The 57,671-nt window shown below is 39.8% G+C and carries 45 protein-coding genes and 2 tRNA genes (1 of these 47 only partly in view); 33 read left to right on the forward strand and 14 right to left on the reverse strand.

Features of this window, described 5'->3' with window-relative positions; all coding sequences use genetic code 11:
- On the reverse strand, nt 1-1,017 hold the 5' portion of the coding sequence (locus R2S10_RS16505; RefSeq protein WP_316841525.1) for a 7TM diverse intracellular signaling domain-containing protein. 891 nt of this gene lie to the left of the window's left edge; the window shows 1,017 of its 1,908 coding nt (coding positions 1-1,017); the start codon lies at nt 1,015-1,017; its stop codon lies beyond the left edge, outside the window.
- A 144-nt stretch (nt 1,018-1,161) separates the two neighbouring features.
- Here R2S10_RS16505 and R2S10_RS16510 point away from each other — a divergent pair, with 144 nt between their 5' ends.
- Nucleotides 1,162-2,082: a DNA-3-methyladenine glycosylase family protein gene (locus tag R2S10_RS16510; protein ID WP_316841526.1), complete on the forward strand. Its 921-nt coding sequence runs from the start codon at nt 1,162-1,164 to the stop codon at nt 2,080-2,082.
- A gap of 31 nt (nt 2,083-2,113) precedes the next feature.
- On the opposite strand, the gene R2S10_RS16515 is transcribed toward R2S10_RS16510, so the two are convergent.
- From R2S10_RS16515 to R2S10_RS16530, 4 genes are all read right to left on the reverse strand, one after another.
- On the reverse strand, nt 2,114-2,962 hold the full coding sequence (locus tag R2S10_RS16515; RefSeq protein ID WP_316841527.1) for a methylated-DNA--[protein]-cysteine S-methyltransferase: 849 nt from the start codon (nt 2,960-2,962) through the stop codon (nt 2,114-2,116).
- 62 nt (nt 2,963-3,024) lie between these two features.
- Entirely contained in the window at nt 3,025-3,654 is a 630-nt protein-coding gene (locus tag R2S10_RS16520; RefSeq protein ID WP_316841528.1) for a MarR family winged helix-turn-helix transcriptional regulator, read from the reverse strand.
- Nucleotides 3,655-3,667: 13 nt separating this feature from the next.
- Nucleotides 3,668-5,983, reverse strand: a complete 2,316-nt coding sequence (locus tag R2S10_RS16525) for a hypothetical protein (RefSeq protein WP_316841529.1) — start codon at nt 5,981-5,983, stop codon at nt 3,668-3,670.
- A gap of 126 nt (nt 5,984-6,109) precedes the next feature.
- Nucleotides 6,110-7,156, reverse strand: a complete 1,047-nt coding sequence (locus R2S10_RS16530) for a hypothetical protein (protein ID WP_316841530.1) — start codon at nt 7,154-7,156, stop codon at nt 6,110-6,112.
- A 110-nt stretch (nt 7,157-7,266) separates the two neighbouring features.
- Between R2S10_RS16530 and R2S10_RS16535 the strand changes: the two genes are divergently transcribed.
- The 3 genes from R2S10_RS16535 (at nt 7,267) to R2S10_RS16545 (ending at nt 9,229) form a co-directional block, all read left to right on the forward strand.
- Nucleotides 7,267-7,677, forward strand: a complete 411-nt coding sequence (locus R2S10_RS16535) for an Rrf2 family transcriptional regulator (protein WP_316841531.1) — start codon at nt 7,267-7,269, stop codon at nt 7,675-7,677.
- Between the two features lie 77 nt (nt 7,678-7,754).
- Nucleotides 7,755-8,405: an NAD(P)-dependent oxidoreductase gene (locus R2S10_RS16540; protein WP_410478989.1), complete on the forward strand. Its 651-nt coding sequence runs from the start codon at nt 7,755-7,757 to the stop codon at nt 8,403-8,405.
- Nucleotides 8,406-8,629: 224 nt separating this feature from the next.
- Nucleotides 8,630-9,229: an HPP family protein gene (locus R2S10_RS16545; protein WP_316841532.1), complete on the forward strand. Its 600-nt coding sequence runs from the start codon at nt 8,630-8,632 to the stop codon at nt 9,227-9,229.
- A 6-nt stretch (nt 9,230-9,235) separates the two neighbouring features.
- Here the strand turns inward: R2S10_RS16545 and R2S10_RS16550 are convergent, their stop codons facing one another.
- Nucleotides 9,236-9,964, reverse strand: a complete 729-nt coding sequence (locus R2S10_RS16550) for a ThuA domain-containing protein (RefSeq protein WP_316841533.1) — start codon at nt 9,962-9,964, stop codon at nt 9,236-9,238.
- A gap of 232 nt (nt 9,965-10,196) precedes the next feature.
- Here R2S10_RS16550 and R2S10_RS16555 point away from each other — a divergent pair, with 232 nt between their 5' ends.
- Complete coding sequence (locus tag R2S10_RS16555; RefSeq protein ID WP_316841534.1) at nt 10,197-10,538, forward strand: single-stranded DNA-binding protein; 342 nt, start codon at nt 10,197-10,199, stop codon at nt 10,536-10,538.
- Between the two features lie 63 nt (nt 10,539-10,601).
- On the opposite strand, the gene R2S10_RS16560 is transcribed toward R2S10_RS16555, so the two are convergent.
- Complete coding sequence (locus R2S10_RS16560; protein WP_316841535.1) at nt 10,602-12,665, reverse strand: TonB-dependent receptor; 2,064 nt, start codon at nt 12,663-12,665, stop codon at nt 10,602-10,604.
- 242 nt (nt 12,666-12,907) lie between these two features.
- Between R2S10_RS16560 and R2S10_RS16565 the strand changes: the two genes are divergently transcribed.
- Nucleotides 12,908-13,330, forward strand: coding sequence for a hypothetical protein (locus R2S10_RS16565; RefSeq protein WP_316841536.1), 423 nt, complete (start codon nt 12,908-12,910; stop codon nt 13,328-13,330).
- Here the strand turns inward: R2S10_RS16565 and R2S10_RS16570 are convergent.
- Complete coding sequence (locus R2S10_RS16570; protein ID WP_316841537.1) at nt 13,308-15,173, reverse strand: DNA polymerase III subunit gamma/tau; 1,866 nt, start codon at nt 15,171-15,173, stop codon at nt 13,308-13,310. The two genes, R2S10_RS16565 and R2S10_RS16570, sit on opposite strands and share 23 nt — an antisense overlap.
- Nucleotides 15,174-15,315: 142 nt before the next feature.
- Between R2S10_RS16570 and R2S10_RS16575 the strand changes: the two genes are divergently transcribed.
- From R2S10_RS16575 to R2S10_RS16600, 6 genes are all read left to right on the forward strand, one after another.
- Nucleotides 15,316-16,551 (forward strand): hypothetical protein, encoded by a 1,236-nt coding sequence (locus R2S10_RS16575; RefSeq protein ID WP_316841538.1) that lies wholly within the window; start codon nt 15,316-15,318, stop codon nt 16,549-16,551.
- Between the two features lie 82 nt (nt 16,552-16,633).
- A complete protein-coding gene (rpsF, locus tag R2S10_RS16580; protein ID WP_062550348.1) occupies nt 16,634-16,996 on the forward strand; it encodes a 30S ribosomal protein S6 in 363 nt (120 codons plus the stop codon).
- A complete protein-coding gene (rpsR, locus tag R2S10_RS16585; RefSeq protein ID WP_008244392.1) occupies nt 16,996-17,259 on the forward strand; it encodes a 30S ribosomal protein S18 in 264 nt (87 codons plus the stop codon). The genes rpsF and rpsR overlap by 1 nt, the downstream gene beginning before the upstream one ends.
- A 10-nt stretch (nt 17,260-17,269) precedes the next feature.
- Entirely contained in the window at nt 17,270-17,713 is a 444-nt protein-coding gene (gene rplI, locus R2S10_RS16590; RefSeq protein ID WP_265840761.1) for a 50S ribosomal protein L9, read from the forward strand.
- A 110-nt stretch (nt 17,714-17,823) separates the two neighbouring features.
- The gene (gene mtgA / locus R2S10_RS16595) at nt 17,824-18,546 is read left to right on the forward strand and encodes a monofunctional biosynthetic peptidoglycan transglycosylase (RefSeq protein ID WP_316841539.1); all 723 of its coding nucleotides are present in this window, start codon (nt 17,824-17,826) and stop codon (nt 18,544-18,546) included.
- Nucleotides 18,547-18,585: 39 nt separating this feature from the next.
- Nucleotides 18,586-19,614 carry an isoaspartyl peptidase/L-asparaginase gene (locus tag R2S10_RS16600; protein ID WP_316841540.1) on the forward strand — a complete coding sequence of 343 codons (1,029 nt, stop codon included), beginning with the start codon at nt 18,586-18,588 and terminating at the stop codon, nt 19,612-19,614.
- A gap of 44 nt (nt 19,615-19,658) precedes the next feature.
- Here the strand turns inward: R2S10_RS16600 and R2S10_RS16605 are convergent, their stop codons facing one another.
- Nucleotides 19,659-20,138, reverse strand: a complete 480-nt coding sequence (locus tag R2S10_RS16605; RefSeq protein ID WP_316841541.1) for an ABC transporter ATPase — start codon at nt 20,136-20,138, stop codon at nt 19,659-19,661.
- A gap of 48 nt (nt 20,139-20,186) precedes the next feature.
- On the opposite strand from R2S10_RS16605, the gene R2S10_RS16610 reads away from it, so the two are divergent.
- The gene (locus tag R2S10_RS16610; RefSeq protein ID WP_316841542.1) at nt 20,187-20,672 is read left to right on the forward strand and encodes a hypothetical protein; all 486 of its coding nucleotides are present in this window, start codon (nt 20,187-20,189) and stop codon (nt 20,670-20,672) included.
- Here the strand turns inward: R2S10_RS16610 and R2S10_RS16615 are convergent.
- The 3 genes from R2S10_RS16615 to R2S10_RS16625 are packed head-to-tail and all read right to left on the reverse strand — an operon-like array spanning nt 20,638 to nt 23,551.
- The gene (locus tag R2S10_RS16615) at nt 20,638-21,435 is read right to left on the reverse strand and encodes an MBL fold metallo-hydrolase (protein WP_316841544.1); all 798 of its coding nucleotides are present in this window, start codon (nt 21,433-21,435) and stop codon (nt 20,638-20,640) included. The genes R2S10_RS16610 and R2S10_RS16615 overlap by 35 nt on opposite strands.
- Nucleotides 21,425-22,225 (reverse strand): (Fe-S)-binding protein, encoded by an 801-nt coding sequence (locus R2S10_RS16620; RefSeq protein ID WP_316841545.1) that lies wholly within the window; start codon nt 22,223-22,225, stop codon nt 21,425-21,427. The genes R2S10_RS16615 and R2S10_RS16620 overlap by 11 nt, the downstream gene beginning before the upstream one ends.
- Nucleotides 22,226-22,255: 30 nt before the next feature.
- Nucleotides 22,256-23,551: a 4Fe-4S dicluster domain-containing protein gene (locus R2S10_RS16625; protein WP_316841546.1), complete on the reverse strand. Its 1,296-nt coding sequence runs from the start codon at nt 23,549-23,551 to the stop codon at nt 22,256-22,258.
- A gap of 176 nt (nt 23,552-23,727) precedes the next feature.
- Here R2S10_RS16625 and R2S10_RS16630 point away from each other — a divergent pair.
- From R2S10_RS16630 to R2S10_RS16645, 4 genes are all read left to right on the forward strand, one after another.
- Nucleotides 23,728-23,800: transfer RNA gene (locus tag R2S10_RS16630), tRNA-Phe, on the forward strand.
- 492 nt (nt 23,801-24,292) lie between these two features.
- Nucleotides 24,293-24,365: transfer RNA gene (locus R2S10_RS16635), tRNA-Phe, on the forward strand.
- A 144-nt stretch (nt 24,366-24,509) separates the two neighbouring features.
- Complete coding sequence (locus R2S10_RS16640) at nt 24,510-25,541, forward strand: LacI family DNA-binding transcriptional regulator (RefSeq protein WP_316841547.1); 1,032 nt, start codon at nt 24,510-24,512, stop codon at nt 25,539-25,541.
- A gap of 87 nt (nt 25,542-25,628) precedes the next feature.
- Nucleotides 25,629-26,636 carry an LLM class flavin-dependent oxidoreductase gene (locus R2S10_RS16645; RefSeq protein WP_316841548.1) on the forward strand — a complete coding sequence of 336 codons (1,008 nt, stop codon included), beginning with the start codon at nt 25,629-25,631 and terminating at the stop codon, nt 26,634-26,636.
- 124 nt (nt 26,637-26,760) lie between these two features.
- Here the strand turns inward: R2S10_RS16645 and R2S10_RS16650 are convergent, their stop codons facing one another.
- On the reverse strand, nt 26,761-27,669 hold the full coding sequence (locus R2S10_RS16650; RefSeq protein ID WP_316841549.1) for a hypothetical protein: 909 nt from the start codon (nt 27,667-27,669) through the stop codon (nt 26,761-26,763).
- A gap of 224 nt (nt 27,670-27,893) precedes the next feature.
- On the opposite strand from R2S10_RS16650, the gene R2S10_RS16655 reads away from it, so the two are divergent.
- From R2S10_RS16655 to R2S10_RS16710, 12 genes are all read left to right on the forward strand, one after another.
- A complete protein-coding gene (locus tag R2S10_RS16655; protein WP_316841550.1) occupies nt 27,894-28,346 on the forward strand; it encodes a DsrE family protein in 453 nt (150 codons plus the stop codon).
- A gap of 60 nt (nt 28,347-28,406) precedes the next feature.
- Nucleotides 28,407-28,823, forward strand: coding sequence for a hypothetical protein (locus R2S10_RS16660; RefSeq protein WP_316841551.1), 417 nt, complete (start codon nt 28,407-28,409; stop codon nt 28,821-28,823).
- A gap of 77 nt (nt 28,824-28,900) precedes the next feature.
- Nucleotides 28,901-30,289 carry a TolC family protein gene (locus tag R2S10_RS16665; protein WP_316841552.1) on the forward strand — a complete coding sequence of 463 codons (1,389 nt, stop codon included), beginning with the start codon at nt 28,901-28,903 and terminating at the stop codon, nt 30,287-30,289.
- Nucleotides 30,290-30,295: 6 nt separating this feature from the next.
- A complete protein-coding gene (locus R2S10_RS16670) occupies nt 30,296-33,472 on the forward strand; it encodes an efflux RND transporter permease subunit (RefSeq protein WP_316841553.1) in 3,177 nt (1,058 codons plus the stop codon).
- A gap of 87 nt (nt 33,473-33,559) precedes the next feature.
- A complete protein-coding gene (locus R2S10_RS16675; protein ID WP_316841554.1) occupies nt 33,560-34,711 on the forward strand; it encodes an efflux RND transporter periplasmic adaptor subunit in 1,152 nt (383 codons plus the stop codon).
- Nucleotides 34,712-34,897: 186 nt separating this feature from the next.
- The gene (locus R2S10_RS16680) at nt 34,898-35,482 is read left to right on the forward strand and encodes an RNA polymerase sigma factor (RefSeq protein ID WP_316841555.1); all 585 of its coding nucleotides are present in this window, start codon (nt 34,898-34,900) and stop codon (nt 35,480-35,482) included.
- A 221-nt stretch (nt 35,483-35,703) separates the two neighbouring features.
- Complete coding sequence (locus R2S10_RS16685; RefSeq protein ID WP_316841556.1) at nt 35,704-36,687, forward strand: FecR family protein; 984 nt, start codon at nt 35,704-35,706, stop codon at nt 36,685-36,687.
- 134 nt (nt 36,688-36,821) lie between these two features.
- Complete coding sequence (locus R2S10_RS16690; RefSeq protein ID WP_316841557.1) at nt 36,822-40,169, forward strand: SusC/RagA family TonB-linked outer membrane protein; 3,348 nt, start codon at nt 36,822-36,824, stop codon at nt 40,167-40,169.
- An 82-nt stretch (nt 40,170-40,251) separates the two neighbouring features.
- Nucleotides 40,252-41,862 carry a SusD/RagB family nutrient-binding outer membrane lipoprotein gene (locus R2S10_RS16695; protein ID WP_316841558.1) on the forward strand — a complete coding sequence of 537 codons (1,611 nt, stop codon included), beginning with the start codon at nt 40,252-40,254 and terminating at the stop codon, nt 41,860-41,862.
- A gap of 462 nt (nt 41,863-42,324) precedes the next feature.
- Entirely contained in the window at nt 42,325-42,690 is a 366-nt protein-coding gene (locus R2S10_RS16700; protein ID WP_316841560.1) for a hypothetical protein, read from the forward strand.
- 102 nt (nt 42,691-42,792) lie between these two features.
- The gene (locus R2S10_RS16705; protein WP_316745965.1) at nt 42,793-43,320 is read left to right on the forward strand and encodes a ferritin; all 528 of its coding nucleotides are present in this window, start codon (nt 42,793-42,795) and stop codon (nt 43,318-43,320) included.
- A gap of 95 nt (nt 43,321-43,415) precedes the next feature.
- Entirely contained in the window at nt 43,416-43,538 is a 123-nt protein-coding gene (locus R2S10_RS16710; RefSeq protein WP_316841561.1) for a hypothetical protein, read from the forward strand.
- Here the strand turns inward: R2S10_RS16710 and R2S10_RS16715 are convergent.
- Nucleotides 43,528-47,682 carry a two-component regulator propeller domain-containing protein gene (locus tag R2S10_RS16715; protein WP_316841562.1) on the reverse strand — a complete coding sequence of 1,385 codons (4,155 nt, stop codon included), beginning with the start codon at nt 47,680-47,682 and terminating at the stop codon, nt 43,528-43,530. The two genes, R2S10_RS16710 and R2S10_RS16715, sit on opposite strands and share 11 nt — an antisense overlap.
- Before the next feature lie 243 nt (nt 47,683-47,925).
- On the opposite strand from R2S10_RS16715, the gene R2S10_RS16720 reads away from it, so the two are divergent.
- The 4 genes from R2S10_RS16720 to R2S10_RS16735 are packed head-to-tail and all read left to right on the forward strand — an operon-like array spanning nt 47,926 to nt 57,546.
- Nucleotides 47,926-50,997, forward strand: a complete 3,072-nt coding sequence (locus R2S10_RS16720; RefSeq protein ID WP_316841563.1) for a TonB-dependent receptor — start codon at nt 47,926-47,928, stop codon at nt 50,995-50,997.
- Nucleotides 50,998-51,001: 4 nt separating this feature from the next.
- The gene (locus R2S10_RS16725) at nt 51,002-52,663 is read left to right on the forward strand and encodes a RagB/SusD family nutrient uptake outer membrane protein (protein ID WP_316841564.1); all 1,662 of its coding nucleotides are present in this window, start codon (nt 51,002-51,004) and stop codon (nt 52,661-52,663) included.
- Between the two features lie 37 nt (nt 52,664-52,700).
- Nucleotides 52,701-55,784: a TonB-dependent receptor gene (locus R2S10_RS16730; RefSeq protein ID WP_316841565.1), complete on the forward strand. Its 3,084-nt coding sequence runs from the start codon at nt 52,701-52,703 to the stop codon at nt 55,782-55,784.
- A gap of 19 nt (nt 55,785-55,803) precedes the next feature.
- Nucleotides 55,804-57,546, forward strand: coding sequence for a RagB/SusD family nutrient uptake outer membrane protein (locus R2S10_RS16735; RefSeq protein ID WP_316841566.1), 1,743 nt, complete (start codon nt 55,804-55,806; stop codon nt 57,544-57,546).
- The last annotated feature ends 125 nt before the right edge of the window (nt 57,547-57,671 follow it).

The raw sequence follows: 57,671 nt of genomic DNA on the forward strand, positions 1-57,671 counted from the left end.
AAGATAGCCTTGTTTGTAAATGTATATCCCGGTAAAAAAGGCAACTGACAATGGGATGGCATCGATAAATTTATAGCTGAAAAGATTCTGATTGAACAGTAGGCAGTATAAAAACCACAAGGTTCTCAGAATAATCACCCCTAAAATGAGACGGTTTAGTTTTGGTGCTTTTGACTTTACGAATAACAATTCCCGGGTAAAGAGCAGCGCGAAAATACTGACCGCATATAAGGCCAGGGCATAGGCGATTTGGTTCCATTCCGGTTGGTTTGGCCATAAATACTGGTAAGCAATACCATCTGTACTCATTTCAAAAAAGCCAACGCTGAGGTTGTAAAGCACATAGTATAAGTACTGCTTTTGGCGCATAGCAATGAACATGATCAGGTTGTAAAAGCTAAACACGAGGATCATTCCATAAAATATACCAAAGTAAAAGTATTCGTCTAGTGCATAAGAGATGAACCAGTCAACGGATCGCAGCACAATAATGGCATCACCAATCTGAGAGGACTGGATTTTAAAGTAATAGGTTTGTACTTCGTCGTTATCATTGCTTAGGTAGAACTCGAAGTTTTTATGTTGGAGTTTCCTTTCATGGAAAGGGAATTGATCGCCAAATTCTTTGACTTTGTAACTGCCGCCTTTTTCTGGGATATATGCGGTAACATGGTCAAGGGTCTGGTCGAAAAACTCAAGTAAGAAGTATTTTTCTGCTTTGCTGTTGTTTTTGATATTGATACGGAACCAATAAACAGCATTTAGTTTAGTGGTTTGAGGGGTACTGGTTTTACTTGGTTTAAACTGCTGCGAAATGGCTTTACTACGAATCTGATCAAAATTGAGTTTTCCGGAAGTATCCGAAAGCATCTCAATCTGTTTAAATGAAAAGATATGCTGATTAATGTTGTCATTTATTTCTACAATTTCCTGTGCCCTAGAATCTTTGTTGATAGAAAAGGTGAGGAGAATAATCAGGAAAATCGCTTTATATAGAAATAAGAATTTTGAAGACATGGTTAGTTACAGCAATTAAATTATGGCGCAAAGGTCGGATTAATAATGTTAGCGCACAACCTGGTCATTGTTGTAATCAGGTTCAGGGGCTTGATTTAGCAAGAATCGGATTTAATTTTATAGTCAAATGACTATTTTTGTGAGATGGCTATAACGTGTTTTCTCTTGCCTATCCCGGCTGATTTTGATTTCGGTGAATGTCTTTGGTTTTTAGATCGGGGATTTGACGATTGTTTATATCAGGTGGATAAGCATGGGGTGACAAGGGCGCTGATCTTTGAGGAGGGATTGGCACTGGTTCAAATTGAAAGAGGACCAAATGTTCGGGAAGAATCACAACATTTAAAGGTTTCTGTTTTAAACAGATCATTATCTCTTATTGAAGAAGCCAAGTTGAGGAATTATCTGGATGAGTGGTTTGATCTGCAACTAGACCTCAAGCCTTTTTATGCAGTGATTGCTAAAGATCCACGCTTGTCTTTTATGAAAGAAGCGTATTATGGTCTGCGGTTGATCGGTATTCCTGATTTGTTTGAAGCAGTTTGTTGGGCGATCATCGGTCAGCAGATTAATTTAACTTTTGCGTACAAGCTGAAAAGAAAACTTGTAGAACGGTATGGAGAAACAATGGATTTTAATGGAAGTCGTTATTTCCTATTCCCCACACCGGAAGTCTTGGTAAATGTAGGCCAGGAAGACCTGCAAGCAATGCAATTCTCTAGAAGTAAGGCAAGCTATCTCCTGAAAATTGCACAGGCTTTCGCTGATCAAACCCTCAGTAAAGATTCATTGAAAATGGAGCCAGATCTTGTTGACCGTCAAAAAGCATTGACCAATATAAAGGGGGTGGGGATTTGGACCGCTAACTATGCTTTAATGAAAAGTTTAAAAGAGCGGTCTTGTATTCCTCATGGTGATGCGGGACTATTAAATGCGTTGATCAATTTGGGGATCATTAAGGATAAAAAAGATGCTTCCGAAATTGCAGCTTTCTTTTCTGCCTATAAAGGATGGGAAAGTTACCTGGTGTTTTATTTATGGAGAACCCTCTCTAAAAGAGTATAGTAGCCTGTTTCAAATGTATTAATCTCATTTTTCACTTGGATATTGTATTTCTTGCCGCTTCCCAACCTATCATAGCTGTTTTCTTGGTAGCCCCCCAATGATATTGCCCCAATTCCCCGGTTGATTTGATCACCCTGTGACAAGGAATTAAAAAAGCTACCAGATTGCTCCCAACAGCAGTACCTACTGCACGATTGGCCGTTGGTTTCTTGATGATATTGGCAATATCAGCATAAGTAGCTAAGCCACCTGAAGGCACAGTCAATAGTGTTTCCCATACTTTAATCTGAAAATCTGTTCCTTTTAAATGAAGTTTTACTTCGGATAATCTACTCCAGTCTGTGCTGAATATATGAAGTGCATTTTGCTGTAATTGATCCAGCAACTGTTGATAATTCGCATTTGGAAAGAGTTGTTGCAGTTCTGCAAATGCCTGATCTGAATCATCCGAAAAAGCCATATAACAGATGCCTTTACTGGTAGAGGCAACCAATAGTGATCCAAAAGGGCTTTCTGCATAACTATAATTAATCAGCAGTTGTTGTCCACCATTCTTATATTCTCCTGGAGTCATTCCTTCAATTTTGATAAAAAGATCATGTAATCTACTAGTGCCTGATAATCCGGTTTCATACGCTACATCGGCTAAATTTCCATTTTGTTCTTTTAAGATTCCTTTCGCATATTCTATGCTGAGGTATTGGACAAATTGCTTTGGACTTACACCTGCCCATTCCTTAAACATGCGCTGAAAATGAAAAGGGCTTAAATGAACATGACTGGCGATGGCTTCTAAAGACGGTTGCTCCTTAAAGTTCATCTTTAAGTATTCAATAGCCTTTTCAATTCTCTGGTAATCGATTTGATTTGATGTTTCCATGGTTTGAAATTTATACCTCAAAATTAATAGATGTACAAGAGGGATGAAACCCGAAACTTGCGCTATTCATCTTTGGTAATCGACTGTTGTTGCTTGTGTCTGTTTTCAGAAATCAAGACCTGATGTTTTTTCTGTGTATCACCTAATAAATTGATCAGGAGCTTTTTATTCGAAGCTGAAAGTTCCTGAAATAATAACTCATCTGCTTTGAATAAACTTTGATGTAGTATCTGTAAGAGCTTTTCTCCTTTTATGCTCAACTTGACAAGTTTCGCTCTTTTATCTGTAGGATCACTTCTCTCTGTCAGTAATCCTGCCTTTTTGATTCTATTGAGGATGTCAATTCCCGTAGATTGTTCAAAAAATACGGCAGCAATGATATCGGATTTTCTGGCTTCCTGGTACCTGTCAATGGCCTTCATGAAGTAAAACCATTCCAACTCAATCCCTGGAAATTCTTTTAATACGGCCTTTGCATAGATGCCATGAATGGCATTTAATTGACTGATGAGACTGGCTAGCTCTTGGTCCGCGTCTTTATCTTCTAACGTAACCGGAGTTTTATCGGGTAGATTCTGCCCTTTATGTTCCATTAAAAAGTGACTGCAGAATTCCGCTGCATTTGCAGCGGGATTCTTGCTTTCATAATCGGCCCATGCCGTAATCAGTTCAACAATTGGTTTTGTAGCCATCAATTCTGCTTTATTAGTTTAGCGAATTTAAGTACTGACGGAAGTAACCACATTCTGCAATCACTTCCTGATAAAATCTGGTATCCGCATATTGTTTAGCCAGCAGAGAGAAATTTTGCCCGTAATAGATTGGGTTCGTTTCTACACTCCAATAGTTTGCTTTTTTATTTTCAGGAAGATCATAAGAACGGTTATAACTTTCATTGCGCTCGCATTTACTGGCCATGAAAGTACAACGTGCTTGCTGTTCCTTGTTCTTTGTTGCTAACCTGGCGGTCAGGTAATACTTTTCAGCAAGTTTTCCAGAAAGATACATTGGTCTGAAGGGGGCCGGAACACTGAAAGCACTACTGCCATAAGTATCGGTGAGGTCAGAAACGTAAAAACCGCGGTTATTACCATAATAGCTAATGTTGTAGTAAGCATTGGCCAATAGGTAAGCATTATTGTATACATTTCGACCGGCTTTAATTTCTGCTTTCATATTTTTCATCATCCGAAGTAACTCCATAGACGTAAACTTTTTAGATTGTGCCATTTGATGATCACAATCATGGCAGTCATTTAAACGCATATTGAATGGATTCGCTTGTAAGGTGTCTGACTGACGGGTACTTTTTGCCAGGAAAGAAATTGCTGCTTCTGGCTGGTCCTGAAAGACCAGGGCTGTGGACTGGTAAAAATAAAGATCATCCAGTTTATAAGGATAATAACGCAACATGGCTTTTTCAAATGAGCTCTGTTTTTCACTTGACATCAAGGTTTTTAATTGCTCAATCTGTTGGTTGTTGGTATAGAACTCATTGTAACTTCTGAAAATATTAGCTTTAATCGGATTTCCTTGTTTTTTATACAAATCGGAAATTATCCCCAGACTTTCATTTAGAGATTGGTAGAATCTAAGGTCAGGGATGGTATCTTTTCCTTCTTTAAGATTAGCAAACCAGTTTAGAGGTTCTACCATTTTAGCTTCTGCTGCTGCATCAATCTTTTTTAATTGTCGTACGTATAATCCCCAATCCAGGATCTTATATTGTGCCATTAATAGCTTATTGTCTGTTGGCAATTGTGTTTTCGCAGTTTGGTAAAATTTGGCTGCGGCTCCATAGTTTTTACCCATGAAGTTTAGATACCCTGCAGCAAGATTCCAGATGTAGGGTTTGCTGGTGTTATTTTTTAAGGCAATACCACTGATTAAAGCAGTGTTTTTCTTTAACATTGATGTGGAGTCCTCTTTTCCACCATAGTAATTTCGGAAACCAGATTCTGTAATGTTTATTGCTCTGCTGAGCAATAGATCCAGCTTTTCTGATTTAGGATCTAAGGCAACAATTTCAGGAATGGCTCTTTCAGTATCATAATATATACCCATTAAATGCCAAAGGGTAATTTTTTCCTCTGCTGTCTTAGCCATTTCCAAACTTTGTTTCCAATCTGCATCAGCATTTGGGCGGAAGGACCATTTTGCAGGAATCTTCATTTCATTGGAATAGTTGTAACAAAGACTAAACAGATAGTTGGAAGTTGCATAATCGCCTGCATAATAATGTCTGCCGGCTACATACCCTAAAGTTCTGTAATACATCATGTTTTTTGGGAAAATATCTTTGTACAGATTAAATGAATTGATAGTAGAGGCGTCTTTTAAGGCTTTTACTCCTGCACTTCTTTCCTGGAAATAGTAATAACGAACGAGTTGAAACCATAACCTTTGCTTTATGAAAGGATCTTTCGCTTTCTTTAAAGCAAGAAGTAAGTCCTTTTCTAAAGTTTCAGGAACATTGAACTCCTGTTTTTCATCCCAATAGTAATAACTTCTATACCCTGCAGCATAGGTCTCGCTTTTCTTTGCGAGTAGAAGGTAGTCGAAGAAGGCATTCAATTGCTTTTTATTTATTTTCAGTCGCCTTAATTGTGGTAGACTGTCAGGAAGGCTTTCAATTTTGCCCTTGTAGTTCTGATAGACGGAATCAACGCCTTTTTCGGAAGCACGTAATAATAGATATTGAAGATCAGCCTTGCTTAATTTTTCTCCGAAATAATCAGACCATTCCTTTACAATTTGATCATTGAACCGGGTATTCGAATTATCATCGTTGTAATTGTAGTCTTTCGTATAATAGGCTGAGAAATCAGAATAGAAGAAAGGAGTATATTCTTTGGCAACGAATGCTTCCGGACTAAAGCTGGAATAATCATCGTCATAGCCATAATCCGAACATGCCCAAACTACTCCGGCAAGGGATAGACTGGATGCTGTTAGAATGATCAAAAACTTTTTGGGAAGGTAACGTTTTAACAATTTGGCTGTTGAATTTAGCAATTTCATAGGAGGTAGTGGTATGCTATTATGTATAAATATTAGTGTTTTTCGATGTTAAATGTTAGTATTGGTCTAGCTTATTATTGCTTAATAAGCTAGACGGCTAAGATACGAATGGAAGAGAATTGTAACTTAAAACCTGGCAGAAATTTCCTGAAGATCTTTGGCTTTAAACACAGTTGTGTCGAGATTCCCGATTTCATAATAAATAATAGTTCGTTTTTCATCTTTGCTCAAATGTTTGGCCAATTGTGTTGCGGCTTCAGATAAAAGATTCTTGTTTGTTTCTTCCAGTTTGAAAAGATCATCAGTTTTTACATAAACTCCTTCCGTAAAGAAACTTCTACGAGCCTTAAAGACATTTTCATTTGAAGTAGGTTGAAAATTATTCTGATCAGCTAGAATGGCTTTCCCAATTTTACCATATACCTGAATGACTGAACCATTCCTAATGTGAATAGACCAGGAAAACAGAGGTAAGGCGATATCTAAGGGTAAAAGATACTTAGGAAGGTGACTGATGTAAGCTTCTGCATCTTTTGCATTGTAAATCGAGTTCGGGTCTTCTGGTCTTGCTGAGATTTTACCCATATTATAAAACATAAGGACACCGCGATCCACTGGAGGAACACCAGTTCTGATTTGATATTTGATCTGATGTAACCTGATGGTCGCTTCCATTTGCTTCTGACTAATGGTTTTGAAAGTTTTTAGGAATTGAAAATACTTATCTTTTGTACCCAAACTCCAGTCGCAGTCAAATTGTACTATTTTATAATGGACTTGGTTTGAGCTGGCGAGTCGACGGATTAGTTGATGCGCATGATTCGCCAGGCTATCCACTCCCGACAGATTTAACTTTTCAAAAGTTTGATTGGTAATGAAAATCACAGGAATAACCTGAGTTGAATCCATTTTCTGTTTAAAATTAATCACGGCTTCCGGATATGCCCGGTTTTCTTTACTATCCCATTTTATATCAAAAAACCGGAGGTATAATTTATGAGCTGCTGCTTCTTTCAGTATTTCTTGTTGTGGATTGTCAAGGGAGAAGGTCTGCTTCCAGTAATAGAAAGCAGTATCAGCCTTGCTTTTCCTTTGACAAGAAAGGAGCGTGGTTAAACCGAGTAGTAGCAAAAAGAAAGATGAAAGGTATAATGAGGAAAAGCGGTATTTCATAATTTATTCGAGTAGATGCCGCAAAGTTAAACTTATGTATGGTTTCAAAATATTTTTTGGAAATAACAATTATTCCTCTACCTTTGTACTGTAATAAAAATAATTACAGAATGAACAACGCAAGATTTGCTATTTCTTTACACATCCTGACTTTGCTGGAAAAAGCAAATGGGGAGTTACTGTCTTCGGATTATATTGCGGGAAGCATTAATATTAACCCTGTTTTGGTAAGGAAGGAATTAATTAACCTTAGAAATCAAGGCTTTGTAGAAAGTAAAGAAGGTAAGAATGGAGGAAGTTTCTTGGCGAAATCAGCAAATAGTATTACTTTAGATCAGGTTTATGCTGCTGTAAGACAAAATAATTTGTTAGGTACTTCCAAAAATGATCCTAATCCACAATGCCCGGTAGGTAAACAAATCAATCAACATCTAAATACCTTATATGATAGCACAGAACAGGTTTTAATTCAGGAATTGTCTAAGAAAACTTTGGCTGATTTCAGTAAACAGTTCATTTGATTTTTTTTGACCTTAACTGTAACAAATAATATTACAATATAGGGCTATAAATAACATCTTTAAATAATATAGAAAACATGAAAGTATCATTAATTGGAGCAAGTGGTTTTGTAGGATCACATTTATTAACCGAACTGTTAAACCGCGGTCACCAGGTAACAGGAATTGTAAGGACTGCAGCAAATGTAAAAGAAAGTAATGCTCAACTAAGTGTGAAAGCCCTGGATGTATTAAATACCGAAGAGTTGTCGGCAGTCATCAAAGGTTCTGATGCGGTCATCAGTGCTTTTAATGCGGGCTGGACAAATCCAAATCTTTACGATGATTTTGTTGCAGGTTCTGAAGCCATTCAAAAAGCAGTAAAGGATACCGGTCTGAAACGTTTAATCGTGATTGGTGGCGCTGGTAGTTTATTCATTAACGGGAATCAATTGGTAGACGGTCCTGATTTCCCTGCAGATTATAAGGCTGGTGCAACAGCTGCCAGAGATTACCTGAATACCCTTAAAAAGGAAGAAGAATTAGACTGGACATTCTTTAGCCCGGCTATAGAAATGCATCCAGCTATCACTACAGGACGTACTGGTAAATATCGCTTAGGTACAGAGAGCCCGGTATTTGATGAAGCTGGAAGATCATCACTTTCCGTACAGGATTTAGCAGTAGCCATTGTTGATGAGTTAGAACAATCTAAACATCTAAAACAGAGATTTACAGCTGGCTACTAACTATTAGTGTTGCTTGACTTTGGTAGTAATACCATGTTTTAGGGATAATATAATGCGTTTTCTGCCAAATACCAATACCTTTCAATTGATTTTATCTCAAGCTAGCCCATTGAAAGGTATTGGTATTTTCACTCTCCTCAGTAAAGCTTTATGAAAATAATGACTATTCAGTTACTATATTTTCATATCAGATTGTGGTATTTTTGTCGCGAATATAGATTCGGATGCCTAGACAAATTATAAGAAAACATTATCGAAGAGCGAGATACGTATTGTATCGTGAAACCTTAATTGATGCAAAAGAGCATATACTAACTTTCATTGGCTCTTTTGTGGGAATTGGATTAATTGGCTTATTGAATAGTCAATACATGGTTGCAAATGACAATTTATTTATGATTGGTTCATTTGGTGCTTCTTCTGTATTGATTTATGGAATAATTAATAGTCCACTGGCACAGCCTAGAAACCTGATCGGTGGACATGTAATTTGTGCTATTATAGGCGTTACGGTATTGAAAGTTATTCCCAATGAGGTCTGGATTGCAGGGGCTTTAGCGGTTTCCCTTTCTATTGTGGCTATGCAGATTACTAAGACACTTCATCCTCCGGGTGGAGCAACAGCATTAATTGCCGTTACTGGTGGTGCAAAGATCAAGGAGATGGGGTATTTATATGTTTTATCTCCGGTTTTTACTGGCGTTATGATTCTGTTTTTGGTAGCCTTGATATTCAATAATATGCGACACCGTCATTATCCGGCAAAACCGCTCTTTAGAAAAAGAAAGCATCCAAAAAATGCGAGCCCAGGCGCTTTAAAATAAGGATCATTATTTCATTTTCTTGATACCCATGGCATATTGTAGCCCACCCCATAAGTGCTGCAGAAATAAAGGATCAGTATAAGAGGCTGCCGTATGCCCCAATCCGGTATAGAAAGCCCTTCCACCATCAAAATCCTGGTACCAGGCCATTGGATGATTTGCTCCATTACTACCACCTTTGTAACTACTTTCGTCGACATTGATTAGGATATGGAGGTCAGGGGAAATGTCTCTAAAATTATACCATTCGTCTTTTCTATTCCAGATCTCTGGCAAATGGCTGGTTGCTATGGTTTTTGTGTCAATAACTTTTAAGTTTGCAAATTGTGGTGCAGGATGTTTTACAAAGTAAGCACCCACTAATTTGCCATACCATGGCCAATCGAATTCAGTATTTGTAGCGGCATGTACCCCAACAAAACCACCACCTGATTTGATATAAGTTTCAAAAGCTTTTTCTTGTTGAGTGTCAAATACATCACCTGTGGTATTTAAAAATACAATTGCTGCATACTGTTTTAAATGCTGTGTATTGAACTTTTTGGCATCAGTGGTGGTATCTGCTATAAAATTATGTGCTTTAGCCAATTCTTGTAAGGCAATAACTCCTTCCTTAATGGAAGAATGATGAAAGCCAGAAGTTTTCGAAAATACCAGAATCTTTTTTTTCTTCGCAAATGTATTATAGTTCCAGCAGCATAAGAAAAGAAGTAGAAAGCTGAGATGTCTATGCATAATTTAAGGAGTTTAATGACTAAGATATCATTTATCTCCAGCATTTAAATGTTAGATTTCATGCCATTTTGTTTGGGTTTTTATTCGCTGTTTGCTTTTCAGGATACGTCATTATTGTTTTTGCTAAAATTATTAGTAATTAAGCTTGGTTATCTTCAAAATAATATGGTAGTTAGACTTGGTTGGTAATCAGGGTGGTTACCGATGATTAACATTTATAAATTGGAAGAAGATGAAGAGTTTTAAAAACAGTGTTTGTTTAACAGGCCTTGCAGGAGCAGATCCTATTGTTATTAATTTTGCAGGAGAAAAAAAAGTTGCAAGAGTGAGTTTGGCCATCAATGAGTTTTATAAGAACCAAAGCGGAGAGGCTGTTTGTCAGACGCAATGGTTCAATTTGGTGTTCTGGAATAAAAAAGCAGAGCTGGCTGAACTGCTTATTAAAAAAGGGATCGCACTAAGTATTGAAGGGAGCTTAAAAGTACAAAGCTATACTGATAAGTTGGGAGAGCAGCGATCTAGTACCGAAATCTTTGTTAACCATTTGGAACTGGTTCTCCAAACAGATTCTTAAATACAGGAAGTTTGAAATATATGAAAAACATTTCGGGCAATGGCTGGCAATAGCTCGAAATGTTTAGTTCCTTTTCAACTGTAAGGAAAGCCCCGCATAGTAATTTCTACCTGCAGCAGCATTGTAATAGCGGCCCGCCACTGCGTTTAAGTCGTTCCCAAGGCTGTATCTTTCGTTTAATAGGTTATCGATGCCGGCAAATATTTCTAAAGGAAGATTGCCCATTTTTAGGGTTTTCCAGCTAACTCTAGTTTGAATCAAATGATATTGTTTTGCATACACGGTATTGGCATCATTTAAAGGTAAACTTGATGTGTAATTATACAGTGCAAATAAAGACCATTTTCCTGGTAACTGTAAGTCGATACTGTTAATTACTACCTGTTTTGGGACGCCTGTCAATTGATTTCCGGAGTAATCACCAACATTATCTGCATAATGTTCAAACTTAAAATTGCTTAAAGTAATTGCATTGGAAAATTGTAAACCACGAATGAATTTGGAAGAGTTGCCTGGGACAATCCATAAAGAAAATGAACTTTCTAATCCCCACTGTTTGGTGCCACCAGCATTGATGAAATATTCGTTTTCGTTCTGGTTTAAGCGCCTAACGATGGCATTTTGAAGACGGTAATAAAATCCAGTCAGGTCAATATTGAACCTGCGTTTGGGATCTTGATAACGAATACCTATTTCATGATTCCAGCCCGATTCTGGTTGTAAATTTACATTGATGACCTGGTCCGAAGCCCTTATTTCTGCTATTGTGGGTGGAGAATAACCTTTGCTTATAGCCGAACGTAAAGAAAGATCAGGACTAAGTAAATAGGATAAAGCAATTCTTGGCATCAGTTGAAAATCAAACTTGTTGGTTTTTTTAGCTGTTGCTATAGGGGCGATGCTTTGATAGGTGTATTGGTACAGATTACCGCTGGTAGATAATTCAAATAGCCATTTGTTTAGGAAATCGATGTTCAGATGAACAAATGCAAAGTTTGACGCAGCTTTTAACTCGTCGCTGGCCTTAAGTGCTGCAGGTTTTCCCAGATTATTGTTGTAATTGACAATATCAGATGAAGTTTGTGAACTTTCTAGTCCTATGTTAAACCTGTAATTTAACCTGGTAGTTTGCCTTTGGTATTCCAGATAGGAGCGTAGTCCTAAAGTTAACTCTTTCCTTTTTTCGTAATTAGTGATGAAAGGGTTCTTAAAATCGGTGTAAGAAGAAAAAACTGAAACAACATGCTTAAAATGATCATTAATGATCCAATCGTTGGAAAGTCCACCGAATAAGGTATTACTGTAAATTCCAGCCTTTTGCGCTATGGCGCTTTTGATTGGGCCTGCAGCGGGTCTTGAAGCTGTTGGGCGATCAAGATATTGCTCTATATTTAATCCTCCGGGGGTATTGTAATGTAGATCTGAATAGTAAATTGATGCTTTCAGGCTATTTCGCTTACTATAGTCAAGTTGTTGTGTTACCTGGAAATATTTGCGATCCATACCACTATGGTCGCGATAGCCATCACTACGCTGATAAGCCTGGCTTAGGTTAATGCTATATTTCTTAAATTGCTTTCCTACAGAAAGGCTTTGGCGAAAGGTGCCATAGGAACCTGCTTCCAGTCTTAAAGTTGCAGGGATACTGTCTGCACTGGATTGCTGCGATTGAATCAGGACGACTCCTCCTGAGTTCGCACCAAAAAGACTTCCTTGTGGTCCTTTCAGGATCTGAATGCGATTTATTGCAGCAACGTCTAAGGCATTGAGGTAACTATTTCCTCCAGCATCTGTTAAAGGGAATTCGTCGAAATAAATCTTTACATTTCTGATCCCGAAGGGAGAGCGGAGTAAACTTCCGCGAATAGATAAACGGTAACTACCTGGAGAACGTTCTTCCATACGTATTCCGGGGACAGTGTTCATCGCGGCTATGAAAGAACCACCAGCTTGCTTTTGAAGCAAAGAACGGTCAATAAAACCGATAGATCCGGTAGCCCTTAATAAAGGTTGTGTAGAAAAATAGGGTCTGATTTCTACTTCTTCTAATCTTTTTGTAGTATCCTGCTTCTGTGCGATAGCTGAAAAAGAAAGGAATACCAGCGATGCTGCTAAAAATGTTCTCATCGAAAACAAAGCTATAATTTATACCCAAAGAAAACGATCTGGTAATTCCTATTTATAAGCAATGTTGAGCTTTATTATAGCTGATATTGGTTTTTACTTTCAAAGGTTTGCCGCTAGGCTTGTTTTAATTTTTTGTACAGACATATCTTGAATATCAATTTTGAGTTTATAGCTTCATTTTATAAGAATATCCAAAAACAATTAAAGATTTTATAACGTTATGATGGTATAATTAGATCGTTATGAGTACTGAAAAAAAGGATAAACTTCATCCGACAGACCTGGGAGAGACTAAGGATTTCGACAATTTAGCTTATGATAAGGATAAAAATAGTTTTGTGTTTGATGTGAAAAGCCCTGAAAAGGAATACGACCATCCCTTGCCATACGACACTTCTGCCCCTAACGGCGAAGATAGTATTTCTTCTTATGATGAAGCCAATCCCTATATCGGTACTGAGTATAAGGATGACGAGCAAATTGGTGAAAACCTGGAGGAAGCCGGTATGCACATTGATAACGGGGAAATTGTAGTACTTGCTCCTGAAGACCAATTGCTAGGAAGAACGCTCGAAGATGAACGTGAAGATCTTGATGAAGAAGGATATCCCATAAATGATACTCCAGAAACGAAAAAGAAAATTAAGGGTTTACATCAAGGTTAAACTTGCGGCGGAACTCATCTAATTTCGGGTTCTTATCCACCAAAAACTGATACTTCTCAGTACTGGTGTAAAGTCTATTAATGACCTCACGAGCCACCTGAATAGTTTTCACGGAAACGCTGAAATTTTTCAATCTGGGTCTGAGGAAGTTCATCAGATCCACCATTTCTTCCTGTAGAAGTCCCTCCTGTAGTTTATGTTCCACTTTGGCAACGATCACTTCTGTCCCTTCCATTTGAGGCTCTGCCCCAATCATCAAGGTGTAGATGTTGATCTTTCCTGCAGTTTTGGCGGTTTCTGCATATTGATTCCATAAGCTCAATAACTGCTCCTGCGAAAATGACTCCCTTGCATCTCCACTAATATATTTTGGCTCATCATTATCTGGACCCCCAGATTTAGCATTCATATCCGTTAATGAAGGAATGAAAGTTCCTGTGGTATTGCTCCCGTTCAGGTTGATCTTTTGTGTTAGCGCAATTTTTGCCGTAGGTGCAGTCAGCGATTTTACGGGTGCATTTGCCGTTGCAGCCGGAATAGGTTTTGGTGCAGGTTCGGCAAGAACAGGTATACTATCTTCTTGTTGATAAGGTATTGGTGTCGGTGTTACTGCTGGTACTTCAGATGATCCTGATCCTGGTGATGAAATAGGAGGAGTTGGCGCTATGGCCGGACTTACATTAGTTTTTTTTTTAATCTGATTTTGGTCAGTTGCAGCGTTTTGGGAAGGTTGTTGAGCAAGTTGCAGGGCCGACGGAATATGACACATTTTGATGAGTGCCAATTCAACCTGAAGTCGCTGGTTCTTGCTATTCTTATAAATAAGATCACATTGATTGGCAAGATTTAACGCAGTAAGTACAAAAGAAACGGGTGTCTGCTGACTTTGACTAATGTATTTTTGTTTAATGTTCTCGCTTACTTCTAATAATTTTGTAGTCTGTGGATCCTTTGCTACCAGTAAATTCCTAAGGTGACTGGCCAATCCGTTGATGAAATTATTCCCATCAAAGCCATTGTTTAGGATTTCATCAAAAAGGATCAGTGCATTGCTCACATCAGCACTTAGCAAATATTGAGTCAGTTTAAAATAGTAATCATAATCCAGGATGTTCAGATTGTCAATTACCGACTTATAGGTTAAGTTTTTATTGGTATAGCTAACGATCTGGTCAAACATGGATAGGGCATCCCGTAATCCACCATCTGCCTTTTGGGCAATAATATGTAAGCCGTCCGCTTCAACATTAATGTTTTCACGTACTGCAATTTTATTTAGTAAGCTAGAAATATCATCAACCTGAATCCTGTTAAAGTCAAAGATCTGACAACGTGAAAGAATTGTTGGTAGGATCTTATGTTTTTCGGTAGTTGCTAATATAAATATAGCATAAGATGGGGGTTCTTCTAATGTCTTCAGGAAAGCATTAAAAGCATTTGCTGAAAGCATGTGGACCTCATCAATAATATAGATCTTATATTTCCCTGCTTGAGGAGGGATACGAACCTGTTCAATTAAACTACGGATATCATCAACAGAGTTATTTGATGCCGCATCTAATTCATGGAAATTAAAAGAATGGCCGGTTTGAAAAGAAACGCAGGAATCACAGGTACCACAAGCTTCCTGTTCAGGAGTCAGATTGGTACAATTGATTGTTTTGGCAAGAATCCTTGCACAAGTTGTTTTACCCACTCCCCTTGGCCCACAGAATAAAAAAGCCTGAGCCAATTGATTATTCTTGATGGCATTTTTAAGTGTACCTGTAATGTGATGTTGACCAACAACGGTTTCAAACGTTGCCGGGCGGTATTTACGGGCTGAAACTATAAAATTCTCCATTCGCCAACGAAATTATAAATTTTTTATGGAGCAGAGAGGATTTGTTGGAAAATAAAATGATAGAATTCGGAACTTTAGCTTTTTTGAGTTTTCACATTTATAAAATTAGTGTAGTTTTGTGTAAAAAACATATACATTATTTATGAAACGCTTTCTTTTCTGGCTTTTTTTTGCCTTCCCCTTTATGACCGATGCTCAGACTAATTTCCAAAAAGGATATGTAGTCACCAATGCGAAAGATACACTACGTGGATATATTGACTATAGAGAAGGAGCGAAAAATCCAGTTTCATTCGTCTTTAAAACTGACTTGAATTCAACAGCAACAACTTATACCCTAAAAGACTGTGCGGCATGCCATATTGATGACAGGGCTTCTTATCAACGGTTTTTAGCCGATATCAGTTTGGGCTCTGTTGATATTTCGAATATTACCTCTGTGGTGGATACCACCTCAACGAGGGATACCGTTTTTTTACAGGTATTGCAGACTGGACAAAATGTTACCTTATATTCCTATGCTGACCGTATCAAAAATAGGTTTTACATTTCAGATAGGGAGAATACTACTCCTACCGAGTTAGTGATGCAGCTTTATTACAAAGAAGGCGCATCTGGAACGTTAATAACTAATCTGAAATATGCTCGTCAGTTATTGGTTCTGATCAAAAAATATGACAAATGGACCTTATCAAACGAAAGAAGATTAGCAACGTTAAAATATAAAGAAGATGAACTCATCAAAACCGCAACTTTGATTAATGGCCAGCAACAGCTGAAATCTAAGTTTGAGCAATCCAGGTGGTTTGCAGGTTTAAGTTTGGATATTGCAAATACCGTTTTTCGTGGGCAACATTTGCTTGCGGCAGCGGATGCGAAATCAAAAATGTCTGCAGCGCCAATGTTTAGTGCTGGTGTCGACTTTTTCGCTAATCCTGCAGTTCGCAGACTGGCATTTCGTATCGAGCTAGCGCTAGGTATGAGTAAAAGTGAGGTGACCAGTACCGCTGGAGGACATTCTTTTGATCAATTGAGTGTGATATTTACACCCTCAGTGCTGTATCACATCTATAATGCGGATAAATTTAAGCTTTATTTGAGCCTTGGACCGGGGCTAAATTATTCCAAGATCAACAACATGGTGAATTTCAAATATGAGAAGGAGATCTTAACAGATGATTTGAAAAAAGTTGATGTACCACTTGATCTGAATAAATTTTATCTATCATTTCCTCTTAATGTAGGGGTTGTATGGAATAAAAGAATAGAATTGTTAGCCGGTTATAGTGTTCCTACTTCGATGACTAGCTACACACATTTTAGTGTAGAGCGACAAAGACTCCGATTTGGCTTGAACTATCTATTTGGTAAACACTAAGATGATTTGATTTTTAATAATTTATTGCTACATTTGCATCCCCGTATTTAATGCGGGAAATAAACATAAATTAATCATAACAATGAATCAGTACGAAACTGTTATCGTTCTAACCCCGTTGTTATCAGAAGAGGTTGCTAAAGAGGCATTAGCCAAATTCAGCAAAATCATCACTGATAGCGGAGCCGAGATTGTTCAAGAGGACAATTGGGGTTTGAGAAAATTAGCGTATCCGATTGAGAAAAAAGCAAGCGGATTCTTCCACCTTACAGAGTATAAATCTTCAGGTGAATTAGTAAGTAAATTGGAATTAGAACTAAAACGTGATGAGCGTGTTCTACGTTTCCTTACCATTAGATTAGATCGTCATGCGGTTGCGTATAATGAGAAGAAACGCAGTGGTGCTTTTAACAAAAAACCTAAGAAAGAGGAGGTTGCAGGATAATGGCTAAAGATCAAATACAATATGTTACTGCTCCAAAAGTGGACGATAACAGAAAAAAATATTGCCGTTTCAAAAAGAACGGAATTAAATATATTGATTACAAAGACGCAAACTTTTTGTTAAAGTTCATCAATGATCAAGGTAAAATTTTACCTCGCCGTTTAACCGGTACTTCGTTGAAATTCCAACGCAAAGTGGCACAAGCGGTAAAACGCTCACGTCATATTGGTTTGTTACCTTTTGTTGCTGACCAATTAAAATAGGAGCTGAGAAATGGAAATTATTTTAAAACAAGATATCAAATCCCTAGGGGAGAAAGACGATATCGTTAATGTAAAGCCAGGATACGGTCGTAACTACTTAATCCCACAAGGATTTGGTCAGTTGGCTACTCCTTCAGCGAAAAAAGTATTAGCAGAAAACTTAAAACAAGCTGCTTTTAAACAAGATAAAATTAAGAAAGATGCTGATGGTATCGCTGCACGTTTAGTAGATGTGAAGTTAACTATCGGTGCTAAAGCTGGTGAAACAGGAAAGATTTTTGGTGCAGTAAACACTATCATGATTTCTGACGCATTAAAACAACAAGGTTTTGATGTTGACCGTCGCCGTATTACTTTCGAAACTGAACCTAAATTTGTTGGTGAATATATCGCTAACTTAAACTTACACAAAGAAGTGAAAGTTAAAGTTCCTTTCGCAGTAGTAGCTGAGTAATCTTATCTATACGATATAAAAAAGGGTTCTGATTCATCAGAGCCCTTTTTTTATTGCCATTTTTTCCAACCAACAGATATGGAATTGCCCAATCTTATTACCTTTGGGTAATGGCAACAAAGAAACGTACTCCCGGTAAAACTAAATCCCCTTTATTTAAAAAGATTACCAACATCATCACCAAAGTATTCCTATGGTTTTTGATGGTTTCTGTACTCTGGGTGCTATTTTATCGTTTTGTGAATCCCCCTATTACTTTGTTAATGGTCCAAAGGAATATCGAGCGTAAAGCGGATGGTAAACTCTATAAAATGGAAAAGAAATGGGTGGACTTTGATGAGATTTCCGACAATATGAAAAGGGCTGCGGTATCTGCAGAAGATCAGCTTTTCCTGGAACATATCGGATTTGATGTGAAAGCCATAGAAAAAGCCTTTGCGGGAAATCAGAAAGGTAAAAAGATCAAAGGAGGAAGTACCATATCCCAGCAAACTGCCAAAAATGTATTCCTATGGCCTGGTCGTTCCTGGATTCGTAAAGGTTTTGAAGCATACTTCACCCTACTTATTGAAATTTTCTGGAGTAAAGAACGTATTCTAGAGGTCTATCTAAATGTAATAGAGATGGGAGATGGGATTTATGGTGCTGAAGCTGCCTCACAGGCATACTACGGAAAGTCCTGCCGGAAGTTGAGCAGAGCACAGGCCGCATTAATCGCAGCTTGCTTCCCTAATCCAATCCGCTGGTCTCCTAAACACGCAACGCCTTATATTCGCCATAGACAATACCTGATCATGAAAAACATGCGCAGGTTAGGTCCGCTTGATTTTTAATAATTACCTGGCTAGTCGGCCATTAAAAACGTTAATAAGATGATGAGATTTAAAATAAACTATCTTCTGTCTGGCTTACTGATCTTCTTTTTCAGTACTGTATACGGACAACAGAAATATGTAATGGTGATTCATGGCGGTGCCGGGACCATCCTGAAAAAGAACATGACTCCTGAAAAGGAAGCTGCCTATGTAGCTGGTTTGACCAAATCACTTCAGGCCGGTTATGAAGCCATTAAATCTGGTAAATCAAGTCTGGATGCAGTAGAGGTAGCCATCCATGTGATGGAAGATTCACCCTTATTCAATGCAGGAAAAGGCGCAGTGTTTACCCACGACGGCAGGAATGAAATGGATGCCGCCATAATGGACGGTAAAACATTGATGGCCGGTGCTGTTGCCGGAGTAACCGTGATTAAAAACCCAATCAGTGCGGCAAGAGCTGTGATGGAGAAATCTGAGCATGTGATGATGGTTGGGCCAGGTGCCGAAGCTTTCGCGAAACAGGCAAAACTTGAAATTGTAGATCCTAAATATTTCTTCACTCAGGAACGTTGGGACGGTTTGCAAAAAGCAATTCAACAGGATTCTGTGAAAACAGTACTCGACCATGGCAATAAGAAAACAGAAAAATTAGGCAGCATCAATAAAGACTATAAATTCGGTACCGTTGGTGCTGTAGCCCTAGATAAAGCAGGAAATTTGGCGGCAGGAACCTCTACTGGTGGTATGACCAATAAAAAATACGGCAGAGTAGGAGATTCTCCAATTATAGGTGCTGGTACTTATGCGAATAATGCAACCGCAGGAATTTCATGTACAGGCTGGGGAGAGTTTTACATCAGAAACGTAGTCGCTTATGATATTTCTGCCATGATGGAATATAAAAAGATGACCGTAGTCGAAGCTTCAAAAGCCGCCATAGAAAAGGTCGGTAGAATGGGTGGTGATGGTGGTTTAATTGCGATGGATCAGCAAGGACATGTTGCCATGCCTTTCAATACCGCTGGTATGTATCGTGGTACCGTTACTGCGGATGGAAAAATAGAAGTACTTATTTATAAATAAAAAAACCACCCATTTTTAATAGGTGGTTGTAGAGTATTGGTTGGTTATAGCAAGTGTGCAAACACTTTGCTATGCCAGCTTTGTTCAAAAGGAACTTCCCATTTCGTTTGGAATTCTTCCAATGTCTGTACCATATTGTTGAAAACAATCGTTTCTTGGTTTACTTTCTTAATACTCACCAGTGTTTCAAAATCTTCTTTATTGGTCACAATGATTTGTCCGTCGATCTTATAGGCCATATTGAACCTGTTGAAAAGATCAACCCCATATTCCTGTTCAATTTCTTTGATTATCCTTACGGAAGCGTCAATAGAACACCCCGTTGCGCCTGCACTGGCTTCATCTACTGTAATGACAATAAAGAAGTTGTAAAGTATGGAGGCTTTGGCAGCTAACTGATGGCCATGCGCTTTCCATTGTGCCGTAAAATCATTCAGTTTTTGCTGAATAGCATTGGCTTCAGTTTCCGTAAATGGACGGTTGCTTTGGTATACCCAAACTTTTGATTGTGGAGAAAAAGACATACCTCAAATTTAGTAATTTATTTAAATTGATTTCTCTAAAACGTGATCATGATGAAAAAGTTTACATTAAACTTGAAAATATGCCTCTGGGTATTGTCATGCCTGATTTTTATGGCTTTCAAGGTGCAATCCTTTCTGGATGAGGAACTTGTTTATCTTCAGAAAAGGCTGACTGAACTCTACGATCATACTGCCGAAAAACAGGAAGTCGAACGCTACGAACTTAATGTTACCAACAGTGGATTCTGTCGTTATAAGCGTTTTTTTTCCAATGGAAAAGTAGAATATTTCTCCTTTAACCTGATGAAATTTAAAGGCTTAGATTATGCGGGGACAGATACTGCGGGAAGATTGTTTTTCCTCACCAAAGGTGAGGATGTCATCGTGCAAACGTATAATGATAAAAAGGATGGAGATGTAGATAGCATGGCTTCCTTTATGGTGATCCCTACCAAAAAAATCGAAGCAAAAGATTTGTCTGAGCTTTCGGGAAGGCTGATTAAAATGAACCAGCAGCTACAGGTTCAGAAATAGTATATACCTCGGTTTCTACATATCTTGAAGCCACAATGATGGCTGTCTCCCCGGCGTGTTCTTTAAACAGGTCGGCCACCAGATCCGGACAGTTGTTGTCTTTGGAAAGATGGGAAAGGAGCAGGTGACTCATAAAAGCGGGTTTATGCGCTGTAAAGAGCTCTAATGCCAGCTTGTTAGACAAGTGACCTCTTCCTCCGCTGATTCTTTGCTTTAAAAAATATGGATAAGCGCTTTTACTCAGCAAGTCATCATCGTAATTAGCTTCGAGGAAAGCAGCATGACACTGCTTAAAATAATGCGTCAACTGTTCACAAACAGCTCCCAAATCCGTAAATACACCAATATTAGTTTCTCCGTAGGAAACCATAAAGCTGTAAGGTTCTGAAGCATCATGTATTTTAGGGAAACCAGTTATAGAAAGGTTTCCCACCAGAATTGCCTGATGCGCTGGTAAAGCCCGGATTAAATCAGGTCTAAGGTCAAACTTGCAGCCGTTTAAAGTACCATTGGTAATGTACACTGGTAAATTGAACTTTTTAGAAAGTACAGACAGCCCTTTGATATGATCCGTATGCTCATGAGAAATAAAAATCGCCCTCACCTTATCCATACTCAAACCTAGTCTTGACATTCTCTTTTCAGTCTCGCGACAAGATAGTCCGGCATCCACAAGGATTGCATCCTCATCATTGCCCACATAATAGCAATTGCCATTACTACCCGAATTTAAAGAGGCAATAGAAAGTTGATTATAAGCCATTCGCTCTGGCTGTAATTTCTGCAATGTCTAACACCTGTACATTTTTCTCCTGATCTTTCATCTTCACACCATCACGAAGCATGGTCATACAGAAAGGGCAAGAAGCTGCGATCACTTGTGGTTGAGTTTCAAGTGCTTCTTCAATTCTTTCAATATTGATGTCTTTATTCCCCTTCTCAGGTTCTTTGAACATCTGTGCACCACCAGCACCGCAACATAATCCGTTAGACTTACAACGTTTCATTTCCACCAACTGTGCATCAAGTACCTCTAATGCTTTACGTGGAGCTTCATAAACGTCATTTCCGCGACCTAAATAACAAGGGTCATGGTAAGTGATCTTCTTACCTTTGAAACTTTCTCCGCCTTCTGCTTTAAGTTTACCATCGTTGATCAAATCCTGTATCAATTGAGTATGGTGAATCACTTCGTAGCTGCCACCTAAGCCTGGATATTCGTTTTTAATGGTATTGAAGCAATGAGGGCATCCGGTTACAATCTTTTTAATATTATAGCCATTAAGCACTTCAATATTGGTCATAGCCTGCATCTGGAACAGGAATTCATTCCCTGCCCGTTTTGCCGGATCTCCGGTGCAACTTTCTTCTGTTCCAAGAACAGCATATTTGATGCCTACATGGTGTAGGATCTTACATATATCACGAGTGGTTTTTTGCGCTCTTTCATCATAGCTCCCAGCACAACCTACCCAAAAAAGGATCTCTGGTTCTTCGCCTTTCGCTATCATTTCTGCCATTGTAGGCACTTCAAAATTTAGTTGCTCGCTCATCTTTGCTAAATATCAGATTTAATATTTTGATTAACTTTCCTTGGCCCAGTTCAATCTGTCGGCAGGGGAGTATTTCCATGGGGCGCCATTGTTTTCAATATTGCCTAGCATGGCATTGATACTGGCAGGAGCCTGAGACTCCTCCATCACTGCATATCTCCTCAGTTCGGTAATGATAGACAATGGGTCAATGTTGATTGGACAGGCTTGAGTACATGCATTACAGCTGGTACAGGCCCATATTTCTTCTCTGCTGATGTAAGAGTCTATCAATGACTTTCCATCATCAAATCCGTTTCCGGTTTTATCTATATTTTTTCCTACTTCCTCTAAACGGTCGCGGGTATCCATCATGATTTTTCTTGGAGACAATAACTTTCCGGTGATGTTTGCCGGACATACCGAAGTGCATCTACCACATTCAGTACAGGTATAGGCATTCATCAGGTTCACCCAGCTCAGATCGTTCACATCTTTAGCGCCAAATTTACCTGGTTCAGCTGCTGGTGGTGTAAATGAAGGATCCAGCATTGCTTTTACCTCATTGGTTACACTCAGCATATTCGTAAATTCTCCTTTAGGCTCCAGGTTGGAGAAATAAGTATTTGGAAAAGCAAACAGGATATGGAAATGTTTCGAGTAGGGTAGGTAATTCAGAAAGGCTAAAATTCCAATGATGTGGAACCACCAGCAGCCTCTTTCTATTGCAATAAGCGCGCCTTCTGAATTTGGTAATAAATTAGAAAGGTATTGGCTCACCGGAAAAGATCCTGCTAGGGTGTAATGTGTGGCACCCATGGCCTGTAATTTCGTGTCTGCTGCATTCATTAATAAGAAGGCAGTCATCAGTAATATTTCGGTGATCAGGATGTAATTGGCATCAGATTTAGGCCAGCTGGTCATTTCGACCCCACTAAACCTTTTTAATTTGATAATGTTTCTTCTAATGAGGAACACTGCACAGCCCAACCATACGCCTAAAGCCAGAACTTCAAAAGAACCAATTAAAAAGTTATAAATGGAACCAAGGCCACCAAAAATTCGGTGTGTACCGAAAATACCATCAATCATGATCTCTAATACCTCGATATTTATGATGATAAAGCCTGCGTAAACGATAAGGTGTAGAAATGCAGGAATCGGACGAAAGAACATTTTCGTTTGTCCGAGGGCTACCTTGACCATGGTCATGAACCTTTTTTGAGGTTGATCAGTTCGGTCTGCCGCTTTTCCTATACGAATGTTGCGGATCACTTTCTTTAAATTATAACTGAACAAGGCTACTGCTGCCAGCGTAATTGCTATAAATAGGATTTGTAACACCATTTTTCTGATTCTGATTATCGTGTTGCTAAGTTAAAAGAAATCCCGCAAAACAAATTACTATGCAAGCATAAAAAGCGTGTTTATTATTTTTTTAAATAAAAAAAGAAGATTTATGTTTGAATTACAAAAAAAGATACTACATTTGCAATCCCAAATAAGGGACAAGATTATTAAACGGTGCGGTAGCTCAGTCGGTAGAGCAAAGGACTGAAAATCCTTGTGTCGCCGGTTCGATCCCGGCCCACACCACTTCAAAAGCTTCAGAGAAATCTGGAGCTTTCTTGTTTTATAAGCTTTTCATTTTTCAATTTCAACTATGTCTGGGTCATTATAAAATCTAAAGGCAGTTTAAGCTGCTTTCGGAATGAGTTCGATATGCCCTTTATATTTATCCATATTAAGCACGACTTTAGTAGGTCTTCAAACCATCGTTGAAAGGTCATTTAGATCTATCAAGGACCTATCAACTACCTATGAAGGACCTATTAAAGATTAAGAGTATTAAAGCGCAACTTGAATGGATGTCGAACTCAGGTACCTGGGATATTAGGCGTCGGGGAAAATATATTCCTTTTTTTTTTTAAAAAAAATATCCAACGGATTCTGCTAGTTTATAAATGGTTAGGCTCGGTTTTTTAATTCAAGTCCTATACTTATTTAAGTATTTTCAAAAAATATTTTGTTTTTCAAAAAAAGACCCTACATTTGCAATCCCAAACAACGGGACAAGATTTTAAAAAAGGTGCGGTAGCTCAGTCGGTAGAGCAAAGGACTGAAAATCCTTGTGTCGCCGGTTCGATCCCGGCCCACACCACTTCAAAAGCTTCAGAGAAATCTGGAGCTTTCTTGTTTTATACATATTTTTTTGTGTTATTTATCGTAACCTTGGACTTTACCATTCTTTTCATCCCTGAAATTTATCTGGATAATAACCGCAAGGTTTTTTTATAAAAATACGATGAGCAAAAAGGTTTCTATTAAAGACATCGCAAAACTGACCAATACTTCCATTACTACGGTCTCCTTTGTTTTAAATGGCAAAGGGCATATCAGTAAAGAGATCAGCAAAAAAATTCTGGATACGGCTAAGGAGATAGGTTATGAACCTAATCGAATGGCTATTGGCTTGCGCACTGGTGTTTCTAAAGTTATCGGCCTGGTGGTGGAAAATATTGGGGGACCTTTTTTCGGTGAAATGAGTAAAGTGATTGAGGCGGAGGCAGAAAAATCGGGTTATAGGATTATTTATTGCAGCACGGATAATAATGTTCAAAAAGGAAAAGACGTAATTCGCATGCTGACCCAGCAATTGGTAGATGGGTATATCATTACTCCTTTAAAGGGCCTGGAAGAAGAGGTACAGAAGCTCATGAATCAGGGAAAACCTGTGGTGCTGGTAGATGGGTATTTCCCCGAGTTGAACATCCCTCATGTGTTGGTCGACAATTATAATAGTGTAGATAAAGCGGTGAGTTGTTTTATTGCAGGTGGCTATAGAAATATAGGTTTTGTAACCTCAGATTTGGATTTGATTCAATTACAGGAACGTTTAAGAGGTTATCAAGGTGCATTGAGAAGGAACGAAATAGCTGAAGACGAGAAGTTGATTTTTAAGGTACCTTATCTTGCGGATAAACAGGAGGGGATTCAACAAATAAAAACGTTTATAGAGGCACATCCTGAAATGGACGCAATTCTATTCACCACCAATTATTTGGGGGTTATGGGGATTATCAGCGTTAAAGAGTTGGGACTGCAAATTCCCCATGATCTTGCTTTTATTAGTTTCGATGATACCGAAATTTTCAGCCTATACCCTCCGGGAATCACCACCATTCAGCAGCCGGTATATCAGATTGCTAAATATGGAATTGACATTTTGCTTGCTCAAATTAAAGGAAATTCTATGGAGAAAGGGCCCACAACAAAACTACAGATTTCATCAAATCTCATAGAAAGAGGCTCTACGGTAGCAAAAGTCAAGTCTTAATTACGACTTGTGAATTGAAAGTCATAACACATAATGTGACCGATATAGGAAGTAATTTGGTCGTACTTTTGTGATTATTTAATTCACATGAAGAAAGAACTGACTTCCATTCCATATTCAGTATTGGATCTGGCTACTGTTATAGAGGGGAAAACTCCTGCTGATACTTTTAAAAATAGTGCTGACCTTGCGAAACATGCAGAGAACTGGGGGTATCATCGATACTGGTTGGCCGAACATCACAATATGATTAGTGTGGCAAGTTCTGCTACTTCTGTAGTGATCGGACATATTGCCGGTGCAACAAAAACCATTAGAGTGGGTTCTGGAGGGATTATGTTGCCTAATCATTCACCATTAGTAATTGCTGAGCAGTTTGGTACTTTGGAATCCTTATACCCGGGAAGAATCGACCTCGGCTTAGGAAGAGCCCCAGGCACAGATCAAGTAACTGCAATGGCCATTCGTGGCGAAAGAATGAATGCGGCAAATAGTTTCCCGCAGGATGTATTGAAACTTCAGGCTTATTTTTCTGCGGAAAACTGCAATAGCAGTGTTAGGGCTATTCCTGGCGAAGGTTTAGATATTCCAATCTGGATTCTTGGTTCCAGTACGGATAGTGCCCGTTTGGCCGCTGCATTGGGTTTACCTTATGCCTTCGCGAGTCATTTTGCACCCGCACAATTCATGACGGCAATTCAAATTTATAGACAGAATTTTAAACCTTCGGAGCATTTAAAAACGCCATATGTGTTGGCTTGTGTGAATGTGGTGGCTGCTGATACCGATGCAGAAGCTAATAAAATAGCGACTTCTTTATACCAGTTGTTCCGAGGAATTGTAACTGGAAAACGCATGCTTTTGCAACCGCCAGTTGATAATATGGATGAGGTTTGGACGGAATATGAAGAGGAGCAAGCCGGACAAATGTTGGCTTGTACTTTTACAGGTACTAAAGAGACAATTTCAAAGGATCTTCAACAATTCCTGGATCAGACGCAGGTAGACGAAATTATGGCCACTTCTCATATTTACGATCATAAGGCAAGGTTAACTTCTTATCAATTGCTTTCAGAGGTGTTTAAAGGCATTTAGTTTAAACAATTGTTTACACCCGCATAAAAGAGATAGTGAAATCCTAAGATCTATTCCTATTTTATGCGGGTTTTTGCATCTTCTGGAGGTGCTAGTTGTATGGAGATGATGGGAAAGGGATGCTTTAATTAGCAATCTTGAAAAAATAAAGGGTGCTAAACGCTTTGCCAGGTAATTGGTATAACAGCAGAGGCTTTCCAGCAAAGTCGATTTTCTTAATCTGGGCAGATAAGTTTTCATTTAGATAACTGATTTTGAAGGCGGCTGATTCGTTTCCGATTTTTACGTGGTAATAGAATAAGGGCTCTTTTTGAATCCATCCACGTAAAGCTCTTTCTGAGGGCTTTAATACCTGATCAGCACCATTATCAGCTGCACGATATTCTGAGACGGACTCAGCAGCATTGTACTTTCCTTCGCAATAGGAGCAGTCTTTAAAAAACAGCTGGTAAACTGTTCCTGAATTTTTAAGGAAATAAAAACTGCCTTTATAGTCTTTTCGTTGAAAGCTAAGTAACGTGTCACCCATTTTTAGCATTTCCTCAAAGCTCTTCATGTCCTTTTCTATAAAATTTTTGTTTTTTCGTGGTTGATCTGTAATTCGTAATTGTTGAATTGGGCGATATTGAAAAGTATGGTGTTCAAAATAACCTTTACCAGCATAAATATTTTCCAGGTCGTCTTGACCAAATAAGCCATCTAAATCAGCTGCAGTGATTTCTTTAACCAGGTTTAACTTTTCATCATAGACCCTAAAATGGTAATTGTTAACAGGAGATTTTTCCAATGTTTTTAGCAATACAATCAATTTTTTTTTATCCCTGGAAACATAAACTCTTCGTACATCTTCTTTGTCTTTACTGAGTTTCTGGAGTTGAATGTGGTTATTTGAAGCAGTAAAGGCCGGAAAATATTTTATTTCAGGATGCTGATCCTGCTTTTCTTCATTCCTACAGGAACCCAGGAAGAGAAGCAGGCCGATGCCAAAGAAAATAACCGAGATAAAAAGACGATAGAGTGGTTGAGCAGGCATATCAGATTTTGTTGCTTAAAGTAGTGGTGCTGGCAATAGCTGTTCCACAGCAGTGGTCCGTACGACTATTTCTGTTAATGAAGCAAGGATGCTTATTTTGTGAGGCATACACTATTGTTTTTGAGTAGAACAGGCCAAAGATATGAAATCTCCTTAGCTCTGGATTTTGATCCAGCCCATTAAAAAACATATATTGCAATTCTAAATCCTTAACCAAATTTAACATGAGAAATCTCCTGCTGATCCTATCCTTATTTGTATGTAGCGCATTTTTAACCCCTGTAATGGCTCAAAATACACCGGTATTTACTGGTGCAAAAGCGACAAAAAAGCATTATAAAGCCCTATATGTTTTAAATAATGGAGAAGAGAAAAGAATCAATGGTTGTTTACGTAACATAAAAAATGCATTAGAAGATCCCCGTTTGAAAGGCAAATTGGAAGTAGAGCTAATTGTGTTCGGCGATGGTGTAGCTGTTTACAATAAAAACAACAACTATGAAGCTACATTAAAGGCTTTACAAGCTAAAGGGGTAGTTTTAGCACAATGTGAAAACACGTTAAGAGAACGAAAAATTGATAAATCAGAACTGTTTGATTTCATCAGCTTTGTGCCTTCTGGCAATGGTGAAATTATCATTCGTCAGGCAGAAGGCTGGGCAATTGTTCACCCATAACATTTTTTGTAAGCCTAAAAAAGGCTATGTTTGCAGCACATGCATAAATTATTAAAACCCATGATCCATCAAAATGCCGGCAGAGGTAAGTCCTTGCTGTTATTTGTACTGATGGGCTGTTTTTTACTTTCTGCCTGTGCTGTGAGAAAAGGTCTTCAATCTTTTTTTACGGAAGTTAGCCCTGTTAGTCAGACGGCGATGAAGCTTAATAAGATTTTATCGTCAAGAGATTTACTGATTACTGATGCTGCACTTTCTTGTGCGGTTGCGCTACCTTCCGAAGATGGAAATTTCTTTTTTAAACAGAGCATGACGCAGAAGTCATCATCGGCTCTGATGTTATTTTTTCTGTTACCAACCTTCCTGTTGTCGGTATTGTTTCTAAAGAAAGACAAACTGTCAATAGTAAGTTCAGGTTTGGTTCCTGCCGGTTCCCCGGTTCCCCTGTTTATCAAAAACAGGCTTTTACTGATATAGCATCCCGCTGTTCATCTAGCAGGTGTAGCTCATTCTGAGGTACGCCCCATTACTTATTTCTAAAATTTTAATTATTGATGATGAAGAAAAACCCTCTTTATTTGACGGGTATGTTGCTGATGCTATCGGGTATCAGCGGATATTCGCAACAGCATAAGGAACTTTCTCTTTCCCATTTATGGGAGTTAACAGTGGATCAATATCCATCGCTTACTGAAAAGCAGGCGAAGATTGGAGAATCCGAATATCGTAAAAAGGAATTGCATAATGCTGCAATTCCACAGGTCCAATTACAATTACAAAACTCATTTGGCACCTTTGAAGGAACGAATGGCGCTTTTTTTCCAGTTCCCGGCGTTTTTAATGTGAGCGGAAAGGGTGCTGCAGATCAACCAGGGTCGGGTACAACGATGAACAGTTTCGGTTCTGTGTTGATGGACTGGAAAGTGTCTCAGTTCGGTAAGCAACAAAAGATGATTGAGGCTGCGGGATATGAAGTGCAGGAAGCAAAAAGCAATTATGAAGCGTCCAAATTGTCACTGTTGGCCAAAACTACAGGTCGGTATCTGGATCTGATGTATACCAGTTCCGGTAGAAGTTGGGCAGATCAAAATGCGCTGCGTGTAAAAGAGATTTTTGACCTATCGGTGAGTTTGGCTGAGGCCGGATTAAAGCCAGGTGCTGATACCGCACTCGCGGCGGCGGCTTACTTACAGGCCCAGGCACAACAGGAAGATTGGATCGGAAGATATCAAGCAGGACAAATCAAGCTTAAAGAATTGGCACCAGCATTGGTTGGAGAGCAGGTTTTGCCAGTCCAGCAGTACATGGCTAAGCTATTTACCATAGAAAATGCAGATTCTGTTGCTGCTAAACATCCTTTTCTGGAAACACTAGACAAACAACTAAGGGTGCAAGTTTTGCAGAAGGAAGTAATAGGGAAGAAGCAACTGCCTTCTATTTCCTTGTTGGCAGGGCTTTCTGCACGTGGCACTGGAATCAATCCTGATGGAAGCCTGCAAAATAGTTATTCCTCGGGATTTAATAATGGGGCACAAAACTATCTTGTTGGCCTTGGACTAAGTTGGAACTTAACGGGCCTATATACGGGCTCGGTAGAAAAGAAACGTGCGCAAAAGCAGGTTGACGCAGCACAATCCAGGTACCAGCTGCAAAAACTCCAAATGAATACTAGCCTGCAGGCGATCTCTTCCAGAATTCAGGCGCAGCTAAAACAGGTGACAAAAACTGGATCGGCAGTTCTAAAAACGACCGATGCTTATGTGCTTTATTTGTCGAGGTATGAGGCGGGCCTAATTAACCTAACGGATCTTCTGCAGATTCAATCTTTATTACAGCAGGTAGAAAAAAGCAATATTGAAGTTCATCAGGAGCTGTGGACTCAGCTAAATACGAAGGCAGAGTTGAGCGGTGATTACAGTTTTCTGTTCAACCAACTTAAATAAGACATTATGAATATGATCAGGTTTGCGTTAAAAAAACCTTTAACAATAATGGTGGCCGTGTTGGCGATCGCCTATTTTTCTTTTACGGCCATCAAAAATATCAATGTGGATATTTTTCCTAAGGTGGAGTTACCGGTGATTTATATTGCCATGCCTTATGGCGGCTTGACTCCTGCTTATATGGACGGCTTTATGGCCAATGAGTTTCAAAAGGTTCTCATTTTTGTATCAGGAGTAAAGGGAATTGACTTTAAAAGTGTACAGGGATTTACGCTGATGAAGCTCACTTTTTATCCGGGAACGGATATGGCCCAGGCATCTGGAGAATTGGCTGCGCAGGTAGCCAGAGCGATGGGATTCCTACCTCCAGGAGCAGTTCCCCCGCAGGTAGTCCGTTTTGATGGCAGTTCATTACCCATCGGTCAATTGGTGTTTGAAAGTTCTCAGCGTTCTATTACGGAACTGCAGACACTCGCACTGACCAAAATAAGACCTATGTTTGTGACCATTCCCGGTGTTACGGCACCAGCCCCTTTCGGTGGAAATGCCCGTACAATGGTAGTGAAGGTGAACCCAGAACTCATGCTTTCTTATGGTTTATCCGCAGAGGAAGTGACAATGGCGATTGCGAAAAATAACTTTCCTGCGCCCGCCGGAAATATCAGAATCGGCGATCAGAACCTGATGAGCCCGGCTAATACTATGGCCACAGGACCTGAGGAATTCTTGAATATCCCCATTAGAACAGGTTCCGGAACTAATGTACTTGTAAAAGATATTGGTACTGTAGAAGATGCAGCGGATGTGACCACAGGATATGCGGTCATTAATGGCAAGCGTTCTGTGTACCTTCCGGTTATTAAAAAGGCTGATGCTTCTACCCTTAAAGTGGTAGAAAACCTAAAATCTTCTATTCCAAAATTGAAAGCGGCACTACCTGAAGATGTCGATGTGAAATATGTATTTGACCAGAGTGGTTACATTGAACGCTCTCTGGAAAACCTGATTCATGAAGGTGTTTTAGGCGCGATACTAACGGGATTAATGGTCTTTCTTTTTCTTGGGGACTCCAGAGGTGCCTTAATTGTGGTGCTTACAATTCCCATCGCGATACTTTCAGCAGTTATTATGCTGTATATGTTTGGGCAAACCATCAATGTGATGACACTAAGTGGACTGGCACTCGCAATTGGAATTTTAGTGGATGAAGCCACAGTAACCATAGAAAACATACACCAGCATTTTGAAATGGAGAAACCCAAACAGTGGGCTATTCTGGATGCTTTATTGGAAATTTCCATTCCTAAAATCTTGATCCTTTTCTGTATTCTGGCGGTATTGATCCCTTCTTTCATGATGACAGGGATTCCAAAGGATATGTTTATGCCTTTGTCGCTAGCCGTTGCTTTTGCGATGATCGCTTCTTTTATCGCTTCCCAGACTTTCGTGCCTATTCTGGCAAACTGGTTAATGAAGCCAGAGCTTTTTCAACACCATAAGATTAGTCTTCATAAGAAGAAGCTGACGAGGTTTGAAAAGTTTAAGCGCCGTTACCTGATATTGATTCGTGCGGGACAGCAGCGAATGGTTGTGGTGATTGGTGTTTATGCGTTGTTGGTATTGGTGATGATTGGAATATCCGGTAAAAAGATTGGTACGGATATTATGCCGGCGAGTAATAGTGGAGATCTACAGATCAGAATGCTCGCTCCGGAAGGAAGTCGACTCGAAATTACCGAAGATTACCTGATGAAGCTCAGTAAAATCATTAAGGCTCAAATGCCTGAAGGAGCAGTTAAAATCAGCTCTGCATATGTTGGATTACAACCTTCTGCTACAGCGATAAACCCGATTTTTCTTTTCACTAGCGCTTCGCATGAAGCAGTATTTCAGTTGTCGATTGATCAAAAGATCTATGATCAGGCGATTGCCGGTTTGAAAGAACAAATTCGCAAAGAGGTGGGGAAACAATTGCCGGAGCTTCAGATTAGTTTCGAACCAATGGAGTTGGTGGAGAAAATTATGAGTCAGGGGGCGATGAATCCTGTGCAGATTAAGGTTGCCGCCGGACAAGTTAAAGGAGCGGAGAAGTACGCCTTAAAGATTGAGGAAGAATTGAAAAAAATTCCTTTCTTAAGAGATGTACGAATTGCTGAACCACTCAATTACCCGAGTGTACAGATTAATGTAAACCGGGAGCTGGCAGCGCAGTTTGGTCTGAGCATGGATGATGTGAGTAAAGCTTTAACCATGGCGACATCCTCTACCAGGTTTACTAATAAAAACCTTTGGATAGATCCCAAGTCTGGTTTGGTATTTCAGGTGCAGGTTCAAGTGCCGGAACCGGATATGGAATCTCTGGATAAGCTACGTTCCTTACCCCTAAAGTCAGGTCAGCCACGTCCTGTATTGGAAGATGTAGCGACATTGGAAATGGTGAAATTACCAGCTCAAGTGAATCGTCAGGGGCCAAACAGGTATGTGACCGTATTGGCAAATATGCATGATGCTGATTTAGGTGCGGCCTCAAAAGCAGTAGAAGATGTTTTAAAGAAGGTTGGGGAGGCACCTAGAGGTGTGATCGTAAGCTCAGAGGGCTTGATGCCACTATTGGAGGAAACGTTATCAGGATTACAAACGGGATTGGCTGTTGCAATTGTGGTGATTTTCCTGATGTTAACGGCTTATTATCAATCTTTCGCACTGTCTGGATTGATCCTAGCTGTTGTTCCTGCGGTGATTGGGGGAAGTTTACTGATGTTATTAGCTTCAGGAAGTACGCTCAATTTACAATCTTATATGGGAATTATTATGTCGGTCGGAGTGTCTGTGTCTAATGCGGTGCTGATGATCAATCAGGCGGAAGTAAACCGACTTAAACATGGTATGACTGCGAAACAGGCTGCATTACTCGCTGCTTCTTCGCGATTACGCCCGATTATAATGACCACAATGGCAATGATTGCCGGAATGGTCCCTATGGCCGTTGGTATGGGAGAAGGTGGGGAACAAATTGCGCCATTGGGACAAGCAGTAATCGGCGGTTTAATCTTATCCACTTTCACTGCATTACTTGTTTTACCGCAGCTTTTTGTGTTGGTGATGAAAAATAAAACCACAGATAGCCTTAGTCTTGATCCAGATGATCCTATGAATAAAAATGTATTAACCTCTTCTTTATAAATCGCTCATGAAGCCTTCATTATTAGGATACTTACAAAAAGCAATGAATATGATCGCTTCGTCACCATTGAAAAAAAATATAATCCAATGAAAACTAATTCTTTAAAAAACTATAAATATACCCTGTTGCTGTTGGTCCCTATGGTATTAACAGCGTGTTCCTCTGGACAATCAAAAGAGAGCAACGAAGGGAAGCCTGGTATTGAAAAAAGGGCAACTGACTCCCTCAATAATGATAATGGTAAAGGCGGAGCTACTGCTAAGGGATCTGGAACAGGTTTTGTGAAACCTGTTCTGGAACAACCAGTATATCAGCTGTCCTTGCCCGGTGAACTGAAGCCTTATGAAGAGGTACTGGTGTATCCAAAAGTAAAGGGATTTGTGAAGAAAATCTTCGTAGATCGTGGTACTAAAGTAAAAAAAGGGCAATTGCTAGCAGTTTTGGAGGCTCCAGAAATCGCCCAGCGTTATCAGTCGGCTAAATCTGATGAGCAAAAGTCTTATGAAGATTATCTGTACAGTCGCCAGAGTTATGACCGTTTAAAGAAAGCAGCAAGCAAATCCGGGGCGGTGGCAGCTATAGAGTTGGATAAGGCCTGGAGTAAGCTAAGAAGCGACAGTGCGGCCTATGCAGCTATCAAATCTAATACCCGTATCTCTGATCAGTTACAACAATATTTAAACCTTAGAGCGCCTTTTGATGGTACGGTAATGGAGAAAAATGTTTCTGTTGGCGCATTGGTTGGAGAGAACAGTGCAACTCCCTTGTTTTCGATTGTTCAGAATGATCGACTTAGGTTAACAATTGCGGTTCCTGAGAAACATAGTCGTGCGATTTCAAAAGATACCAAAGCTTCTTTTACGGTGAGCGCTTTACCGGGCAAGGTATTTCATGCTTCCCTGTCTAGAAATGCTTCTTTTTTACAGCAAAAATTGAGGTCGGTGACGGCCGAATTTGATGTACCCAATAAAGACGGACAGTTAGGGGGAGGAGAGTATGCACAAGTCAAACTGGATATGCGCAGGCCAGAACCTACCTTTTGGTTACCCGCTTCAGCGGTAGTACAGGCACAATCAGGAGTGTTTATTCTGAAATTAGAAAATCAGGTTATTAAAAGGGTTCCGGTGATGATCGGAACTCGCAAAGGCGCATTAATGGAAGTATTTGGCGACTTAAACGTGAATGATCAGGTCTTTAAAAAAGGAAGCGAAGAGCTGAAGGAAGGAGAGCGGCCATAAACAGCTATTTAAATATTTCTTTAAATCGCGGGGAGGCCCGCGATTTAATTGATTACAGCTAAAATTAGTTGTGCATACTGTGCAATTTATTATACACAACACAAAATATTTATTTGTTAACTACACTTTTTGTTATTTTTATGTTAGATTCGTTTTTCAACAACTAACCAAATTTCTAACCAGACTGTGAACGCTAACCATTCAACTTCGGACGATGGACTCATGCTACGCCTTAGGCAAGGTGATGAGCTGGCTTTTACAGAAATTTACAACCGGTACTGGGACAAACTCTATTACATTGCGCACAAGCTTTTAAAAGATCAGGAAGCAGCAGAAGGAATTGTTCAGGATGTTTTTCTGATGATCTGGAAAAAAAGGGAAGGGTTAAATATGGAATGTATCCCATCCTACCTTGCAGCGATGACCCGTTACGCAGTCTTCCGTTACCTCTCCAAAGAAAAACGCTCTAAACAACAGGAAAATATTGTGGGGCTCTTAACTGCCAATGCCACTTCAGAAATTGATATCGACCATAAAATTCTATTAGAAATTATTACCCAGTTGTCGAATAAGTTACCCGAAAAATGCCGCCTGGTATTTCAATACAATAAATTGCAGGACCAGTCTCTTGCCGAGGTTGCTGCTCAGCTTAACATGTCTCAAAAAACTGCAGAGGCTCACCTCACCAAAGCGCTTCGTATCATCAGGTCTAATGTGGGGGATGTACTTCATTTCCTTGTTGTGCTGTACATGATGATCGTGTTCCGTTAATTTCCTTCAACGGTTTAATTAATTTTTCTTTTCCTTGCCATTCAATAATTCAAAGTTCCCTACACAGCGATGTCTTTTCTGTAGGATCTTTTTAGGACAAGTCATATTCCTTTTTCTATAAATACAGGCTAAGAATCTTTTGTTAAAAAATATTTTTTTTAGACTAAGGGTGTTTTGTTTCCAGTAGACTCTATAAGAGAAATGAGGGTTATTAAATTCAGATGAATAGAAACGAACTGAAAATATTGGCACAAAAATATCTCGCCGGAGAAGCTAGTGCTGAAGAAAAAGCACTGCTTAATCAATGGTATGATGCCGCTGATCAGGGATGGTTGGAAAAAGTCGATACTAAAACACCAGAAACTGAAGAAGAGGTGAAGCAAAGACTTTTTGAGAACCTAAAAAGTAAGGGGTTCTTAAATGTGAAGCCCATGGAGGTTCCTGTTAAAAAGCAATTTTCTATTCGCAGTTTGATGTTTAAAATAACTTCAGCGGCGGCTGTACTGGCTCTGGTATTTTTTGGCTGGCAGCTGGGTGTTGACCAGTTCGACCAGGTAAATAAAAAAATGGTGAATGTTCCAGGAAATAAAATCATGGAACTCCTATTGCCAGATGGTTCTAAGGTATGGCTGAGTTCCGGCTCTGTCTTCAAATATCCAAAAAAGTTTAGTAAAGCAAATCGTACCGTGGAGTTGATTGACGGGCGTGCTTTTTTTGAGGTAAAGCATCAAAAGAGTCAACCTTTTATTGTAAAAACCAATAGCCTGAATGTGGTGGTTTTAGGGACTTCATTTGATGTTCGTGCTTATAAAAAAGAAGGCAGTACAAAAGTGAGTGTCGTAACCGGAAAGGTAGGCATTACTTTAAAAGGTCCGGAAGAAAAGCCGGCGGTGATGCTGCTTCCTAAGCAGCAAGTCGTACTGAGTGACATTCAAAACCACCTGATTAAAGCAAAAGCACCTGAAATCGCTGTAAATGCCTGGTGTAACAGCAAGCTTGTCTTTGAGCAGGAAACGCTGGCCAATGTATTTAGCGTATTAGAGAAAAAATATAAAGTCAAAATAATTGCAGAAGACCCATCGCTGTATGAGGAAAGGATTTCTATTACCCTTGGAGATCAGCATTTATCAGAGATCATGTTTATGCTAGGATTCACAAAACATTTCAAATATCATATCGCCAATGATCGGATAACCATTAAGTAAGATCTTCCTGCTTAGTAGCTAAGAAAGGAAAAACCGGGAACATGAATATGCTCCCGGAATAAGGTAGCCACTGTGTACATGCTTGAGACCCATAGACAGTAGGCTGTAGTCTAAAAAATTAAACCAAAACAAATATGATAAATTTTTACGGCAAAGTATTGCCTATACTCCGAAAATGCATGCGCATTTCTACAATTATTATTGGCATACAAGTGTGTTTTTCTACACTATTGATGGCTAGCCCCACAAAAGCCCAGGAAATGAGCTTTAAAGTGGTAAAAGCTAGCGTTAAACAAATCTTTAAAAAGATTGAACAACAGGCAAATGTGACCTTCGTATATGACGAAGAAGTTCTGGGTAGCCTGCCCAACCTTACCCTTAATTTTAAGAATGAACAACTGGCTGATGTTTTAGCGAAGCTTCGCGAGAAAACACAGTTAGAATTCCGTCTGGTTGGAAACTACGTTGGCGTAGCAGAAAACATAGCAAGTATGCCAAATTTGAGCATGTCGTCGGCAGCAAACGCCAACCGCATTAAGATCAATGGTGTGGTAAGAGATGCGACCGGACAGCCTTTAATTGGGGTGAGTATTTTACTGAAAGGAACACAAATCGGCGCAAGCACCAATACAAATGGTCAGTTTGTGATCGATGCCAATATAGGTGATGTTTTAGTAGTTAGTTACTTAGGTTATATTACTAAGCAAGTTACGATTACTAGTCCTTCATCGTTAAACATCCTATTGGATGAAGATTCAAAATTATTAAGTGAGGTTGTCGTGACCGCATTAGGTATTAAGAAAGAAAAAAGAGCTTTGGGTTACGCTGTAACGGAAGTAAAAGGGGATGACCTAACGCAAGCGAGAGAACAGAACGTGATCAACTCTTTAGTGGGTAAAGTTGCCGGATTAAACGTGAACTCTATTGCGGGTGGTGTTGGTGCCTCTTCCAATGTGATTATCCGTGGGGTATCCAGTATTTCACAGACTAATCAGCCATTGTACGTTGTGAATGGTATTCCGATGGAAAATAAACCAAACTCGGCACCTGGAAATCAATACGATAACGTTCCAGATCTTGGAGATGCAATTGGTAACCTTAATCCAGATGATATTGAAACCATTTCTGTATTGAAAGGTGCAGCAGCTTCGGCGTTATATGGTTCAAGAGGTAAGGCAGGTGTCATCCTGATCACTACCAAAAGCGGTAAAGGAAACTCAATTGAATTCAATTCCAACTATGTACTGGAAAAGGTAATTGACCAGACTGATTGGCAGTACGTGTATGGAAATGGTTCAGATGGCATCAAACCAACAACGGCAGCACTTGCTTTTCAGGCAGGTCAGGCAAGTTGGGGCGCCAAATTAGATGGCAGTAGCGTTGTGCAGTTTGATGGCGTTTCCCGTCCTTATGTTGCGCAAAAGAATAATATTAATAATTTTTTCAGAACAGGATCAACTGCTACTAATACCCTGGCTTTTAATAAAAGTTTTGAAGGTGGATCTATCCGTTTTTCGGGTAGTGATCTGACCAATAGAGCAATTACTCCAGGATCGGGATTGAACAGACAATCTTTTAACCTGAATGGGAACTACAATATCAATAAACACCTTACGGTTGATGCAAGAGCAAATTACATCCTTGAACAAGCTAAAAACCGTCCTTTTTTAAGTGATGGTGCTGGTAATGCGAGTTACAACGTAACCTTATTGCCAACCAGTTTAGATGTATTGACTTTAAAAAAGGCAGTTAAAGAGAATGGTTCAGAATATGCTTATTCTTCTAATGCTTTTGCTACAAACCCTTATTTTGCAGCTACAAAATTTATTAACAATACTAAAAGAGAACGTTTACTATCTTCTGTAAGCCTTCGTTATAACTTTGATAATGGTGCCTTTCTTCAAGGTCGTGCGGGACGTGATGCTTATACGGATCGTTATACTCAGGTTGTGCCTACAGGAACGGCCTATCGTCCAAATGGTTCAATTCAAGAATCTACTACCAAATTCTCTGATATCAATGTTGATGTGTTAACCGGTAAATCATTTCAGATTAATGACTTCACTATTAACCCAAATATTGGCGGTAGTTACAGAAGAACAAAATCGGAGCTGTTTACCTTGAATGGAAATGATTTCGTTATTCCTTTTCAATATGTAATCAATAATGCAAAAATACACCAGGCACCAACTTACAGACCTAGTGAATCAGAAGTGGCTTCCATCTATGGTACTTTAGATTTAAGTTATAAAAACTACCTTTATTTAAGTGGATCGATTCGTAACGATTGGTTCTCTACCCTGGCTACTCCAGGTAAAAACAATGCTTTGAATGCACTTTATCCTTCAGTAAATGGTTCATTCGTGTTCTCGGAATTTGTTAAAAACGACTGGTTAAGCTTTGGTAAACTTCGTGTAGGTTTTGCTCAAGTAGGACAGGCAACGGATCCATACCAGACACAATTGGCTTACAGCTTTAACAATGCCACTCTTAATGGTCGTCCTTTAGGATTAATTTCTAACCTTTATGTTCCGAATGAAGGCTTAAAAGCCTCTATCGCTTCAGAGTTTGAGATTGGTACAGATGTGAGAATGTTTAACAATCGCCTAACTGTCGATTTCACCTGGTACACTAAAACATCGAAAGATGAGATTGTACAGGCTCCGGCTTCTTTAACTGCTGGATATGGTGGTGCAATCCTGAATATCGGGGAATTAAGAAACAGAGGTATTGAGGCCTTAATTAGTGGTATTCCTGTACAAACAAAAAACTTCCGCTGGACAACCTCTATCAACGGATCGGTTAATGATAATACTGTAGTTTCATTGGCTCCTGGACAATTGAACCTGCCTGGTGCAACTTCCCGTACTGGTGCTGCGTTTACACAACAGATTGTTGGAAAACCTTTCGGTCAGATCATGGCATTTGATTATAAATATGATGCCAATGGAAAAATTGCCATAGGTACTAATGGTATCCCGTTAAGAGGAGAATTGAAAGCTTATGGTAGTGCTTATGCGAAATATGTAGGTGGATGGAATAACGAATTCTCTTATAAGGCGTTCAACTTCTCCTTCATGATCGATGGTAAATTTGGAGGAAAAATTTACTCTGCAACAGATTCTTATGCCTATACTTTTGGATTACATAAAGGAACATTGGAAAATCGTGAGGCTTTAGGTGATGTTGCTGATACTTATTATACCACATTGGCAGATAATGTATCCAGTATTTTTGTTCAGAGCGCCGACTTCATCAAATTCCGTCAGGTGATGGCTGGTTATACCTTCCCTGGTAAAATGTTCAATAATGTAATTAAAGGAGCAACGCTGAGCTTTGTTGGCCGTAACTTATTTTACATCAGCAAAAAAACGGATAACATAGATCCTGAATCTGATTATACCAATAATGCTAAAGGATTAGAATTGGGTGGTGTTCCTGCGAGCAGAACCTTCGGTTTAAACCTAAGTGTGAAATTCTAAAATTAGCTGACAAATAACAAAATTCTATATGAACCCTGCAGCAATCAGGCCGGTTTCATGAACGATATAAAAAAAGATTCTGATGAAAAAGATATTTAAATACAGCACAATGGCAATCATTTGCCTGACGCTTGCTTCAAGTTGCAGAAAAGATTACGATAAGATTAATACCGATCCGTCTACCTATAATCCAAAAACCTTTAATCCTAATTTTTTGCTGACCAGCGCACAGCTTGGTTACTCAGGGAGTGTGGATCTTGGTTATGATACCTGGAGAGCAAATTTGATCTATTGCTCCACCATGATGCAAGGTTTATCATCTGTGATCAATTATTGGGCAGGTGATAAGTATAATCTAAATCCTGGTTATACGGCTGCTTATTGGGGCTTTTCTGCCAATACTATTACCAGCGGTGATGGTGCTTATCCAGAGCAAGTGAGGATAATAGTGGATTTATTAGCCAATACTAAGGGTAAACAAGAATATAAAAATCTATACCAGATCTCCAGGATCATGAGGGCATTGATCTTTCAACGCATTACAGATCTTTATGGTGATGTGCCTTATTCTCAAGCTGGACTAGGCTTCCTGGAAAAGAACTATAAGCCGAAATATGATAAGCAAAAAGACATTTATATGGATATGCTTAAAGAAGTAACCGAGGCGGTAGCAGCATTGGATCCTACAGCGGATAAACCAGCTGCTGATGTATTCTATAGTGGTAATACAGAGAAATGGAAACGTTTTGGAAATACTTTGATTCTTAGGATGGCGATGCGTTTAAGTAAAATTGATCCTGCAACTTCACAGAATTATGTGAATCAGGTAGTCGGTAAAACGATGATCGATAATGACGACAATGCCTTTATCATGGGAGATTTGAGTGGTGGTAGAACTACAATGAACAGAAATTCTCAGGTTTTATCTGGTGATGGTGGGCAAGAGCAGTTTTTCATCAAATGGTCTAAATCTTTTATTGATCAACTTAAAGGAAATGCTGATCCTCGCTTAGGAGTAATTGCCGTAACGAATTTATTCGCAGATAAGGATACCAAAGACCAGAACCTAAACCCAAATAGAAATCCTGCAACACAAAAAGGAATGCCTAATGGAAAAGACCAGAGTCTTGTTGCCGGTCTAGGAATTACACTGGATCCTTCTTTTACTGCTTTTATCGATTATTCTTCTCCAAGTCCGGCATTGATCAAGAAAAACGGACCTACTTTCGTATTGACTTATGCTGAATCTGAATTGTTGCTGGCTGATGCCGCTCAACGCTTTGGTATTGCAGGAAGTGCAGCTGATCATTACCGTAAAGGGGTAGTAGCAGGTATTACATTTCTTAAGCAGTATGATGCCGCAGCTGCGATTACTGAAACGGTAGCTAATGCTTATGTAGATGCACATCCTTATAACCCAGCAAATGGTTTGGAGATGATCAACACTCAATATTGGGTATTAAACAATACCAAGCTTGATTTTTATGAGTCTTGGGCAAACTGGAGAAGAACAGGTTTTCCTGTGTTGACTCCGGTTGTTTATCCTGGAAATGCAACAAATGGTACTATCCCAAGACGCTTCCCTTATCCGGTAACCGAGGCCGCTACTAATTCAGAGAATTACAATGCTGCGATAGCTGGTATTCCTGGTGGTGATTTACTGACCTCCAGAGTATGGTGGGATAAGCAATAATTGTTAATTACGCTCTTGAATGAAATCCCTGCTTCGGCGGGGATTTTTTTGTTTAGAAAAAGCTGTAAAAAAGGAAAACGGGAGCAAGTCCTCCGACTCACCCCCGTTTAAATTAACGCTCTCAAGGACAAATGTAGAAATAATTCTTTTCTTAGAAAATCAGAATTTAAATTATTGAATTGAGATTACAATTTGATGGCTAGCTACATAGCTCGAAAAGCAGTGTGAATACAGTAATTTGAGGCTTATTCCTTAAAAATAAGGGTTTTGACAAAAACGCTGAACTTTCTGACAATTTCACAAAGTTTTTTAACATGGGTAATAATTCAATTGATCTGTTATAAATATGCTGGCTGGCCTAGGCTATTTGTTCAGGAATAAAGGCTGTTTTATTTTTTTTATCTATTCATTTGGATTAAATCTAAATAATAACAACCTTTGTATATCAACAAGGTTCAATACATGCAAAAGACAGCTATCGCATCTCCAATCCATTTTGAAGAAGTATTTAGTACAACTAAAGGTTCAATTTATCAATCAGACAGTGAGAACTGCTGGTATATAGATTTTGCCGGAAAACTTGCCCGTTTTGATTACCGTAATCTTTTGAAATTAAGAAAAGCAGTTTACCTGATTGATATCGAGAACATCCTGTTAACGAGCGATAAATCTGCAGACGTAGAAATTATCTTTATTTGTGCCTGTGACCATTGCTATGTATTGTCTTTAATCGAAATTATCGCTTTAAAGGAAATCTTACAAGGGGCTTTTGTGATGTTGGAACTGAACCACATCATCCAGGACCGTCTTTTTAGGCTACCAGCCTGATCTAATTAGAATTAGAATCTTTCCATATTGCCTTTAAATGCAGTATTGTTCATTTTTAGCCGTATTTTTGTTATCAACAATAGGAATTAAATAAACAATATTATGAAAGATATCATGCGCGTAAAAAGTTCTATCTCCACAGATGTAGAGACACTTTTAAACCAACAGATTAAAAAAGAAGCCCTTTCCTCTTCGATCTATCTTTCTATGGCATCATGGTGTGCCCGCAATGGATATGACAATTCAGCGGATTATTTCTTTAAGCAAGCTGAAGAAGAAAGAATGCACCAATTGAAATTTTACAAATACGTTCTTGATATGGGTGGGATGGCAGTATCGCCAGAAGTGACTAATATCAAGTTAGAATATAACTCTTTCCGTGAAGTGTTTGAAGAAGCCTTAGAACAGGAAATCAGCGTAACGCAATCTATTAAAAACATTGCTGCACGTTGCCATAAAGAACATGATTATGTGACTTTAGAGTTCTTAAACTGGTTCTTCAAAGAACAACGTGAAGAAGAATTTAAAGCAAGACGTGCTGTAGAATTGTTCGACGTAATTGGCGAAGAAGGAACAGGAAGATGGCAGATTGACAAAAACGTTGGTCAGATCGTTTACACAGAAGGATAGTCTATAAAGATTAGCTTTTAAATAAAATTATAAAAGCACATGCGGATGTTAAAACATCACATGTGCTTTTTTTGTTATCAGATAAAACCTGGGGGATGTCAAAGAAGGGAAAAAACAAGAAAAAAGGCGATAAACAAGATAAAAAAGACAAGAAGAAAAAGGTTTGCTGCGAGAAATACCTGCGAGGGAAACGCTGCAAAAACTGTCCTAATGGCTAGATGATTTGTTTTCGGGAGGGGACGCTTTGTCATGAACAGCCTTCTTAGCCGCTTCAATATATTCAGAAGGAGTTTTAGAAAATTGCTTTTTAAACTCCCTACTGAAATACTTACGGTCGGAAAATCCAACCATATAACCAACCTCATACACCGTGTACCTATTTTGTAAGAGCAATTCAGCTGCTTTTTTCAAGCGGATAGACTTTGCAAAATCATTGACCGACAAATCTGTTAAAGCCTTAAGCTTTTTATATAGTACAGATTGGCTCATTCCTATTTTGTCGGCCATCAGCTCTACACCAAAATCTTCCTGCTCCATATGCGACTCTATAATCCCAATCAAGCGGGATAAGAACTGCTCGTCCTTAGGGTCGGCCATCAGCGGAGTAGATTCCATAACTAATCCCTTGCTGTATTTTTTGCGCATGTGCTCACGTGCAGTTAAAAAATTGCGTACCTGAAGTTGTAGGATTTTAGTGCTGAATGGTTTGCTGAGGTAAAGATCTGCTCCTTGGCTCAGGCCACTGATTTGATCCGTTTGGCTGCTCTTAGCGGTAAGCAAAAACACAGGGATGTGATTAGTCCTCTCGTCGGTTTTCAATTGATTACACAGCGTAAAACCGTCCATTTCTGGCATCATGACATCACTAATGATGAGGTCGGGGATTTCCAGGGTCGCCATTTCCCATCCTAACTTGCCATTTTCTGCCAAAAGAACCTGATAACTGCCTTCCAATGACTCTTTGATAAGGTTTCGAAGTTCGGAATTGTCTTCAACTATTAGAACGGTTGCTTTCTTCTGTTGATCAGACTGTGGGGTATCAGCTGTTGAAATATTCGCCTCCATAGCTAATGGAATAGAAGGTGTAACATTGGTGTCAGGCTGTCGTTTTGTTTCTAACTTTCCTGATTGCTGAGCTAACACCGTTTTTTGTTGTTCTGATAAATGTGCATTGCCCAATAACAAGTTCAATTCAAAACAGGTGAAACCAGCCTGGTTTTCTGCTCCGGGTAAACTACTCACTTCAATATTGCCTTTGTGCAATTCTACAATATGTTTAGAAAGCGCCAGTCCGATTCCATATCCGGTATTTTGGATGTGGTGGTCTTCTACCTGAAAATAATTCTCAAACAGTTGCGCCAGATATTTGGGCGCTATTCCTCTGCCAGTATCGCTGATACTTACTTTAAGATATTTCGATGTGGTTTTAATAGCTATGGCAATTCGGCCACCTTCTGGTGTAAACTTGAATGCATTGGAAAGTATATTGAAAAATACTTTTTCCAGTTGTTCTTTATCAAAGTAAAGGAGGATCGGGGATTGATCATATTGGATGCTGAAATCGATATTCTTTTTACTGGATAACTCTTCAAAGCTGCTATAGATCTCAGTGATAAAAGGGATAAAGTCCTGGGCAGCTACTTTTAGTTTTAAATTCTTTGTTTCTGCTTTTCTGAAATCCATCAGTTCATTCACTAGTTTCAGGAGACGATCTGCATTGTTTTTCACTTTGTTCAACTGTTGTTTAGTCGGACTATCCCCTTGTTGCCCTTCCAGGAGTTTTTCTATGGGTGCCATGATCAGGGTGAGGTGTGTACGGATTTCATGGGAGATATTGGTAAAGAAGTTTAGCTTGATCTGGTGGAGTTCTTCGTCTTTTAGTAAGAGGCCACGGAGGTAAAAAAAGCGGGTAATGAAGAATAGCATCATGCCAAAAATGAGCAGATAAATCCCGTAGGCCCACCAACTCTTCCAGAATGGCGGTAGGATTTTGATTTTCAGGCTAACAGGTTTGCTCCAGATGCCATCATTATTGGCACCTTTTACCCATAAAATATAATTTCCTGAAGCTAGGTTTGTATAGGTTGCTGCGGGGATGGTACTTTCAACCCAGTTTGCATTTATACCTTCCAATCGGTAGGCATATTTGTTTTTATTCGACTTAATATAGTTTAGCAGCGCAAATTCAATGGTAAAGATGTTTTGTTGGTAGGAGAATGTCAGGTGATCGCTAAAGCTGATATCCTGATGTAGTAAGCCATTTTTCGCATTAATTTTTACAGGTTCATTGAAAAGTTTTAAACCTGTAAATACCAATGGTGCCTGGTGACTATTCTTTTTTATTTCCTGTGGGGAGAAATAGCTGAGACCATTATAGCCTCCAAAGTAAAGCATCCCGTTTTTAGCTTTAAAAAAGGAGTTGTAATTGAATTCATCTCCGGCCAGGCCATCGCTGGTGGTATAGGTAAGAAAAATCTGCGATTCCGGGTTAAACCTGGCTAAGCCATTAGAGGTACTGATCCAAAGCAGTTGATCCTCATCTTCCAGAATTCCTACTACATTATCATTTGGCAAGCCGTCTACTGTGGTGTAATTCTTAACAAATTTCTTCTTGCTGGGGTCATATTTGCTAAGACCACCGTAATAGAGCCCCAGCCAGATATTTCCTTTTGAATCTTCCTGAATACAATTGATATAATTGGCATTGTTGTTTACGCTGTTACTTCCCTTAGGAAGTTTAAAAGATTGCAGTTGTTGCCTATCTGGCGAAAGGAGGAACAGGCCTTTGGTACTGGCAATCCAGATGTTTTGCTTTGAATCTTCGAACAGCACTTTGATATTGTTATTTCGGATGTTGTGCAACACAGGGAGTTCGGGATAAGGCTTTAACAGACCAGCTTCCTTGCTAAAGATGCGGATGCCACTCTGGCTACCGGTCCAGAATGCGCCTTTATGATCTTCCAGAAGGGCAACCAGCTCAGAACGGGTGATTTTGGTATTGTCTCCGTTGATGAGAAAGCGCTTGAAACTACGGGTATGTGGATCCAAAAGATTCAGCCCACCACCATGCGTACCTACCCAGATATCGCCTCCTTTATCCTTGTAAATCACTTTCACCAAATCCGAACCCAGGCTTCCAGGGTCACTGGCCTTCAATTTATAAGTTGTAAACTGTTGTGTCTGACGGTTCATATGGTTGAGTCCACCACCTTCCGTTCCTATCCATAAGTTGTCATTTTTGTCGGCAATAATAGAGCTGATTACATTGTGGCTGATGCCGGCAAGTCGCTCATTATACTGGATCGTTTTAAAACTGGTGTCATGCGCATAAGTTACGTTTACTCCTCCATAGTAGGTGCCAATCCAAAGGGAGCCACTATGGTCTTCATAGATACTATAAATAGAATTTTGGTTTAAACTGTGGTCAACAGATTTTAAATGTTGGTAGGTTTTAAATTTCTTGCGTATCGGATCCAGGATGCTAAGTCCTTCTTGTGTTCCGATACATAATTCGCCGCTTTTGTTCTTAGACATCCGGCGAACGGAATTATGAACCAGTGAGTTCTTGTTACCTTCTTCATGAGAAAACCTTTGGAAGGTATTTGTTGCCGGCAGGAATAAGTTAATTCCAGCACTTTCGGTAGCTACCCATAAATTCTTTTGCGCGTCTTCGGTGATGGCGGTGACAGCATTCTCACTGAGGCTGTGCATTATTCCCGGTTTATGGCTAAAATGGGCGAGTTCTTTCAGGTGACCATTAAAGCTCAGTTTACTGAGTCCGGAATTGGTCCCAATCCATAAAAAGCCCTGATGATCTTCAAAAATACTTAGAACCTCCGAATTGGCGATGCCGATTTTAAGTCCTAGTTTATAAGTAGGAGTAAAGGTGTTGTTATTCCGGTTTGTTAGTAGATAAAGCCCAGTTCTCCCGGCAATCCATAGGTTTCCTTTATGGTCTTCATAGATCGCATTAACAGGCGCATATTGTTTGTTGTGCTTGTTGCCATCCAGATAGATCCTTTCAAAAGTGTTTTTTTTGGGATTGAATTTGTTTAGGCCATTGGCGGTACCGACCCAGAGTTCTTTTCTGCGGTCACTATGTAAAGCAGTGATATAATCGTCGGATAAGGTGCTGGAATCATTTGCGTTGCTTTTATACAACTGAAACTGATTGCCATCGTAACGGTTGAGTCCAAATCTGGAGCCAAACCACATGAATCCACGGCCATCCTGTGTGATGGCAAAGATGGAATTCTGAGACAGCCCATTTTCTGTCTTCAGGTGGTTGAAATTTAAATTTTGCCCACTACTGTATAACTGTGTCAGTAGCAGTGAAATAGTGAAAATAGTTTGCTTTATCATACCCCTATAATAAATCTGGTTAGGCTTGGTGGTGCTGAAGATTTTATCCCGCTTAAAAGTACCATTTCGATGGAGATTAAGTAGTCAATAAATGGATTATTGCCCATTATATCCATGTTAACGGGATTTTCACCCTAAAAAGAGTCATTTTTCACCCCCATGTTTTTTGGATTGCGTACAACTTTACGATAAACCAAATAAGTAGTTGTATCCCCAGACAACTCATAAACCAAAAAACCAAATATGAAGAAACCTTACTTAAAAGTAAAGGGAATGCAAGTGTATGGAAAGACTCTTTTTAAGGGGCTGATGATAGGCTTGTTTTTCCCGCTCTCTTTAACTGCCCAGCTTCAAAAGGGTGTTAAAGAAACGAACAGCTCAGCTGAAATCCCTGGCTTGCTCAAGGGAACAATCCAGACTATTTATGGCGAACCGCTTTTTGGCGTCTCTGTAAAAGACAAGAGTAGCGGAACTGTTGTGACCTCGGATAAGAATGGAAACTATTCTCTTTTGATCGATTCAGGAGAGGTTGCTGTTTTTACCTTAAAAGGATATCTGAGTCAGGAAATGACAGTGACTGGTACCAAATTGAACGTGGTATTGGCCGAATCTGAAAAACAACAAATAGTTGTCCAGCGACTTTACGATACCCAGAAAAAGCTGACCAGCATTCTTTCCAGCGAAAGTGTGTATACCAAAGACTTGTTAAGTTCGCCGGTAACGGCCTTAAACAATGCGCTTTCAGGAAGGCTTTCGGGATTATCTACCTTACAATCTACGGGACTTCCTGGATTAGATGCTGCGGGATATGCGCTAAGGGGACAAAATCCAACCATCATCGTGAACGGTATTCCAAGAGACCTAATTTCTATTGATTTTGATGAAATAGAATCGGTAACGGTACTTAAAGATGCTTTAGCTACAGGAATGTTGGGCCTGCGTAGTGCAGGTGGTGCTATTCTGGTTACCACTAAGAAGGGGGAGGCAGGGAAGCAAAAGATTTCCTTTACGGCACAAACCGGCTTGCAAAGTCCGGTGAACTTACCTAAACCATTAGACGCTTTTAATTACGCGACCCTGTATAACGAGGCTTTATTGAACGATGGTAAATTGCCGGTATATACCTCAGCCGATCTTGAGGCTTTTAGAATAGGGTCCGATCCGATGGGACATCCTAATGTAGATTGGTATAAAGAGATCTTAAAAGATAACGCACCCTTTACACGCTACAATTTAAATACTTCCGGTGGTGGAAATAACGCCAGATACTTCCTTGCCGTGGATTATCTGGATCAACAGGGCTTATTAAAAGCTTCGGATAAGAATACTTACAGTACAAATTCGGATTTCAAAAGATATATCGTTCGTACCAATATCGATGTGGATTTATCAAAAAACCTGATGGTGAATTTGAATTTGTTCGGAAGGATTGAAAATGGGAATTCGCCGGGTTCATTTGGTTCGGGTACTATAAACGGTCGCGAGGTGAACCTGAGGGTAAATAATATTTTTAACGCACTGGCAACGACGCCTAATGGTGCTTATCCGGTACGGAACCCTGATGGTTCTTTAGGAGGAAATAAAGATTTTACGAACAATATTTTAGGACAAAGTACACAGTCTGGATACACCTTAAGCTACGGCAGAGAGATGTCTGCAGATGTTTCCTTTAAGCGTACGCTGGATGATGTGACCAAAGGATTATGGCTGAAAGGTCTGGTGTCTTTCAACACCAATTTATCTGAGGTGACGAGCAGGGGCAAAACATTTGCCGTATATCAAGGACAGGAAGGGCCTACTGGTATTAATTATAAGCGTTTTGGTACTGACGGAACCATTGTAGCCGGTAAAAGTATCAATACCTATCAATACAAAAACTTCTATTCAGAACTTTCTGCTGGTTACGACAGAACTTTTGGCGATCACCATGTGAAGGCTTTGGTTAATGCGAATATTCAGAGTATTTATGTTGGGAGCGATTTGCCACTAAACTATCAGACTTTGGCTACTACTCTGGATTACGATTATAAGGGGAAATATCTTGCGGAGGTAGTGATGAGCTATAGTGGATTAAATCGTTATGCGGACAACAAAAGATTCGGCTTTTTTCCTGTCGCAGGACTGGGATGGAATATTGCTAAAGAAAACTTTATTGCTGACCATGTGAAATGGCTGAATACGCTGAAACTTCGTACTTCTTATGGTCGTACGGGTAATGGAGATCCGGGATACTTTGTGTATAACCAATATTTTGCTGATGGTGCAGGTTATTATTTCGGTGGTGGTTCAGGTACTTTTGTATATTCTGTTAAAGAGCTGACGTTGGCCAATGCGAACATTACATGGGAAAAAACCGACAAGTTTAATCTGGGTTTAGACCTGGGCTTGTTTAATGACAAACTGACTTTAACGACCGAGTATTACCACAATAAATACTTTGATTTGTTGCAGGTGAGGGGGAAAAACACTTCGATTATCGGCAATATTTATCCACAGGAGAATATTGGAACCACCAATTACAGCGGTCTGGATTTTACGGCCAGTTACCGCAATCACCTGAACAATTTCAATTACTATGTTTCAGGAAATCTCACAGCAAACAGTAAGATCATCAAATATCAGGATGAGGTGTTTCGCCAGTACGATTGGATGAAACGTACCGGACAGCGTACTGACCAGACTTTTGGTTACCAGGCAGATGGTTTTTACCAGAATGCGGCTGATATCGCGAGCAGTCCTAAAACCGAAGGTTATAACCCTGTTCCGGGAGATCTAAAATATAAAGACCTGAACGGTGATGGCATCATCAACCAGTTTGATCAGGAGGCTTTAAAAAACAACAAAGCGATTGTTTATTACGGATTGTCTTTTGGGTTTGATTTCAAAGGATTTGATTTCAGTGCGTTATTACAGGGTGCAGCAAACCGTATGATTTATTTATCGGGTGCTACGCAATGGGAATTCCAGAATGATGGAAAAGGACAGGCATTTGAGCACCACCTCGACAGGTGGACTCCTGAAACTGCCGCCACCGCTACTTATCCACGTCTTGGTATTGGTACTAATCCGAACAATCAGGCGATTTCTTCTTTCTGGTTGCGTTCGGGGAATTACCTGAGATTGAAAAATATGGAGGTTGGTTACACAGTTCCACAAAGATTGGTTGCAAAGCTTAAAATAGCTTCGATCAGGGTTTTTGCAAATGGAATGAACCTATTTACCATTTCTGATAACAAGGGTGTCGATCCGGAAGTTTACGGTACAGGTTATCCTGCGCTAAGAATTTTCAATGCTGGTATCAACATTAAACTATAATCTTATGAAACAATTTATATACATCATATTCGGCGGATTACTATGTTTAACCGCGTGTAAGAAAAATAATATTGAGCAAACGCCATTGGAACAATGGACTGATGATGTCATTTTTGATCCCAGTGATTCTTTGGGGAATTATGCTAAAAACTTCCTGAATGATACATATGTGCAATTGCCAACCGGTATTAATCGCATAGGAACTGTTTTTGGAAGTATAACCGCTAACGATATGTTAGATGCAGCAAGTGACGATGCCATTTCCTCGAAAAATGCGAGTAATATAGAAGGCTTTACCAATGGAAGGATCAGCAGTTCCAATACGATTGATGATGCCTGGGCAAGGAACTATGCGGGTATTAGAAGGGTAAATACCTATTTGGCCAATGTGGGCAAGGTGCCTTTCAAGGAAACGATGTTGGTAGAAAAGAACTACTGGTATGCGGAGAACCGCTTTTTGAGGGCGATGTTCTATTTTGAACTGTTAAAGCGTTATGGTGGTGTACCTTTATTGGGTGATAGAATTCTGACCTTACAGGATGATCTGGCCTTAAAAAGAAATACCGTGGATGAGGTGGCACAGTACATCTTATCGGAGCTGGAAGCAGTTAAAGATAAGCTGAGACCTAACCCAATCCAGGATTCAGACATTGGCCGTGCTTCCAAAGCAGCGGCACTGGCTTTAAAATCACGTTTGCTACTGTACCTGGCCAGTCCACTGTACAATCCAGGTAATGATCCTGCAAAATGGCTTGCCGCAGCAAATGCGGCAAAAGAGCTGATGAATTTAACGGGTACAATTGGTCTGGAAAGCAGTTTTCAGAACCTGTTTTTAAACCGTAAGAATAAAGAGGTGATCCTTGCTTACCAAAAGAATGTAAATACTACGGTAGAGGTAGATAATGCCCCGATTGGTTATACGGATGCGGTGGCGAGTAATGGACTAACCAGTCCGACGCAAGAACTGGTAGATGCTTTTGGCATGAAAAACGGAAAAGCAATTACCGATGTGGGTTCTGGTTATAGCACTGCTAATCCTTATGTAGGTCGTGATCCACGCTTTTACAGTACCATTTTCCACAATGGAATGATGTGGGTAAAACGTGCGGTACAAACTTTTGAGGGTGGACTTGATAAACCTGGAGGTATCGTTACCCAAACCCGTACCGGTTATTATGCACGTAAGTTTATGGCCGATTTCTCTACGGCAACCACTTACAGCAATCAGACCCACAATCCGGTGATCTTCCGCTATGCGGAAATCCTCTTGAATTTTGCGGAAGCACAGAATGAGTATAGCGGTCCTTCTACGGAAATACGAAAAGCGGTAGAAGACATCAGGCAACGTGCCGGTTTAGTGCCTTTTGCCTTGCCTGCGGGTCTTTCTAAAGATCAGTTACGCGAAGCGATCAGAAATGAGAGAAGGGTAGAAATGGCTTTCGAAGAGCAACGTTTCTGGGACATCAGAAGGTGGAAAATCGCCGAACAGGTATTGAATGGGAAATTGCATGGCATCAGGATCCTGCAAACCACGCCGGGGGTATTCACTTACACTCCTTTTGAAGTGTCAACGGTGACTTTCGATAAAACAAAGATGTACAGTTATCCGATTCCATATTCGGAGATCACCAAGAACATAAACTTAACACAAAACCCAGGTTGGTAAGCCCTCCCGGTTCATTTAAAATATACAGAAACAGGTTATGCAAAGATTTATATATATAACACTTGCAATGGTTTTTTTCCTTCCAGGGCTCATTTTTGCACAAGGCAAAGTGATCAAAGGTCTGGTAAAGGATAGCGGCGGGCCGCTTCCAGGGGCAACCATTACAGAGAAAGGAGTTGCCGGAAATGGCACTCAAACCGGGTCTGACGGTCGTTTTCAGTTGACTTTAAAAGGCAAGAGCAATATCATTGTGCTGAAGAGTCTCGGTTATCTGAGCCAGGAAGTCAATGTGGCCAATAAGCAGGATATTACCGTAAATCTTGCGGTAGATGCTAAAGGATTAGAAGAGGTGATTGTGGTTGGTTTTGGTAAACAAAAGAAGATTACCAATACAGGTGCCGTAAGTTCAATTAGCGGGTCGGAGATCAGACAAAATCCTTCTGCTAGTGTGCAGAATACCCTTGCTGGTCGTTTGCCAGGTTTCTTTTCACAGCAAAGATCCGGACAACCGGGAAAAGACGGAGCAGATTTCTTCATTCGTGGGATGAGTAGTTATACCCCCAATCAGCGTCCATTAATCATTGTAGATGACATCGAGTATAGTTATTCGGATGTTGCGCAACTGGATCAGAATGAAATTGAGAGTATCTCTATCCTGAAAGATGCGGCTACTACAGCCATCTATGGGGTAAAAGGAGCGAATGGCGTATTGGTGATCACGACCAGAAGGGGAACAGTTGGGCCACCAATTATCAATTTTAAAACTGAACTTGGCTTACAGCAAAAAACTTTTGATCCAGTGTTTTTAGGTTCCTATGATGCGGCAATACTGACCAATCAGGCTTTAAAAAACTCTGACCAGAGCTTACGTTTTACGGATAGGGACATCCAGCTTTTTAAAGACGGAACCGATCCTTATGGCCATCCTGATATCGATTGGTATAATACACTAATGGATCGTTCTTCCTTGATTTCCAGAAATAACCTGGACATTTCCGGTGGTACAGAAAGTGTGAAATACTTCGTTTCTATGGGCTACCTGTGGCAAAATGGGGCGCTAAAAGATTTCAGTTCAGCAAGTGAAGTGAACAGCAAGCATTATTATAAGCGTTATAATTTCCGTTCCAACCTAGATGTACAGGCCACAAAAACCTTAAATTTCCGGTTAGATATGACCGGCCGTTTTGGTGAAACCAATGATCCAATTACCAACAGTCCGAATGGAAATGGTCTGATCGGAGAAATCTACAGTTACAACTTCTTACCGCCATTTGCTTATGCAACATATAATCCGAATGGTAGTTATGCTACTGGTTCTAATTTGGGCGGTGTCAATATTATAGGTCGTTTAGCTACACAAGGCTACAACAGAGCCTATGATAACGATCTGAACATCACTTTTGGTGGTACTCAAAAACTGGATATGCTGACTTCAGGATTATCGGCAAAAGCGTTGATCTCTTATGCCAGTGCGCAGGTTAACACCAGAAGTTTAAGGCGGTCCAATACCAATTTCCCGATGTATTACTACAACCAGGAAACTGGCGTGTATACGCCAAAAGATGCTACAGTTTATCGTATTCCTCCATATAACATAACCGGCGGTGGAGGGGGGGCTTCCAGAACAACTAACGTTCAGGCTTCTTTAAACTACGATCGTAATTTTGGCGACCATCGCGTTTATGCTTTGGGACTGTATAACCAAAACAGTTATATTCAGAATGACAATGATGTAGCTGATTCCAGTATTCCTGCCAATTTTAGGGGAATGACCATGAGAACTGGCTATGATTACAAACAGAAATACCTTTTCGAGTTTAACGCTGCGTATAACGGAACGGATAAATTTGTAGGTAAAAAGCGATATGGTTGGTTCCCTGCTTTATCTGCAGGTTGGAATATTGCCGAAGAGTCTTTCTTCAAAAAAAGCATTCCTTTTATCAACCTGTTCAAAATCCGTGGTTCCTATGGATTGGTAGGTTCGGATAATATCGGTTCTGCGAAGTTCGTCTATGACCAGATTTATACTACTGATGGCTCTTATTCTTTCGGTCAGCAACACAATAATTATGTGGGAATTAAAGAAGGTGCATTAGGAAATGACAATATCACCTGGGAAAAAGAGAATAAAACAGATATTGGTTTAGATGTTTCTATGTTTGAAGGAAAGCTGTCTTTTACGGTGGATTACTTTAACAACAATAGGTATGATATTTTAACCGCCAGAGCCAGTGTTCCACTAATTATGGGTGTTGGCCTGCCGCCAATGAATATCGGTAAGGTAAACAACAAAGGTTGGGATGGAGAAATCAACTACAAAAACAACTATAAGGATCTGCAATATTTTGCCAGAGGTACCTTTTCTTATGCGAAAAACAAGATTGTGTTCAGGGATGAGGCCAATCCACGTTACCCTTGGTTAGCGAGAACCGGACAGCCTATCGGACAAGGATTCGGTTATGTGTTTGACGGCTATTACCAAAGTGCAGCCGACATTAGCAGTAGTGCAGTTCCAACGACTCCGGTTAAACCAGGTGATTTAAAATATAAGGACCTGAATGGGGATGGGATCATTGATGCATTGGATCAGCGCGCTATCGGTAGTCCGAATTTACCAAGTACGGTTCTGGGGCTGACCTTAGGATTTACCTACAAGAACTTCAATTTCAGTATGTTGCTTCAAGGTGCTTTTGATTACAGTATGTATTTTGCTTCGGAAGCGATCGAGCCATTATCGGCTAATTTCCAGCCGATTCACTTGCAGTCTTGGACACCTGAACTGGGTAATAATGCGAAATTCCCATTATTGGGTACCAACAACACGATTAGCCGTGCCAATGTTTCTCTTTCCGATTTCTGGTTAGTAGATGCGCAATACCTGCGTTTAAAATCAATGGAAATTGGATACCAGCTACCAAAGTCATGGGTAAAACCACTTGGTTTTAAAGGCATCAGGGTATATACTAATGGATATAACCTGATCACCTGGACTAACGTTGATAAGTTCTATCAGGCAGATCCGGAATCAACTAATACTTCTGGTTCCATCAATACAACCGGAGCGATTAGTGCTTATCCAAATCAACGCATCTATAATTTCGGTGTTACTTTCTCCTTATAACGATTAAAATCTCAAGACCATGAAGATAAAATTTATATACCTGGTGATGGCTGTGGTGCTGCTATCAGCTGGGGCTTGCAAAAAGGGAGGTTTCCTGGATGCAAAAATTGCCACCGACCTGAATGAAGCCACTACTTTTGCCGATAGTTCCCGCACGATTTCCTTTTTAACCAGACTTTATACCGACGTCGGATTTAATTTTGACGCCAATAGGTGGGAAGGTGGAGGCCACCCGGTAGTATCGGATGAAGCAGTACCGGTGCGCTATACTGGGCCGCAAAATGATGCGATCCTGATGGCCAGTGGAGCGCTCTCTGCCTCCAGTACCAATGTGAGCAAACAAGTCCAGGTGCTTAACAATTGGAAAACGCCATGGGAGAATATCCGCAGAGCGAATGTATTTCTGTTAAACATAGATAGGAGTCCGCTGAGTGCTGGTTTAAAGACAAGATTGAAGGCTGAAACCCGCTTTCTACGTGCCTGGTACTACTTTCAACTGGTAAAAGTATATGGTGGTGTGCCTTTGATTGGAGATGCGACTTTCGGAAATTCAGATAATATTGATATGCCACGGGCTAATTATAGCGATTGTGTAGACTATATTCTGAAGGAATGTGAAGCTGCGGCGGCAGATTTACCAGATTTCGATACGCAGCGGCAAGAAGACTATGGGCGTGTGACCAAAGGCGCTTGCATGGGGTTGAAATCGAGAATGTTACTGTATGCTGCCAGTCCACTGTTTAATGGCGGCGGAATTGCGACAGATGCTACTTTGAAAAACTTAACCGGTTACGCGAATGCAGATGCAGAACGTTGGAAAAAAGCTGCAGATGCCGCTAAAGACATCATCAATACAGGGACTTATTCTTTAAAGGAAGACAATGTAACCCGTATGGGCTATGGTTTTTACTCAGTGTTTTTAACACGCTACAACCGAGAGTATCTGTTTGGCGGAATGAAAGCGCCTAACCGTGAATATGAAAACAATTTATTACCAACTTCCAGAACAGGTTCTGGCAAGTCCAGCGCACCAACTCAACAGTTAGTGGATGCTTTTGGAATGGAAAATGGTTTGCCAATTACTGATCCTGCTTCAGGATATAACCCAAATGATCCGTATGTGAAACGAGATCCACGTTTTGGAAACAGCATCATTTATAATGGTTCGAAGTTTTTCCTGGGTAGCAGTAATGCGATGGTTGCAGTAAATACATTTCTTGGTTCTAGTCCTGATGGACCAATAGCTACGGGACCGATCACCATTCCAGGTTATTACTGGCGTAAAATGATGATGGAAGATGGCTCCGGAAACACGGAACGTTCTTATCCTTTAATCAGGTATGGAGAAATCCTGCTGAACTATGCAGAGGCTTTTAACGAATACCAAGGAGCAGTTCCTGAGGTATACAGCACTTTAATCCAGATCAGAAAACGTGCAGGTATTTTACCTGGTGCAGATGGTAATTATGGCCTTAAGTCTAATATCAGCAAAGCTGATATGCGGTTGGTGATTCAGAATGAGCGTCGTGTGGAACTGGCACTGGAAGAACACCGAATTTGGGATGTGAGGAGATGGAAAATTGCTGAAGTAACCGATAATGTGATGTTAAAAGGCATGAAAATCACTAAAACAGGGAATAATCTGACTTATGAAGTGATCGATCTGAAACCACATTTTTTCAGAGCTGCATTTTACCTGTTCCCAATTCCGGAGACTGAGCTTGCAAAGTCGCCTAAGCTTGTCCAGAATCCAGGTTGGTAGGTTTGCAACATTGCGTTGTAAGGAGCTTTTAAGCTTAAAATAAATGAAAGAGACGGGGGAAATGGCCTCGTCTCTTTTTAGTACTTTAACCGCAAAAAAATAATTTAAAATAAACAGATCCCCGG

Origin of the sequence: Pedobacter gandavensis, assembly GCF_032678745.1 — a bacterium.
GTDB lineage: Bacteria > Bacteroidota > Bacteroidia > Sphingobacteriales > Sphingobacteriaceae > Pedobacter > Pedobacter gandavensis_C.

What these genes read in the sequence shown, in the direction of transcription:
- R2S10_RS16510 (WP_316841526.1), top strand. Translation starts at nt 1,162, where the DNA reads ATGGCTATAACGTGTTTTCTCTTGCCTATCCCGGCTGATTTTGATTTC.
- R2S10_RS16515 (WP_316841527.1), bottom strand. Translation starts at nt 2,962, where the DNA reads ATGGAAACATCAAATCAAATCGATTACCAGAGAATTGAAAAGGCTATT.
- R2S10_RS16520 (WP_316841528.1), bottom strand. Translation starts at nt 3,654, where the DNA reads ATGGCTACAAAACCAATTGTTGAACTGATTACGGCATGGGCCGATTAT.
- R2S10_RS16525 (WP_316841529.1), bottom strand. Translation starts at nt 5,983, where the DNA reads ATGAAATTGCTAAATTCAACAGCCAAATTGTTAAAACGTTACCTTCCC.
- R2S10_RS16530 (WP_316841530.1), bottom strand. Translation starts at nt 7,156, where the DNA reads ATGAAATACCGCTTTTCCTCATTATACCTTTCATCTTTCTTTTTGCTA.
- R2S10_RS16535 (WP_316841531.1), top strand. Translation starts at nt 7,267, where the DNA reads ATGAACAACGCAAGATTTGCTATTTCTTTACACATCCTGACTTTGCTG.
- R2S10_RS16540 (WP_410478989.1), top strand. Translation starts at nt 7,755, where the DNA reads ATGAAAGTATCATTAATTGGAGCAAGTGGTTTTGTAGGATCACATTTA.
- R2S10_RS16545 (WP_316841532.1), top strand. Translation starts at nt 8,630, where the DNA reads ATGCCTAGACAAATTATAAGAAAACATTATCGAAGAGCGAGATACGTA.
- R2S10_RS16550 (WP_316841533.1), bottom strand. Translation starts at nt 9,964, where the DNA reads ATGCATAGACATCTCAGCTTTCTACTTCTTTTCTTATGCTGCTGGAAC.
- R2S10_RS16555 (WP_316841534.1), top strand. Translation starts at nt 10,197, where the DNA reads ATGAAGAGTTTTAAAAACAGTGTTTGTTTAACAGGCCTTGCAGGAGCA.
- R2S10_RS16560 (WP_316841535.1), bottom strand. Translation starts at nt 12,665, where the DNA reads ATGAGAACATTTTTAGCAGCATCGCTGGTATTCCTTTCTTTTTCAGCT.
- R2S10_RS16565 (WP_316841536.1), top strand. Translation starts at nt 12,908, where the DNA reads ATGAGTACTGAAAAAAAGGATAAACTTCATCCGACAGACCTGGGAGAG.
- R2S10_RS16570 (WP_316841537.1), bottom strand. Translation starts at nt 15,173, where the DNA reads ATGGAGAATTTTATAGTTTCAGCCCGTAAATACCGCCCGGCAACGTTT.
- R2S10_RS16575 (WP_316841538.1), top strand. Translation starts at nt 15,316, where the DNA reads ATGAAACGCTTTCTTTTCTGGCTTTTTTTTGCCTTCCCCTTTATGACC.
- rpsF (WP_062550348.1), top strand. Translation starts at nt 16,634, where the DNA reads ATGAATCAGTACGAAACTGTTATCGTTCTAACCCCGTTGTTATCAGAA.
- rpsR (WP_008244392.1), top strand. Translation starts at nt 16,996, where the DNA reads ATGGCTAAAGATCAAATACAATATGTTACTGCTCCAAAAGTGGACGAT.
- rplI (WP_265840761.1), top strand. Translation starts at nt 17,270, where the DNA reads ATGGAAATTATTTTAAAACAAGATATCAAATCCCTAGGGGAGAAAGAC.
- mtgA (WP_316841539.1), top strand. Translation starts at nt 17,824, where the DNA reads ATGGCAACAAAGAAACGTACTCCCGGTAAAACTAAATCCCCTTTATTT.
- R2S10_RS16600 (WP_316841540.1), top strand. Translation starts at nt 18,586, where the DNA reads ATGATGAGATTTAAAATAAACTATCTTCTGTCTGGCTTACTGATCTTC.
- R2S10_RS16605 (WP_316841541.1), bottom strand. Translation starts at nt 20,138, where the DNA reads ATGTCTTTTTCTCCACAATCAAAAGTTTGGGTATACCAAAGCAACCGT.
- R2S10_RS16610 (WP_316841542.1), top strand. Translation starts at nt 20,187, where the DNA reads ATGATGAAAAAGTTTACATTAAACTTGAAAATATGCCTCTGGGTATTG.
- R2S10_RS16615 (WP_316841544.1), bottom strand. Translation starts at nt 21,435, where the DNA reads ATGGCTTATAATCAACTTTCTATTGCCTCTTTAAATTCGGGTAGTAAT.
- R2S10_RS16620 (WP_316841545.1), bottom strand. Translation starts at nt 22,225, where the DNA reads ATGAGCGAGCAACTAAATTTTGAAGTGCCTACAATGGCAGAAATGATA.
- R2S10_RS16625 (WP_316841546.1), bottom strand. Translation starts at nt 23,551, where the DNA reads ATGGTGTTACAAATCCTATTTATAGCAATTACGCTGGCAGCAGTAGCC.
- R2S10_RS16640 (WP_316841547.1), top strand. Translation starts at nt 24,510, where the DNA reads ATGAGCAAAAAGGTTTCTATTAAAGACATCGCAAAACTGACCAATACT.
- R2S10_RS16645 (WP_316841548.1), top strand. Translation starts at nt 25,629, where the DNA reads ATGAAGAAAGAACTGACTTCCATTCCATATTCAGTATTGGATCTGGCT.
- R2S10_RS16650 (WP_316841549.1), bottom strand. Translation starts at nt 27,669, where the DNA reads ATGCCTGCTCAACCACTCTATCGTCTTTTTATCTCGGTTATTTTCTTT.
- R2S10_RS16655 (WP_316841550.1), top strand. Translation starts at nt 27,894, where the DNA reads ATGAGAAATCTCCTGCTGATCCTATCCTTATTTGTATGTAGCGCATTT.
- R2S10_RS16660 (WP_316841551.1), top strand. Translation starts at nt 28,407, where the DNA reads ATGATCCATCAAAATGCCGGCAGAGGTAAGTCCTTGCTGTTATTTGTA.
- R2S10_RS16665 (WP_316841552.1), top strand. Translation starts at nt 28,901, where the DNA reads ATGATGAAGAAAAACCCTCTTTATTTGACGGGTATGTTGCTGATGCTA.
- R2S10_RS16670 (WP_316841553.1), top strand. Translation starts at nt 30,296, where the DNA reads ATGAATATGATCAGGTTTGCGTTAAAAAAACCTTTAACAATAATGGTG.
- R2S10_RS16675 (WP_316841554.1), top strand. Translation starts at nt 33,560, where the DNA reads ATGAAAACTAATTCTTTAAAAAACTATAAATATACCCTGTTGCTGTTG.
- R2S10_RS16685 (WP_316841556.1), top strand. Translation starts at nt 35,704, where the DNA reads ATGAATAGAAACGAACTGAAAATATTGGCACAAAAATATCTCGCCGGA.
- R2S10_RS16690 (WP_316841557.1), top strand. Translation starts at nt 36,822, where the DNA reads ATGATAAATTTTTACGGCAAAGTATTGCCTATACTCCGAAAATGCATG.
- R2S10_RS16695 (WP_316841558.1), top strand. Translation starts at nt 40,252, where the DNA reads ATGAAAAAGATATTTAAATACAGCACAATGGCAATCATTTGCCTGACG.
- R2S10_RS16700 (WP_316841560.1), top strand. Translation starts at nt 42,325, where the DNA reads ATGCAAAAGACAGCTATCGCATCTCCAATCCATTTTGAAGAAGTATTT.
- R2S10_RS16705 (WP_316745965.1), top strand. Translation starts at nt 42,793, where the DNA reads ATGAAAGATATCATGCGCGTAAAAAGTTCTATCTCCACAGATGTAGAG.
- R2S10_RS16710 (WP_316841561.1), top strand. Translation starts at nt 43,416, where the DNA reads ATGTCAAAGAAGGGAAAAAACAAGAAAAAAGGCGATAAACAAGATAAA.
- R2S10_RS16715 (WP_316841562.1), bottom strand. Translation starts at nt 47,682, where the DNA reads ATGATAAAGCAAACTATTTTCACTATTTCACTGCTACTGACACAGTTA.
- R2S10_RS16720 (WP_316841563.1), top strand. Translation starts at nt 47,926, where the DNA reads ATGAAGAAACCTTACTTAAAAGTAAAGGGAATGCAAGTGTATGGAAAG.
- R2S10_RS16725 (WP_316841564.1), top strand. Translation starts at nt 51,002, where the DNA reads ATGAAACAATTTATATACATCATATTCGGCGGATTACTATGTTTAACC.
- R2S10_RS16730 (WP_316841565.1), top strand. Translation starts at nt 52,701, where the DNA reads ATGCAAAGATTTATATATATAACACTTGCAATGGTTTTTTTCCTTCCA.
- R2S10_RS16735 (WP_316841566.1), top strand. Translation starts at nt 55,804, where the DNA reads ATGAAGATAAAATTTATATACCTGGTGATGGCTGTGGTGCTGCTATCA.